This window comes from Arthrobacter sp. I3 (assembly GCF_000520575.1).
GTDB lineage: Bacteria > Actinomycetota > Actinomycetes > Actinomycetales > Micrococcaceae > Arthrobacter > Arthrobacter humicola_A.
In genome coordinates, this window is sequence record NZ_KI914912.1 from 14,712 (window position 1) to 56,824 (window position 42,113).

Below are 42,113 nucleotides of genomic sequence, written 5' to 3' on the forward strand. Positions count from 1 at the left end.
CGGCCGAGTCATCCGCGGCGCCGGCCGAGTCATCCGCGGCGCCGGCCGAGTCAGCTGCGGCGTCATCGCCAGAGACGTCCGTGCCCCGCGCGCCCGAAACGCCCCGCGGCGGGCCGGGCCCGTGGCGGCGTCTGGCCTTCCGGACCCGCTTGTGGGCCAAACGCGCGAGGATCGTTGGCGTCCGGGTCGCGCGGCTGGTCCGCACGGGGATGCAGCGCCTGTGGCCCGGCATCCTGTACCTGCTCCGGGCTGTACAGCGGAAGTGGCGGCGTTCGCTGCAGTTCCGGACGGTCCTGACCACGCTGATGCTGGCCATGGGCTCGTTCGCGGTGGTGGGCGCCTACCTGTCCAACCAGATCGCCAACAACCTGTTCCAGGAGCGGCTCGCCCAGGCCGAATCGGAGACGCGGTACAACGTCAAGCAGGTCCAGGACACGTTCGACGGTGCCCAGGTCACCGACCAGTCCAGCGTCATCACCCTGGTCTATGACACCCTGAACGCGGTCGAAGGCCGCGGATCCGTGATCCAGCGGCGCTACGTCTTCGAGGCCATGCCGGAGCAGACCAAGCCGCGCAACCGTTGGGTTGAATCCCGGGCCTCGGACCAACTCACCATCGGCGTCATCCCCCCGGACCTGCGCAAGGCTGTGCAGGAGTCGGGCAAGGACCAGTACTGGGCGTCCACCCAGTTCCCGGTAGGGACCGAAGACCGGCCCGGCATCGCCGTCGGCAACAAGGTGACCTTCAACGGCACCGTCTATGAGCTCTACCTCATCTACGACCTCAACACGGCGCAGAAGACCCTCGACGAGATCCAGAATGTCCTGCTGGCCGGCGGCGCGCTGCTGGTGCTCATGATCGGCGGCGTCGCCTGGTATGTGACCCGCAACGTGGTCAGCCCGGTCAGCCATGCCGCCGTCGTCTCCGAGAAGCTCGCCGCCGGCCAGCTGCAGGAGCGCATGGTGGTCAAAGGCGAGGACGAGGTTGCCCGCCTGGGCGCCTCGTTCAACCACATGGCCGCAAGCCTCCAGGAACAAATCACCCAGCTGGCCACGCTGTCCCAGATGCAGCAGCGGTTCGTCTCCGATGTCTCCCACGAGCTCCGCACCCCGCTCACCACGGTGCGCATGGCCGCCGAAGTCCTTTATGACGCCCGCGAGGACTTCGACCCCATCAACAAGCGCTCCGCGGAGCTGCTCTACAACCAGGTGGAACGCTTCCAGTCGCTCCTGGCGGACCTGCTGGAAATCTCCCGCTTTGACGCCGGTGCCGCCACCCTGGACGCCGAGCCCACCGACATCGTCCAGCTTGTCGCGCATGTCATCGAGGGGGTGGCGCCCGTCGCGGCCGAATACGGGTCCGCCGTCACCCTCAACGCCCCGGCCGGCAGCGTCATTGTCGACATGGACGACCGCAGGATCGACCGGATCCTGCGCAACCTGATCCTGAACGCCCTCGAACACGGCGAGGGCCGGCCGGTCAACGTTTCCGTGGCCGCCGGCGGCACCGCCGTGGCCGTGGCCGTCCGGGATCACGGAATCGGTATGACCCCGGCTGAGGCGGCGCGCGTCTTCGACCGCTTCTGGCGCGCCGATCCGGCCCGGGCCCGCACCACGGGCGGCAGCGGGCTGGGACTGTCCATTGCCGCCGAGGACACCAAGCTCCACGACGGCTGGCTGCAGGCCTGGGGGAGCAAGGGACAAGGGTCGAACTTCCGCCTGACCCTTCCCCTGCGCCGCGACGAGCCGATCACCAGGTCCCCGCTCCAGCTCGAACCGGTCAACGTCGGGCTCCCCGAGGCAGGCCGCCAGCGCACCGTGGTGTTGCTGGACCCGCTCCGGACCGCGGGCCGCGGGACCGGTGTTGAGGGTTCCGCAGACGGATTCGATGACGACTTTTCTGACGACGGCGGCAGCGGTGCCGCCGGCGGGGCTATCCCGGACGGCGGCTCGGCCGGCCCCCGGGGGACCGGGACGGAGGGCAGGGCATGAGTGGGGTTTCGGGCCGGTTTACCCGCGTGGGGGCTGCGCTGCTGGCGCTCATCCTGCTTCTGTTGACCTCGTGCGCCCAGATTCCGCGCTCGGGGCCGGTGGGCAAGAGCACGGACGAGAGTGCGGGAAACCCTAACGCCCCGGTCTTCTTTCCGGCCGCGCCGCGTCCCGGCGCCGGACCCGAAGCGGTGATCGAAGACTTCTACCTCGCCGGCAGCGGCTACGAGGACGACTACGCCGTGGCCCGGCAGTACCTTACCCAGGGTTCGTCGGTGACGTGGAAGCCGGACCAGCGGGCGCTCGTGTTCCGCAAGGCCACTGTGGTGGCCACCGGCGTCGAAAATGTCTTCAACTACCAGCTCGACCTCGCCTATTCGGTGGACGCCGACGGCGTGGCCACGCAGCTTCCCGAGGGCACCACCGAAAACATACCCGTCACCGTGACCCAGGTGGACGGCGAGTGGCGAATCTCCGATCTTCCGGACGGCACGGCCATTCCGGAAGAAACGTTCAAGGTCATTTACGGCGCGTTCCCGATCTACTTCTACGACCCCACGTTCACCTACGCGGTGCCCGACGTCCGGTGGTTCATCCGCAAGAAGACCGTCAAAGCCATGACGAGCGCGCTCCTGGGCGGACCCGCCCCCTACCTCAAGGGCGCCGTCGTCAGCGCGTTCCCTTCAGGCATCAAGCTGGCCCGCGAATCAGTGCCCGTGGTATCCGGCGCCGCGCAGGTGGATCTCACCGCCAAGGACCTGGTCGAGGCCTCCAACGAGGACCGGCTGCGGATGCAGACACAGCTTGCCCTGACGTTCCGCAGCCAGCCGGATGTGATCAACGTGGAGCTCCGGGCCAACCAGGACCTGGTGCGCGTCGAGGACAACGGCACGGTCCTGCCTCCGGTCCAGGACGAAAGCGTCCCCGCTTACCAGATCGCCGTCAGCAACAATGACCTGGTCCGGTACGAAAACAACAGGATTTCACCGCTCCCGGACGTCCGGTCCGTCGCAGCCCTCTCACCCCGGTCGCCTGCGGAGTCCACCGAGTCGCAGGCGGCAGCGTTCCTCAACGCCGCCCGCACCACGCTGTACTCGATCGTTCCGGGCCAGCCCGCCAGGGCGCTGACCACGCGGGCCGCGCTGTCCCGGCCTTCGTTCGGCCGCTATGACTGGGTCTGGACCGCCGGGCCGGGTGCCGGCGGCGCCACCGAGGTGGTGGCCTACCGGCCGGTCGGTGTGGCGGAGACCGCCAGCGTACCCACCGTGACCCTGTCGCCGGGATGGCTCTCGGGCCGGACGGTGAAGGAGTTCCGGAGTTCCCGGGACGGCACGCGGGCCCTCGTCATTTCGCAGCAGAACGGCAAGAGCAAGGTCCAGATCACCGGGATCATCCGGAACGCGGACGGCACCCCGAGGGACCTCACCGTGCCCCTGACCCTCCTGACTCCCAGCGATCCGGACCAAGGGGTCTGGGTGGATGACACCACCGTCGCGGTCATGAAGGCCTCCGCCAGCGATGCCGTCACCCCCGAGCTGTTGTCGCTGACCTCGGCGCAGCCGCAGCAGCTGGCGCCGTGGCCCGGGCTGACGGCCCTCAGCGCAGGCAACGGACCGGCCGAGATCTACGGCCAATCGGCCGAAGGGATCTTCCAGCGGCTGGGCAACGGCTGGTCACCGCAGCTCAAGGGCCCCATCGACCCCTCGTTCCCCGGCTGACCGGCGCTCCCTCGGACGACGACAGCGGTGCCGCCGTCACCCGGATCCGGTGAAGGTTCCGCGAAAGGTTCCGGCCAGGGAGTTGTCCACATAGCGGCCCGCCGGGCTACTACCTGGGGCGCACCCGGTCCAGGATCGGAGGATGGGCAGCCACACCACCCGGGTCCCGGCAGCAGACCCTGACCTTGCCCCGGCCACGGCCAGGGCGGCGCGACACCGCGGGAGCTACGCGCGGCCGCTGGCGAGGCTGGGCGACCGGACAGCCGAAGCGGCGGCTGAGGTGCTCGCCCTGGCCATTCCAGTGGACTGCGTCTGCTGCGGGGCGGAGGACTCGGCACTCTGCGGCGCGTGCTCCCGTAAGCTGCGCCTGTTGACGCTCAGGCCGTTCCGGGCAGAGGCCCAGGCTCCGGCCCTGATTGACATGGTCGGCTCCGTGCTGCTGCCCGTGGTGGCGGCCGGGGCATACCGGGCCGAGCTGGCGCAGTGCCTGCTGTCCTTCAAAAGCCATGGGCAGGCCCGGCTGGGCGCCGAACTGGCCCGGGGCCTGGCGCGCGCCCTCCACGCCTCGTCCGGGCCCGGGCAGGGACTCGTCCTCGTCCCCGTACCCACGAGCGCCGCCGCTTACCGCAGGCGGGGCTTCAGCCCCGTCCATATCCTGCTCCGTCGGCTCGTCCGCGGCGATGAAATCCCAGGGTTCACCGTCGCGGACGCGCTGAGGAAATCCGTGCCGCCCGCGCGGAACACGAAACCCCCGGCTTTGCCCGTGTGGGGCCGGTTGCGGGACGGCCCCACAGGGGCCGGCTCCCTGTCCGGCGGACAGAAGGGGCTGGGCCGGGGTGAGCGCGCCCGGCGCGTGCGCGGATCCATGCGGGCCAGGTCCGGTCCGTGGCCTGCGCGGGTCGAAGGACGTGCCTGCATCATCGTCGATGACGTGCTGACCACCGGCGCCACCCTGGCGGAGGCGGCCCGTGCGCTCCGGGCCGCGGGGGCCATTGTCAGCGGCGCCGTTGTGCTGGCCGCGACACGCCCGCCGGCCGCCACCGATGTCCGCGCCGCCATCCCCGCGGCGGCGCGGATGATCGGTGGGAGCTAAAAAAATAAACCGTAAAAGGATGAATAACAGGTGTCTATGAACTAACGTCGAAGATGGGTACCAAGAACAGATGTACCTGTCGATAGCGGCTCGGAAAGGGGCTCGACTGTCAGTCAGATCGGCCCCCGGGAAGTACCGCCGTCGTGTCACCGAAGTCATTTGGAGGGCACCATGGAGTTCATGATCAGCGGACGCAACTTGACGGTCTCAGACCGGTTCCGCGAATATGCCGACGACAAGATCTCAAAGATCGCGTCGTTGGGAGACAAGGTCCAGAGGGTAGACGCGAAGGTCACCAAAGAGACCAAAGCCCGCCAGACCGCCGAATCGCTCACGGTTGAGTTGACAGTCCTGGGACGCGGCCCAGTAATCCGCGCTGAAGCGAGTGCCGCCGACAAGTTCGCCGCGTTCGATCTCGCTTACAACAAGCTTCTTGAACGCCTGCGCAGGGCCAGGGACCGCAGAAAGGTCCACCACGGCCGGCATACCCCGAAGTCCGTCACCGAGGCGACGGCAGCCCTGGAGCCGGCCAGCCCCAGCGAACCCCTCTATGTGGAGGCGGCGCAGCAGCAGGAGACCCAGGCGACGGCGGCAGAGAAGTCGCCGTATGAGGTCGAGAACGATATTCCGGCCGGCGACTCGCCTGTACTGATCCGCCGGAAGGTGTTCGCCGCGTCCCAGCTCACCCTCGATGACGCCGTCGACAACATGGAACTTGTGGGTCACGACTTCTATCTTTTCGTGGACAAGGAGACCAAGGCGCCGTCGGTCGTCTACCGCCGTGACGGCTGGACCTACGGGGTCATCTCCCTGGACCAGACGTGCGAGCCCGGACATTCGAGTCTGGAAGACAAAATCCTGGCCTACCGTTCAGAGGATGAGCCCGCCAGCGCATAAGCTGGTGCAGACTTTTCCGACGAAGGGACTAACGTGCAAGCATCGCTGAGCCTGGCACAGGCACGGCGGATCGCGTTGGCAGCCCAGGGACTGGAGAAGGAACGGCCCACCGGACCCGTGAGTGCACGGGCGGTGGGCCGCACCTTTGCCCGGCTGCACCTGGTTCAGATCGACTCCGTCAATGTGGTGTCCCGCAGCCACTTCCTGCCCTTCTTCTCCCGGCTCGGCAACTACGACCGCACCATCCTGGCGCGCATGGCGGGGACCCACCCGCGCCGGATGATGGAGTACTGGGCCCACGAAGCCTGCTTCATCCGCCCGGACCACTTCCACGATCTCGTGCAGTGGCAGAGCCGCAAATGGGTGGGCGCGCACGCGATGGACCCCGAACTGCGCAACGGGGTGGCGGCCAAGGTCCTGGACACCCTGGCCGTCGGGAAGCCGCTGACCGCCGCCGAACTGACAGCCCGGCTCGGCCATGTGGAAGACCAGCAGCGGGACAACTGGGGCTGGAACTGGAACGCCGTCAAAAGGGTGCTGGAACATCTCTTCGAAGAGGGCCTTGTCTCCGCATCCTCGCGGACCGACTCCTTCGAACGGCGCTACACCCTCACCGCCCGGGTGCTCCCCGGACCGGGCAAGGATGCGGCGGCCCCCGAACCGGATGCGGCCGCGGCCATGGACCGGCTGATCGACGCCGCGGCCCAGGCCCACGGTATCGGGACGGTGCGATGCTTCGCCGACTATTTCCGGACACCGCAGAAGGACGCCGCCGTCGCCGTCCGGAACCTCGTGGACAGCGGCCGGCTGCAGCCGGTCACGGTATCCGGCTGGGACCGGCCCCTGTACCGCCACGTGGAGGCGAAACTGCCGCGCTCGGCCACCGGACGGGCGCTCCTGAGCCCCTTCGACTCCCTCGTGTTCGAACGCCGGAGGCTCGAGGAGCTCTTCGGGTTCCACTACCGGATCGAGATCTACACACCCGAGCCGAAGCGGAAGTACGGCTACTACGTCCTGCCGTTCCTGCTCCGCGACGAGATCGTCGCACGGGTCGACCTCAAAGCGGACCGGGCCGGTGGGCGGCTCCTGGCCAGGGCCGCCCATGCCGAACCCGGCGCGCCGGAGGACACCGCCGTCGAACTCGCCGCGGAACTGCAGCTCATGGCAGAGTGGCTGGGACTGGACGACGTAGTTGTCTCGCCAATGGGGAACCTTGCGCCGGCGCTCGCCGAAGCCGTGGCTGCCCGGTAAACCGCACTATCCGCTGTGAGGGAACAGGCGCCACCGGCCTTGCGTCTCTCCCGTAGACTAAACACGCCAGAATTCGGCAGCTTGAGACTGGGAGCAACTTCACGTGGCATCACTTATCGAAAAACTTCTCCGCACGGGTGACAAAAAAACCCTGCGGCAACTGCGGAACTATGCCGATTCCATCAATGCCCTGGAAAGCTCCTTCCAGACCTTCACGGACGCCGAGCTCCGTGAAGAAACTGACCGGCTGCGCGAACGCCACCAGGCCGGCGAGAAGCTCGACGATCTGCTGCCCGAAGCGTTCGCGGCCGTGCGCGAGGCCTCGTCCCGTACCCTCGGCATGCGCCACTTCGATGTCCAGCTCATGGGCGGCGCCGCCCTGCACCTGGGCAACATCGCGGAAATGAAGACCGGTGAAGGTAAGACCCTGGTGGCCACCGCTCCGGCCTACCTCAACGCCCTCACCGGCAAGGGCGTCCACGTCGTCACCGTGAACGACTACCTCGCCGAATACCAGTCAGACCTCATGGGCCGCGTCTACCGCTTCCTCGGCCTCACCAGCGGCTGCATCCTCTCCAACCAGGACCCTGCGCTGCGCCGCGAACAGTACGCCGCGGACATCACGTACGGAACGAACAACGAATTCGGCTTCGACTACCTGCGCGACAACATGGCGTGGGACAGCTCGGAACTCGTCCAGCGCGGCCACCATTTCGCCATCGTCGACGAAGTGGACTCGATCCTCATCGACGAGGCCCGCACCCCGCTCATCATCTCCGGTCCGGCCCAGGGGGACACCAACCGCTGGTACAGCGAATTCGCCAAGGTGGTCACACGCCTGCAGGCCGAGACCGACTACGAGGTCGATGAGAAGAAGCGCACCGTCGGTGTCCTCGAGGCCGGCATTGAAAAGGTCGAGGACTACCTCGGCATCCACAACCTCTACGAGTCCGCCAACACGCCACTGATCGGCTTCCTGAACAACGCCATCAAGGCCAAGGAGCTGTTCAAGCGCGACAAGGACTACGTCATCCTCGACGGCGAGGTGCTGATCGTCGATGAGCACACCGGCCGTATTCTCGCCGGCCGCCGCTACAACGAAGGCATGCACCAGGCCATCGAAGCCAAGGAAGGCGTCGAGATCAAGGCCGAGAACCAGACGCTCGCCACCGTGACGCTGCAGAACTACTTCCGCATGTACGACAAGCTCGCGGGCATGACCGGCACGGCCGAGACCGAGGCCGCCGAGTTCATGAGCACCTACAAGCTCGGCGTCGTCGCCATCCCGACCAACCGCGACATGACACGGATCGACCAGGCCGACCTCGTCTACAAGAACGAGACCGTCAAATTCGACGCAGTAGTCAAGGACATCGCCGAACGCCACGAAAACGGCCAGCCTGTCCTCGTCGGCACCACCAGCGTCGAGAAGAGCGAATACCTCTCCCGGCTGCTCGCTAAGGAAGGCGTCCGGCACGAGGTCTTGAACGCCAAGAACCATGCCCGTGAAGCGTCCATCGTGGCCCAGGCCGGCCGCAAGGCCGCCGTCACGGTCGCGACCAACATGGCGGGCCGCGGTACCGACATCATGCTCGGCGGCAACGCGGAATTCACCGCCGTCGCCGAAATGGCCAAGCGCGGCCTGGACCCGGAGGAGAACTCCGAGGAATACGAGGCCGCGTGGCCCGAGGTGTTCGAATCCGCCAAGCAGTCCGTCAAGGACGAACACGAGGAAGTCCTGAACCTGGGCGGACTCTACGTCCTCGGCACCGAACGGCACGAGTCCCGCCGCATCGACAACCAGCTCCGCGGCCGTTCCGGACGCCAGGGCGACCCCGGCGAGTCCCGGTTCTACCTCTCGCTGACCGATGACCTGATGCGCCTGTTCAACTCCGGCGCGGCCGAGCGGCTCATGAACAGCTCGGTGCCCGACGACGTCGCACTCGAATCCAAGCTCGTCTCGCGCGCCATCGCCTCGGCCCAGGGCCAAGTGGAAGGCCGCAACGCCGAACAGCGCAAGAACGTGCTGAAGTACGACGACGTCCTGAACCGCCAGCGCGAGGCGATCTACGGTGACCGGCGCCGCATCCTCGAAGGCGATGACCTTCACGAGAAGGTCCAGTACTTCCTGGAAGACACCATCAACGCCTTCATCGACGAAGCCACAGCCGAGGGCACCGGCGATGACTGGGACTTCAACCTCCTCTGGTCCAACCTCAAGACCCTGTACCCCGTGAGCTTCACCCCGCGCGACGTCATTGACGAGGCCGGCGGCAAGTCCCGGATCACGACCGAGTTCCTCCGGGAAGAGATCCTTTCCGATGCCCGTCTGGTCTACCAGGCCAGGGAGCAGGCGATTGGCTCCGAGAGCATGCGCGAACTCGAGCGCCGGGTGGTCCTTTCCGTCATCGGGCGCAAGTGGCAGGAACACCTCTACGAGATGGACTACCTCAAGGAGGGCATCGGGCTGCGCGCCATGGCCCAGCGTGACCCCCTGGTGGAGTACCAGCGTGAGGGCTTCATCATGTTCCAGGCCATGATGGAGGCCATCCGCGAGGAGAGCGTCGGCTTCCTGTTCAACCTCGACGTCGAAGTGACGCCGGCCGAGGACGTTGTGGTGGCGGACGCCGAGGGCCAGCACACCGAACACCACGAACCGCAGATCCATGCTGCCGGGCTCGAAGCCCCGGAGAAACCCGCGCAGCTGCAGTACACCGCCCCTGGCGAGGACGGTGCCGCCCAGACCCGGATCGAGGCGAAGGTCTCCGGACGTTCGGGAAACCCGGCCAAGGCCGCGGCGCAGGACATCGGCCGCCGCGCTGCGAAGAAGAAGCGGCGCTAGGCACGAAGCCAACACGGGAGGACCGGAGCATTTGCTCCGGTCCTCCCGTGTTTGCGCCTCCTTTCCCTTACATGCCGGGCATTCCCTTGCAGACCGGGCCTGGTTCCGCAGGTTCCTGCCTTCGGCCGGCTACTGGCTTCTGCCGGTTCTCTGCCTCTCTTTTCTCTATTGCCGGCTTTCTGCTCGTTTTCTGCGGACTCCCTGCTTGTTTTGTGCGGACTCTCTGCCTGTTTTGTGCGGACTCTCTGCCTCCGGCCGTGCCGTTCAGCCGATCTCCAGCACGGTGACGCGCCAGGCCGCCGTGCTGCGCTCCAGCCGCAGCGCGACCGCGCGAACCCGTGATTCCTCGACCACCACCGCGCTGGCCTCGTAGACGTCATCCGACACGCGGCAGGCCCGGACGGACCTGACGGACGGGTTGCGGTGCAGCCTGCCTGCCGTTGGCGAGCTGCCGGAGGCAACCCGGCGGGTCAATGCGGCTCGGTGCTGCAGGGCCGCCAGGCAGCGCGGGTCCAGGCGCCGGGAGAGCTGCTGTGCGGGCCGCGTCCCGGCCAGCACTTCGATCGCCGCCTGCACGGTGCTCCGGGAAATCGCACAAATCTCGCGGGCCTCGTCAACTACGCGCAACGGCGGCGGGGCCGCAGTGGCGTGGTTGGCCGGTGGTGTTGCCGTGCCGGACACAACCCGGAGGGCGGGGGCGTGCGGGACGGGCGTCGCCGCGGCTGAGCGGATCCCGGTGACTGCGTTCATGACGGTTCCTTTGCTGATGGCTGGTGCGGGTGGCTGGCGGCTGATGCGGGTGGCTGGTGGCTGATGCGGGTGGCTGGAACCGGGCGAATCTTCCGACCGGCTTGTCCTGTGGCCTTCGGTGGGCCGGGGTGGGGCCGGAGTTGCGGCCCGGCGTGTGGTGCGGCGGCCCCTAGCGCGGCGGCGGGAGGACCAGGACCTGTCCGGGCCGCAGGAAGTGCGGGTCGGCTCCGATAGCGTCGCGGTTGCCCGCATAGAGCCGGGGCCACTCTCTGGCGATGTCGGCGTCGGAAGCCAACGGCCCCAGCGCCGCCGCGGCGATGCTCCACAGCGAATCGCCGGACCGGACCGTGACCTCCCTGCGGGCGCCGGGGAAGTCCTGTGTGCGCACATGGCGTGCGGCCAGGGGCCCGGCATCCACGATCGGGCTCAGCGGCTTCCACCGCGGATCCAGCGCGGAACCGGCTCCCGGCCCTTGTGGCTCAGGTGCCAAGGCCTCCCCGGGTGACGGAGTCCAGGATGCCGATACCGCTGCCGGACCGGGTCTTTCCGGTCCGGACCCGCCAGGCGCAGTGGCCGCGCTGGCCAGCGGCGCCGTCAGCAGCTGCAGTCCGACGGCGGCGAGCACCAGCCGCCGCATGAACGCCGGGCTGAACCGGGCCGTGGCGGCCGCCGCGCGGGTCCTGCCGAGGCGGTCCAGCAGTGCCGCCGCGACGGCGAAAGCGAGCGACATCACCCACCAGGTGATGACAATCAGCCCGGCCGTATTTGCCACGATCCCGAGCTGGTCCTCGAAGGACAGCGACTGCCGGTGTGCCGATCCGGACTGCCAGCGCTGAATCAGGAAACTTCCCGTAGCTGCGAGGAAGATCCCGAGCAGCAGGATGGCGGCGGCCATGGCGGCGTCGGCCCGAACTGTTTGTCTGGGCAGGGGGACGGGCAGGGGCCGGTCCCCGGGTTGAGGCGTCGCTGTCCGGTCCATGGGCTGTTCCTCCAGTCGAAATTAATATCGTTTGATGGTGTTTGATATCATTTGATAATTTTTAAGGCCTTTTAATGAAGTCTGATCCTGTTGAGCCCCGCTTGTCTAGACGCAGTCCGAGCCTGTGGATAGGGGAGGCCTCGGATTGACCAGTCCGGGAGGGCCGCCTACGCTGGCGCCATGCGGTGGGACGCCTTGTTTGAGGACATGGAGGCACAGCTGGCCGCGCGCCAGCGGCTGGAATTAGAGGCTGAAATAGCCGAGCGTGCACTCGTGGACTCTGCGGGAGTGCAGCTCGCGGACCGGCTCCGCGGGTCCCTCGGGCTCAGTATCCGCGTGCATTTGTCCTCGGGGCGGGCGTTCGAGGGAGTGCTGAGCCACGCGGGCAGCGAGGCCCTGGTCCTTGATGAGCCCCAACACCAGGTACTCATTCCCTACGCCGCGGCCGCGTACTATGGGGGTCTTTCGCGGGTGGCGGTCTCCGAACCGTCAATCGTCCGCCGGCGGCTAGGTTTGGGCAGCGCCCTTCGGGGACTCGCCAGGAACCGTGCACGGGTGACGATATTTGCCGGTCACGGGAGGGCAGATGCGGGGCTCCACGGCATCATTGACACGGTCGGCAGGGACTTCCTGGACCTGGCCGTGACACGGGACGGCGGGGAACGGCCTCCGGCGAACGCCCGGCAGGTGATTGCCATCCCCTTCGGCGCCCTCACGGGCATCAGGTCCGTAGGTGCCGCGGGCGGCTAGTCAGCCCGTCAGGTTCAGCTTCCGGCGGACTTCGCCTTGGCCTCTTCGATCATGCGGCTGGCCTCGGCATAGCGCTCCTGGATGTACTGCTCGAGCATCTTCTCCTCGACGCGCCACTGGCCGCGTCCGCCCACCTGGATTGCCTTCAGCTCGCCGCTGCGAACGAGCGCGTAGGCGGCCGGAGAGTTGATCTGGAGCTGCTCGGCAACGTCAGCGAGAGTCAGGAATCGGGGCATGAATCCATTTTGCCACCGTTGAGGCCTACTGGTGCCGTTATCCACAGTTTGTGCCTGTTTGGCCCCGGATCTTCCACCCGGGCGGCCCGGGCGCAACAATAGGGGTGCCCGGCATCCGGGAATGGACGGCGACGACAGGGGGAGCGGACGCATGAGTGGAAGCGCGGCAGCCGAAGGGGCCCGTTTGAAAAGGCCGTCCTGGAAAGACCCCCGGCTTCTCGTCGGAATCCTGCTGGTCCTGGCATCCGTGGTCGGCGTGGTCTCGCTGGTCGGTGCCGCGGACCAGACCACGGAAGCGTACGCAGCGCGGGAGCCGATCGCCGTCGGTGAGACGCTGACAACCGACAAGCTGCACCGGGTCAAGGTGCGGCTCGGCGAGGTGGAACAGCGCTACCTGACCCCGGAGTCCGGCCTGGATGCCGGACTTGTGGCCGTGCAGCGGATCGGCAAGGACCAGCTGCTGCCGCGTGAGAGTGTCGGGCAGCTCGACGGGCTGGACCGCAAGCCCGTGGCCGTCACCGTCGAGGAGACCCTTCCCGACCAGGCCGTGGCGGGCTCGCGCGTGGATGTCTGGGTGGCGTTGCCGGATACCCGCAACGGCTTCAGCGAGCCCTCCCTGCTCCTCTCCGGCGCCGAAATTGCCCAGATCACCCCGGGCAGCACAGCCTTGGGCTCCTCCCGTTCCACGGTGGTCATGGTGCTCGTCCCCGACGCCCAGATGCCCAAGTTGCTGGGGGCCCAGGCCAACAAAGCAAAGATCGCGGTCGTGTGGAACCCGGGCGGTACCTCGCGATGAGCATTCCCGTGGTGACTGTGGGGGACTCCCGCGATGACCTGGTCGGCGGACTGGAGCGGCTGCACGGGCCCGTGTCCGTTGTCCGGCGGTGCAGCGAGCTGGCGGAACTGCTGGCCGCCTGCCAGAGCGGGTTGGCCCGCGCCGCCGTCGTAGCGGCCGGCAGCGAAGAGCTGACGGCCTCGCTGGTGGACCGGCTGTCCGCCGTCGGCGTCGTCGTCATCGCCTTGACCGACAATCCGGAGGAAACTGTCCGCCTGCGGACCATTGGCGTGGCAGCGGAAGCCCGGGCCGTTGACGCCGCGGCCCTGGCGGCGCGGATTTCCGCAGCGGTGGCGCAGCTCAGTGGCACCGGAGCGGGGCCGGGGCCGGCCGCGGGGGACGGCGCCGCGTCCGTCGCCGCCGCAGGGCAGGTGCCGCGGTCTTCCGGGGCGCAAACCGTCACCGCAAGCCCAGGCGCGAAGGGCCGGATCATTGCGGTCTGGGGTCCGGCCGGGGCGCCGGGCCGGACCCTGGTGGCCGCCAACATCGCCGGGGAGCTGGCCGCGGAAGGCCATTCCGTGCTGCTGGTCGACGCCGACAGCTATGGTGCCAGCGTGGCCGCCCTCCTGGGTCTGCTTGACGAGGCCGCCGGGCTGGCCCAGGCCTGCCGGTTGGCAGACCAGGGCTTGCTTGACGCCGATGCCCTGCTCAGGATCGCCACGACCGTGCCGACCAAGGCCGGCGCGCTGCGGGTGCTCACCGGGATTACGCGGGCGGACCGCTGGACGGAACTGCGCGCCGCGGCCCTCACGCTGGTGCTGGAGCGGGCCCGGGAGATTGCGGATGTCACTGTGGTGGACACCGGCTTCTGCCTCGAAGCCGATGACGAGGTTGGCTTTGACAGTGGCGCGCCGCGCCGTAACGCCGCGACCCTGCGAAGCCTGGAGCTGGCCGACACGGTCTTTGCCGTCGGGGCGGCGGACTCCATCGGGGTGCCGAGGCTCGTCCGCGGCCTCGCCGAGCTTCAGGCGGCCGTCCCGCAGGCGGCGCCGCAAGTGGTCCTGAACAAGGTCAGGACCTCCGCCGTTGGGCGCTCGCCCGAGCGCCAGCTGCGGGCCGCCTGGGAGCGGTACGGCCCCTCGGCGCCGTTGTCGGCGTTCCTGCCCTCCGACCCCGCGGCGAGCGACGCCGCCCTTCTGTCCGGGGCACTTTTGCTCGAATCCGCCCCTGAATCCGAGTTGAGGCACGCGATCGCCATTTTGGTTTGTGCACCTGCCCAGCGAAATAAGAAATCCTTTGTCTTTTCTTCCACAGCACGACGCCGGGCAAAGGGTTAGGGTCAACGTAAGGGCCGCAAAGAGGCGGCTGTGAACTTCTTTTATGGAGGCGTTTCGATGTCGTCTGGGTCCAGCGTGGAGGATCAGCCCGTCTCGATCGGTAGCAGCGAAAGCTACCTCGGGGATTACTACGAGCACCTCGCGGAGGAGGATTTCCGGGCCTATCCCCAGGAAGTCCTGACGGCAAGGACCGAAACCCACCGCCAGATCGCGGCGACGCGGAAGCCGGGCATCGCAAACATCGCCCTTCGTGACGAGGCAGACTGCAGCGTCCTGTACATCGTCACCGACGATATGCCCTTCCTCGTGGACTCCGTCAACGCCGAACTGGTCCGGCAGAACGCGCCCATCCACCTCGTGCTGCACCCGCTTTTCGTGGTGACCCGCAACCGGGAGACCGGCAACCTCGTCAAGGTGGCCCGCGTCCCCTCCCACCTGGGCATCTCCAGCGGTGACACGGCGGCCATGCCGAACCTCTCCCACCTGATCGCCGAGGGCGACAACGCCTCGCACATGGAATCCTGGATCGCCGTCGAGATCGACCTCGTCGACGAGGAGAAGCGCGCGGAGCTGGTCAAGGGAATCTCCCGCGTGCTTGGCGACGTCCGCGCCGCCGTCGAAGACTGGCCGAAGATGCGCACGAAAGCCCTTGAAATTTCCGCGGATCTGGACCGGGTGGCCAACCGGGCGCAGATTGCCGAGCTGCGCCAGGCCCAGGACCTGCTCCGCTGGCTCGATGACGGGAACTTCACCTTCCTCGGCTACCGCGAATACGACCTCGTGAACGAATCCGGCGAGGATGTCCTGGAACTGCGCGAGGAAAGCGGCCTCGGCCTGCTCCGCGCCGGCGCGGACACCCGCCAGGTCCAGCACCTCACCGAGGCCGGCCGGAAGAAGGCCCGCGAGAAGCGCGCACTCGTGATCACCAAGGCGAACTCCCGCTCCACCGTGCACCGCCCGGCGTACCTGGACTACATCGGCGTTAAGAGCTTCGACGCCGCCGGCAACGTCAACGGCGAACGCCGCTTCATCGGCCTGTTCGCCACGACCGCCTACGCCGGTTCCGTCCGCGATATCCCTGTGGTCCGGGAGAAAGTCGCCGCTGTTCTCAGCGATGCCGGCTTCCCGCCGGACTCGCACTCGGGCAAGGATCTGCTGGGCATCCTTGAAACCTATCCGCGCGATGAGCTCTTCCAGATCGAAATCCCGGACCTCGCCGCCATCGCCACCGGCATCCAGCGGCTGCAGGAACGCCGCCGGACGCGGCTCTTCCTCCGCCCCGACATCTACGGCCGCTTCATGTCCGCCGTCGTCTACCTGCCCCGCGACCGCTACACCACCAACGTCCGCCTGCGCATTGAGCAGGAACTGCGGGAGACCTTCAACGCCGTCTCCATCGACTACGAGGCGCGCATGACAGAGTCCGCTCTGGCCCGCCTCTTCTTCCGGATCCGGCTGCCCAAGGACGCCGACGTCAGCAACGTCAACAGCGACGAACTGGAGAAGCGCCTGGTCCGGGCCGCCCGTTCCTGGGGCGAAGGCATTTCCGAAGTTCTGCGCGCCCGGGGCGACGGCGCCAAGGAACTGGCAGCGGTCTGGGCCGAGGCGTTCCCGGCCGGGTACCGGGTGGACTACGAGATCGAAGACGCGCTGCAGGACATCGACCGCTTCGAAAAGTACGGTGCCGCGGCCGAACGGGCCGGCGAAGCCGTCAAGGAGCACCCCGGCGTCCACGTGTACCTTCCCGACGGGGCCGGAGCCACACTGGAAGAGGACGCCCGGGTCAAGCTCTACATGCTGGAGCCGAAGAGCCTGAGCCAGATCCTGCCGTACTTCCACAACCTCGGCCTCGAGGTCCTGGACGAACGCCCGTTCGAGATCGAGACCGCGGATCACCGGGACTTCTTCCTCTACGACCTCGGCCTCAAGTACCCCGCCGGCGTGGATCCCCAGGCCACCGGCCAGCTGCTGGGCGAGTTCTTCGGCGCCGCCATGATCGGCGCCGTGGAATCCGACAGCTTCGACCGGCTGGTACTGCGGGAGGGCATGCACTGGCGCCAGGTTGTCGTACTGCGCGCTTACGCCAAGTACATGCGGCAAATGGGCAACACCAACTCCTTCGGATTCCTGGCTGACACCCTGCTGGCGAACCCGGACGTCACCCGGGGACTCAGCGCCCTGTTCACCGCGCGGTTCGACCCGGCGCTCAGCGACTCCGACCGCGTGCTCAGGGAGGGAGAGGTCCTCGCCGGACTGGATGCAGCGATCGAGCAGGTCGCGACCCTCGACGCCGACCGCCTGCTGCGCACGTTCAAGAACCTGATCCAGGCCACGCTCCGCACGAACTACTTCCAGAACAAGCCCCACATGAGCTTCAAACTGGATCCGTCCCTGATCGAGGGCCTGCCCTTCCCGCGGCCGATGTTCGAGATCTGGGTCTACTCGCCCCGGGTCGAGGGCGTGCACCTGCGCTTCGGCAAGGTGGCCCGTGGCGGCCTGCGCTGGTCGGACCGGCGCGAGGACTTCCGCACTGAAATCCTGGGCCTGGTGAAGGCGCAGACCGTCAAGAACGCCGTCATTGTTCCGACGGGCGCCAAGGGCGGCTTCTACGCCAAGCAGCTCCCGGACCCCGCGGCAGACCGCAGCGCCTGGATGGCCGAAGGTGTTGAGAGCTACAAAACGTTCATCCGCGGACTCCTGGACATCACGGACAACCTGATCGTGACGCCCGAGGGCGAAACCGTCCGGCCCCCGGCCGACGTCGTGCGCCATGACGACGACGATTCCTACCTTGTGGTCGCGGCCGACAAGGGGACGGCGTCTTTCTCCGACATCGCCAACGGTCTGGCCGGCGAATACGGCTTCTGGCTCGGCGACGCCTTCGCCTCCGGCGGCTCCGTCGGCTACGACCACAAGGCCATGGGCATCACCGCCCGCGGCGCGTGGGAGTCGGTCAAGCGCCACTTCAGCGAACTGGACCTCGACACCCAGGCCGAGCCCTTCACCGTGGTGGGCGTCGGTGACATGTCCGGCGACGTGTTCGGCAACGGCATGCTGCTCTCCAAGCACATCCGCCTGCTGGCTGCCTTCGACCACCGGCACATCTTTCTCGACCCCACCCCTAACGAGGCAACGTCCTACGCGGAACGCCAGAGGCTCTTCGAACTGCCCCGGTCCTCCTGGGATGACTACGACAAATCGCTCATCAGCGAAGGCGGCGGCGTCTTTGCCCGGCAGGCCAAGTCGATCCCCGTGTCCGCGCAGATCCGGACCGCCCTCGGCCTCCCGGAGGGCACCACAGAACTCAGCCCGCCGGAGCTCCTGCGCGCCATCCTCCTCGCCCCGGCCGACCTGCTCTACAACGGCGGCATCGGCACCTACGTCAAGGCCAGCACCGAAACGAATGCCGAGGTCGGCGACAAGGCCAATGACTCCATCCGCGTTGACGGCCGCGAACTGCGGGTCAAGGTGGTTGGGGAAGGCGGAAACCTGGGGATGACCCAGCGCGGACGCATCGAGGCCGCGCTGCAGGGCGTCATCCTCAACACGGACGCGATCGACAACTCGGCCGGCGTCGACTGCTCGGACCACGAGGTCAACATCAAGATCTTCGTGGACCGGATGGTGGCGGCAGGCAAGCTTGAGTCCGCCGAGCGTGCGGACTTCCTGGCGTCGATGACCGACGAGGTCGGCCGGCTGGTGCTTGAGGACAACATCGACCAGAACATCCTGCTCCTCAACGACCGTATGCGTGTCTCCGAATGGAGCCCGAGCTACGAACGGCTCATGGACTGGCTGGAAAAGTCGGCGGACCTCAAGCGGGACCTCGAGGCCCTGCCCACCACGGACACCCTGCGCGAGCGCCTGGAACAGGGCCAGGGGCTGACGTCCCCGGAGCTGTCGGTCCTGGCCGCCTATGCCAAGATCGAACTTGCCACGGCTTTGCGCGACAGCGACCTCGCCGATGACCCGTGGTTCCGCATGACGCTGCGGGTCTACTTCCCGGAGCAGCTGCGGGAGAGGTTCGACGCCGAACTGGACACCCACCCGCTGCGCCGGGAGATCATCGCGACCGTGGTTGCCAACGACATGATCAACCTCGGCGGCATCACCTTCGCGTTCCGTGCCATCGAGGAAACCTCGGCCACGGAGGCCGCCGTCGCCAAGGCGTTCGTGGCCCTCCGCGAGGTCTACGAGCTCGACATCATGGTCAAGGAACTCAACGAACTGCCGGCGTCGTTCCCGACCGAACACTGGAGCACCGTCCACCTGGACATCCGGCGGCTGCTGGACCGCGCCGTCCGGTGGCTCCTCGGCCAGGGGTCGGCGTCCCGTCCGATCGCCGAGATCGTGGCCGAATTCAAACCGCTGATGGATCCCATGCGGGCCCGGCTGCTCGACTACCTCCGGGGTGACGACCGCGCCCGCGTGGCCGAATGGCTGGAGAAGGCGCGCAGCTGGGACCTTCCGGAAGACCTGGCACACCGCTGGGCGGAACTGTTCGAGAGCTTCGTGCTCCTGGACATCGCCAAGATCGTCCACGGCAGCAAGGAATCCGTGGCCGATATTGCCCACGTGTACTACACGGTCTTCAACCGCTTCCATGCAGATTCCCTGCTCGAACGCATCACCAAGCTGCCGAGGGAGGACCGCTGGCAGGCCCTGGCCCGCGCAGCCCTGCGCGATGACCTCTACTCCACCGTCTCGGACATGACGACGGCGGTGCTCGAGTGCACGCCGGCCGGGACTCCCGCCGAGGAGCGTCTTGCGGTCTGGGAGGGCCAGAACGCGGAGCAGCTGGGCCGGGCGAAGTCAATGTTTGATGAGGTCAATGCGCTCGAGGCCGATGACATGGCCTCACTGTCGGTAGCATTGAGGCTCTTGAGGTCAATCGTCCGACGCTAAGGGGCTGCCGTCCCTGGCGTCGCAAATGGAGGTGCTGTGGCAATCTTTACGGACCCAATCAGGGAACATGCTGATTTTGGCCCGGGGGATGCCGAATGGCTGCATCTCCTGGTCGGCGACTGGCAGATGGTCGCCGACCTCGCGTTCGCCGACCTGGCCCTGTGGTTTCCGCACCCGGAGTTCGGTTATGTGGCACTGGCCCACGTCCGCCCCTCCACCACGCACACGGTGTTCCACGCCGACTTCGTGGGGGAGGGGATCCGGTCGGACCTGCAGCCGCTGGTCGACAAGGCGTGGGAGAGCCGCGCGATCGAACGCTCCAACGAGACCAACTGGAGCAGCGACATGGCCCTGCGGGTCGAGGCGGTCCCGATGGTCCGCAACGGCCGCACCCTGGCGATCGTGACCTCCCATATGGACCTGTCGAGTTCGCGGATGCCCTCGCGGCTCGAGCTAACGTACCGGCAATGCGCCTACGATTTGCTGCGCATGGGAACCCTGGGCCTGTGGCCGGACTTCGCGTCGCCCACAGGCTCGCGCCGCGGCGCGCCCCGTGTGGGGGACGGTCTGATCAGGCTCGACGCCGAGGGGATCGTGCAGTATGCCAGCCCCAACGGGGTCTCGGCGTTCCGCCGCCTCGGCGACGGCGAGTCCCTCGAGGGCCGGTCCCTCGCCGAGGTCACTGCCGGGCTTCTGCGGGACCGGCGCATGGTCGATGAAACCCTGCCGCTCGTCGTCACGGGCCGGATGCCGTGGCGCAGCGAAATCGAGTCGCGCGGCGTGAGTCTTTCGCTGCGCGCGATCCCGCTGCGCGACGAGCAGCAGCGGTTCGGCGCCTTGGTCCTGTGCCGGGACGTCTCGGAGCTGCGCCGCCGGGAGATGGAGCTGGTCACCAAGGACGCCACGATCCGCGAGATCCATCACCGGGTGAAAAACAACCTGCAGACTGTCGCCGCCCTCTTGCGGATGCAGTCGCGGCGCATGGTCAGCGACGAGGCCAAACAGGGGCTCGAGCAGGCCATGCGGCGGGTGGCGACCATTGCCCTCGTGCATGAGACGCTCTCGCAGGGCCTGACCCAGAGCGTTGATTTTGACGAGCTCATCGGCCGCCAGTTCCGGCTCTCTGCCGAGGTCGCCTCGCCCTCGCAGCAGGTCAAGACACAGCGTTCCGGCCTCTTCGGCGACCTGCCGAGCGACTTCGCCACCCCGTTGGCCCTGGTCATCAACGAGCTGGTCACGAACGCGGTCGAGCACGGGCTGGAGGGGCGCACCGGTACCGTCTGGCTCGTCGCCGACCGGTCGGAGAGCGAGGACGGGGATGAACTTCTCACTGTGACGGTGGAGGACGACGGCGTCGGACTGCCGGATACGCCGTATGTCGAGGGCCTGGGCCTGCAGATTGTCCGCACGCTGGTCATGAGTGAACTTGGTGGCACCATCCACTGGCAGGGAAGGGACGGCGGGGGAACCGCGGTCCAGATTGTCCTGAGCCTGACGCCGCGCTGACAGCCTGGCGCCGCACTGATGCCGGGCGCACCGGCTTAAACGGGCAATGGCCGCGGACCTGTGGGTCCGCGGCCATTGCTGCAGGGTCGTGCGATCGTTGCCGGCACCGTAGCTATCGGTGCTTGGGCAGCAGAATCAGGAGGCGCGCCGTGCCCGTGCTGCGCGGCGCTTGAGGGCGCGGCGCTCGTCCTCGCTCATGCCGCCCCACACTCCGGCATCCTGGCCGGACTCCAGTGCCCATTGCAGGCAGGTGTCCACGACCGGGCAGCGCCGGCAAACACTTTTCGCTTCCTCGATCTGCAGGAGGGCAGGGCCGGTGTTTCCTACGGGGAAGAACAGCTCCGGGTCCTTGTCAAGGCAGGCTGCGCGGTTACGCCAATCCATGCTGATCAGTCACTCCATTCCTGGGAACTCGTTAAATGCCTTTGTGAAATTATTCACTAGAGGCTCCATAAGAAAAGGGCCCATTGGGGCCCCCTCGGTCATCTGGATTAAGCGTGTCATGTTAACGCTGTGTAAACAAGGGGTAATAGAGGCCAAGATGCCTCGAGACCGTGAGCGATGCATCACATTCAGTGGCGGCGTCCTCACATCTAGTCGACTATGTCCGGTAGTGTGCCAGTGTGTCAAGGCCCCCTGTGAACCCTGAAGATCCCCGTGAAAATGCCGGCGAAAACCCCGGTGAGAATCCCCGCGAAACCCCCGGTGAGAGTCTCCCCGAAAATGCCGGCGGGCCTCCTGAAGCAAATTCGCTCCCGAATCCGGGCGACGCCCCTGGCGGTGGCCCTGTGCGGCCTCGGGGAATTGTTGTCATCGCCGTGGTCGTGGCACTGGAAGCCACGGCGCTGCTCGTGGCGGCCGTCTGGTACGGGACCCAGCTTCTGACCGGGGCGCCGGTACTCTCTTTTTGGGGCGCCGTCTTTACGCTCTGCCTGCTGCTGGCCTTCTCCGTGTGGCTCTTTGCCGTCGCCCGCTTCCTGCTGCGGGGCTTCCGCTGGCCGCGGGCCGGTGCCCTGGTGGCCCAAATCTTCGTGCTGACCATTGGCTTCCCCACCCTGACCGGCGGCTATCCGTTGGCCGGACTGGCCATGCTGGTCCCCGCTGTGACGGCGATCGTGCTGCTGTTCGACAAGCGGGTCATAGCGTTCGCCTCACGGGCAGCCGGTGCCCCTCCCGCCCTGTAGAGGTCCGTCCCGTGCGGCGTGCCGCCCGGGGGAGATGTGGTCCGGGCCGCCGTCGGCGCGGAGGAGTTCCGGCCGGACGGCCGGGCGGAGCGCAGCCAGCTGGACCGGCGTCGCGCGGCCGTCGGAAATGACGACGGCGCGTCCCGGCGGAGGACTGTGCTCCGGTTCGAACCGGACCCCGAACGGCTCACTGTCCATGAGCCCCCGCGGACGTATCAGGACCGCCCGCCCCTGGCCTCGCGCGATGGCAGCGAGATCCACCCGTTGCCCAAAGCCCGGGCCAAATCCCGCGGTGAGGATCACCCTCCAGCCCAGGCTGTTCAGGGACGCCAAGGCCCTGTTGGCCTCGGGTGAGAGCAGATCGGCGTCGTCTGCGAGCGCAATCGCTGTCCGGTCCAAGGTGCCCGCGAGTGCGCTGGCGTGGAGCCCGGTCCAGTACTGGCCGGATGCGGTTCCCGGCCGTGGCGCGAGCCAGGCGCAAGCAGGATTCATCCCCGGCAGCGCAGCCAGCAGCGTGCTTTTTCCCGAGCCGGGGCCGCCGAGGACCGCGAGAACGCCGCCGGAGGGCAACTGAATCCCCTGCGGCCGCAGTTCGTCGCCGCCGACCCCGAGGGCCAAAGCAACCGCCGGGACCGGGACATCCGCCGGGCCGGGCATGGCGCCGGGCCCGGCAGCGGGCCCACGAGTCCTCTGCCCTGGACCGGAGCCGCACCGGGCCAGCACTTCGTCCACGGTCACCGACCCGGGCAGCGCGTCCACCCGGAAGGGCCTCGTCGACACGGCCCCACTCGTGGGACGCGGCCCGCCCGCGGCCGCTGGTTCGAACAGCTGGGCGGCGTGCCCGGTCGCCAGAGGCGTGGGAACGAAGGTGCCGAACACGGCCACGCGGCCGGGGACCGGTTCCAGCGCCGGAAGCCGCGGCCATGCGAGGCGGCCTTCGTCGGTAGAGCCTAAAGGGAAGAAAATCCGGTTGGGCAGGCCAGCGAAGAACCTCGCCGTCACCAGCTCACGCCCGCCCGAGACGAGGACAGTGATCCCTGCCAGGGAACCGTCCCGCACGATGTCATGAACGAGGTCTTCCGCCCAGGCCAGCGGCCCGGACCGGAATGCCGAAACCCAGGCGCCCCAGCCGCTGACCACCAGAACCAGCCCGGGCCGCGGCCGGCCCGCAGGCGCACCCAGCCGTGACGTGGTTTCTTCGGCGACCCGCCGCAGCACCCTGGCAGCCCGGCGCACTTCGTGCAGGCCGGCTACGGCGCCGACCCGGGATTCCGCTGCGGCGCCGCTGAAAGTGCCGGCGGCGTCAAGTATGTACAGGTGCGACTCCACCGTGCCGGCCAGAAGCTGCTCAATTGCGAGGGCCAATACTCGGTCCCCGGCGCCGGTTTCAGCGCCGACAAGGCCCAGATGCCCATGCCCGGCGGGACTCCAGCCCAGCTCCGTGACGCGTTGGAGTTCCGGCAGGTCCACCCGCCCCAGCCGGACCATGTCCCGCCCGGCGTGCCCGGAACCTGGGTGCGGCAGCAGTGCCGGCAGCGGATCTGCCACCGGCCGGCGGGGCCTTTGAGTGCCGAGACCCTGCCACACCGCTGCAGCGGCGTCGATCAGCGCCGCCGCCCCCTGCGCCGGGGTCAAGGCCGGACTCAGGGCCGGGGTCAGGGCCGGAGCCGGAACCGGTGCCGGGGCCGCGCCGTCGTCTGCTTCGCGTGCGGCGAAGCCGTCGGCCTGGAAACCGGCGGCTGCCGGTGGCCGGGTCAGCTCGTCCGTGGCCGTGCGAACCGTGACCGTCCCGTCTGACCGCGGGTCGGCCCGGGGCGTCAGGGTGGCCGTCTGGAATTCCTCCGGAGCTTGCGCACCGCGGATCAGGAACGCCCGCCCGGGGCGTGCGATGGGAATCGCGGCCGCGAGCCCGGAGCCCATAACGTCGGAGGATTCGGGGCCGGACTGGACCCGGAGCGCGATGCAGGTGGTGACATTGGCCCTGATGTCGGCGTTCAGGGCTCCCTGCGGGCGCTGGGTGGCCATGATGAGGTGGATCCCCAGTGACCGGCCGATGGCGGCAATCCTCATAAGCTCGGCGAGGGCGCCGGGCGCTTCGTCCACCAGGACCCTGAACTCGTCAACGATGATGACCAGAGTGGGGACTGGCGGTCCGGCAGCCGGTGACGCCTCGTAGGCCGCGAGATCCGGGGCACTGGCCCGGGCGAGCAGTTCCTCCCTCCGGCGGATCTCGGCCCGCAGGGAAACCAGTGTGCGCTCCACCTGCGCAGCGCCCAGATCGGTCAGCATGCCGACGCAGTGCGGGAGGCCGGTGAGCGGGCCCAAGCCGGAGCCGCCCTTGAAATCTATGAAGAGCAAGTTGACCCGGTCCGGGGGATGGCTGGCCGCGAGGCCGGCGGCAAGAGTCCGCAAGAACTCCGACTTTCCGGAACCAGTGGTCCCCGCGACCAGGAAGTGCGGACCGTCAGCCTTCAGGTCGATCCGCACGGCACCCCGGACTGCCGCGCCGACGGGCGTACCCAGCCCGGCCTCCGCGCCGCTCCGGGACCAGCGCCGGGAGATGTCCTGTGCCGCGAGGGGAAGGACGTCGGCCAGGCTGCATTGCTGCGGGATGGCCGGCGGGGGAGTCGCCGGCGTACGCCGTGCGGCATTGAACCCACGGCAAAAGCGGTCAAAGACCTCGGCCGGGACCAGGTCCGGCACGAAGTCCACGGGCGGGGACCCAGTCCTGATCAGGGCGCCGCGCCGGCCGAGGACAATGCCGGGGTGTACGCCGGGACCAGGCTCCGGCGAGCACTCGATCACCCTCCATCCGTGCGCCGCCGCCATTGCCCTGAATGCCGGGTCGGCGCCAGCAGCGCCCGGACCGGGCGCGGCGCCTGACTGCGCCGGAGTGTTCCAAAGAATGAGGACGCCGCGGTCGAATCCCTCGCCCGGACCCGGAGGACCGCCTGGATCGCCGGGGCCGCCGGGAGCGGCGGAAGCGGCGGGACTGCCGGGAGCGGCGGAACCGGTGGCCAGCACGGCCGCAGTGGTGGCGTCATTCGCGGACAGTGTGACGCCGGGCAGGAAGCGCGCCGGCAACGGCACCGTGTCCGCCGGGCCATGCAGCAGCAGTCGGGTGCGGTCCGCGAGGGGATAGGCGGCCAGTTGCAGGATGAACGAGCGCATCAGTCCGGCCGTCGCGGGCGCGGGGCCGTGGACGGTCACCACCGCCGGGACCGGGTCCAAGGTCAGGGGCACCTGGCCGAGCGGCGGTGGCCGGAAGCCGGCGTCGGGTGGTTCGGGCCGGATATTCGCGCTCTGTTCCGCCAGCCCGAGCCGCAGGCAGATGTCCGGCGGCTCCCCGCCAGGCGCACGGGCTGTTGGGGGCCCCGCAGCCGCGCAACCAATGGTCAGGTCAGCCGCGGAAGGTGCGGCGTGCCGGCGTCGTTCCCTGTCCTGCAGGGCGGCCTCCGCCACAGCGGCCTGGAACTCGCGGCGCTGGCGGCGGCCCGAAAGGAACGGAACCAGGACGGACGCGCCAGAGACTGCGGTGAAGGCCAGGAACATCCACATGCCGGTGAGAAATGCCAGGCCGACGCCGACCAGGAGCGGCAGCACCGCGGCCAGCGCCATGGCGGCCCGGTGGCCTGGGGCGGCGGTGCCGCGGACAACCAGCGGCGCGGCAACGCTGGAGCCTGCCAGCAACGTCACGGCGTCCGGGGCAGCACGGTGCATACCCGATGGCCAGAGCCGGAGCGAGATAGTGGAGTCGCCGCAGCGGATCGAGGACGCCGTGGTCACCGGGGCCTTTCGCACGCTCCGGCCATCGACGCTGGTGCCGTTCGCACTGCCGAGGTCCATGATCGTGACGTCCGAGTCCGCCACGTCCAGGCGCGCGTGCTCCCGGGAGAGCGCAGGATCAGGGATCACGACCTCGGTGCCGGCGCGTCCGATCCGGAACCTTCCCCGCCGCAGGGCGACAAGCGTGCCCGTGCCGGGACCGCTGTCCACGGCGAGCAGCAACGTGGCAGTGTGCCGTTGGCCCGGCCCGGAGCGGAATGCCGCGCCCGATCCCGTCACGAGTCCAGCACCTTCAACCAGCACAGCACCCTGGACCAGGGGAGGCACGCCAACGGTCATGACGGCGATCGGAGCTCCCCGGACCGACAGCTCACCGGTCCCGTAGCGCCGGGCGACGGCAGCCTCCAGGTCCGCGCCCGGGCACGGGTCGGGGACCTCGACGGAGAGCTCAATGAGCTGCCCGTCCGGCGTCGTGCCTGCTGCGGGGGCGCGCTGCATCAGGCTGCTTGGCGCGAGAGTGCAGTGGTAAATCATCCGCGGCATCCTTTCCGAGCGGCCGTCCGGTTCCACGGGTCCTGTTCCACGGGTCCGGTTCCACAGTAGGGAGACTCCGGCCCGGCAGCGGCGGGGAAAATGAGCCATGTGGAAAACGCTTCGGAGCGGCGCCGCTGCCTCCGCCATGCGGGGCTCCCGGACCCGTGACGGGGGTGGCATCTGATCGCTGGGCCAGCCGCGATTCGCCGGTACCCACAGGGTCTCAGGTAGGCTAGACCAGCAGACAATGCACAACATTGCGCTGCCCGCATTCGAACCAGGAGAGTTTGTGACCGCTGACCTCGTCATCGTAGGGTCGGGCTTTTTCGGCCTGACAATCGCAGAACAGGCCGCCACTGAGCTGGGCTTGAAGGTAGTCGTCATCGACCGCCGGCACCACATTGGCGGCAACGCCTACAGCGAAAAGGAAGAGCAGACCGGCATTGAGGTGCACCGCTACGGTGCCCACCTCTTCCACACGTCCAACGACCGCGTGTGGGAGTACGTGAACCGCTTCACGACGTTCACGAACTACGTCCACAAGGTCTACGGCGTGCACAAGGGCGAGGTCTACTCCCTGCCCATCAACCTGGCCACGATCAACCAGTTCTTCCGGGCCAACCTCACCCCCGGGCAGGCCCAGGAACTGATCAAGGAGCAGGCCGGCGAACTGGCCGGCACCGATCCGCAGAACCTGAACGACAAGGGCATCCAGCTGATCGGCCGCCCGCTCTACGAGGCGTTCATCAAGCACTACACCGGCAAGCAGTGGCAGACGGATCCGAAGGACCTGCCCGCGGGCATCATCTCCCGCCTTCCGGTGCGCTACAACTACGACAACCGGTACTTCAACGACAAGTACGAGGGCCTTCCGACCAACGGCTACACGGCGTGGATCGAGAAGATGGCCGAACACCCCAACATCGAGGTGCGGCTCAACACGGACTTCTTCGATGAGTCCCACGAGTACAGCAAGGGCAAGGTGGTCGGCAACGTCCCGGTCGTCTACACCGGACCTGTTGACCGCTACTTCGACTACGCCGAAGGCGATCTGTCCTGGCGCACCATCGACTTCGAAGAAGAAGTGCTCGACGTCGGGGACTTCCAGGGCACGTCGGTAGTGAACTACAACGACGAAGACGTTGCGTACACCCGCATTATCGAGCCGCGCCATTTCCACCCGGAGCGCGACTACCAGACGGAGAAGACCGTCATTATGCGCGAGTTCTCCCGTGCCGCGGAGAAGGGCGACGAGCCCTACTACCCGATCAACACACCCACGGACCGCGATCGGCTCCTGAAGTACCGCGACCTGGCCGCGGCCGAGCAGGATGTCCTCTTCGGCGGCCGCCTCGGTACCTATAAGTACCTGGACATGCACATGGCGATCGGCTCGGCCCTGACCATGTTCGACAACAAGATCCGCCCGCACTTCGAAGGCGGCGCAAAGATTGAAAGCGGAGGAGTGGACGCATGAGCGCCGCAACCGACACCCAGGTAGATTCCGCCCAGCAGTGGGACACCCTGCAGCGGGTCATCCTGCCCAACGCCAGCCAGATGGACACCGTTCCCCTGTACATGGACATGGGTACCGCGACCGGCATCCAGCTTCCTACGGTCGGCAGCGGCGACGGCAAGAAGGCCCGGGCACAGTCCTTCAGCAGCTCCACCAAGGAAGCCCACGTTGAAGACTTCCTGTCCCGCAGCTCCACCAAGGTCCGTTCGGGGGAGCGGGTATCGTTCGGCAGCTACTTCAACGCCTTCCCGGCGAGCTACTGGCGGCGCTGGACGTCGGTGGACAAGGTCCGGCTTCAGGTCCGCACCCAGGGCGCCGGATCCGTAATCGTCTACAAGTCCAACGCCCGCGGGTCCCTGCAGCGCGTCGACACGCGGCGCGTCGGGGGCTCGGCGGAGAACACCTTTGAGCTGTCCCTTGCGCCCTTCGGCGACGGCGGCTGGTACTGGTTCGACCTCGTGGCGGGCTCCGAACCGCTTGTCATGGTCGACGCCGAATGGCAGGGACCAGCTGTTGAGAGCACGCCCGGGTCTGTCACCTTGCAGATCACGACGCTGAACAAGACCGACTTCTGCCTCAACAATCTTCGGCTGCTGGCCGAGAACCCCGATGCCCTCAAGCATGTCCAGGAGATCCTTCTGGTTGACCAGGGCACGCAAAAGGTCGAGGACGCGGACGGTTTCGCCGAAGTCCGTGAATCTCTTGGCGGCAAGCTGCGGATCATCAACCAGTCGAACCTCGGCGGCTCCGGCGGCTTTGCCCGGGGCATGTTCGAGGCCGTCGAAAACGGCAGTGACTACGTCCTGCTCATGGACGACGACATCGTGGTTGAGCCGGAAAGCATCATCCGCCTGCTCACGTTCGCGGACCGCTGCAAGACGCCGACGATCGTCGGCGGCCACATGTTCGACCTCTACAACCGGACGGTTCTCCACACGTTCGGCGAGGTGGTCAACCCCTACCGCTTCCAGCCGTCATTGCCGAGCGAGGACATGGTCCTTGGGCATGATTTCCTGTCCTCGAACCTGCGCCAGACCTCCTGGCTGCATCGCCGCTGCGATGTGGACTACAACGGCTGGTGGATGTGTCTGATCCCGACCTCGGTTATCCGGGAAATCGGCCTCTCACTTCCGCTCTTCATCAAGTGGGACGACTCGGAATACGGGCTGCGCGCCAAGGCGCACGGCTTCCCGACAGTTTCCCTGCCGGGTTCGGCCGTATGGCATGTGTCCTGGATCGACAAAGACGACCTCGTGGGCTGGCAGGCCTACTTCCACGCCCGCAACCGGATCGTGGCGGCGCTGCTCCACAGCCCCTACGAGCACGGCGGCCGCGTGGTGCGCGAATCGCAGTATGCGGACATCAAACACCTCGTGTCGATGCAGTACGCGACCGCGCACGGCCGCGGCTGGGCGCTCGAGGATGTTCTCAAGGGCCCGACCGACCTGCCGGACCTGCTGCCCTCGAAGCTGCCCGAGATCCGGAAGATGATGGCCGGCTACTCGGACTCGATTTTCCAGGCCGACGCGGACGATTTCCCGACGCCCAAGATGGACAAGCCGCCGCGCCGCGGGCACGGCGTGTCGCAGCCGTCCAGGGTCACCCTCCTTCCCTGGGCAGCCAAAACGGTCGCACGCCAGTTGTTCCGCCCGGTCACCAAGACGAGTGCGGAACGTCCGCAGACCAACATTGCGCACCAGGACAACCGCTGGTGGCGGATCGCGCAGTTCGACAGCGCCATCGTCTCCAACGCTGAAGGAACGGGCGCTTCCTGGTACAAGCGGGACCCCAAGCGCGTGAGGGAAATGCTGACCGAGAGCAGCCGCCTGCACGCTGCCCTGCTCAAGGACTGGCAGTCGCTGAGCAAGCAGTACAAGGCGGCGATGCCGGAGCTCACGTCCCTGGATTCCTGGAAGAAGATCTTCGAAGAACACACCCAGAGCGAAGTGAAATAGCGTGACAACCACGATTTCCGGGGAGTTGACCCGCCCGGGGCTCGGTGGTGGATTTCGGGATCTTCGCCAGTCCAGTTTTCTGCTGAAACTGCTGGTCCGCAAGGAACTGAAAGTCCGCTACCGCGGCTCCGTTCTGGGACTCCTCTGGTCCTATGTGAAGCCCGCTGTGCAGTTCCTCGTGTTCTATGTGGCCCTGGGCGTCTTCCTGGGGTTGGAACGCAGTGCACGGAACCCGGACGGCCTCTCGAACTATGCCGTGTATCTCTTCTCCGGAATCGTGCTGATCAACTTCTTCTCTGAAGCCCTCGGGAACTCTGCGCGATCGATCGTGAACAACGGCAACCTGATTAAGAAGATCTATCTTCCCCGGGAGCTGTTTCCGGTGGCGTCGGTCTGGGTCTCGGCCGTGCATTTCTTCCCCCAGCTCGTTGTCCTGGTGATCGGATGCGTCGTCGCCGGGTGGCATCCGGACGCGTTCCAGCTCCTGGCGGCGGTAGGCGGATTCGCCATTGTCGGATTCCTGGCCACCGGGCTCGGGCTGTTGTTCGGGGCCGCCAACGTGTATTTCCGTGATTCGGAAAACCTCGTTGACATGCTCTTGATGGTGGCGACCTGGGCATCGCCCGTCATGTACTCCTGGACCATGGTGGAAGCAAAGCTGGGACCCGGGCTCTTCGCCCTCTACCAGGCAAACCCCATCACGGTGGGCGTCGAGTTGTTCCACTATGCCTTCTGGTACCCCACAACTGACGGTTCTGCCGCGATGCCGCCGAACCTGTTCAGCCTGTGGCTGCCGGTCGGCATGGTCATTTCGCTGGTGGTCCTGGCACTGGGACAGCTAACTTTTCGGCGGCTTGAAGGCCGCTTTGCCCAGGAGCTCTAGATGGCTAACGCGATTGAAGTGTCCAATGTCAGCAAGGAGTTCGTGCTCCGCCACACCCGTTCCATCAAAGAGGCGGTTGTCTGGCTCGTGAAGGGCCGCAAGGGGGATCTTTCCAAGAAGTTCCACGCCCTGAAGGACGTCTCCCTGATGGTGGAAACGGGGGAGACCGTGGCGCTGCTCGGCCTCAATGGCTCCGGCAAGTCCACCCTGCTCAAGCACATCTCCGGCGTGATGCTCCCGGATTCCGGCAGCGTCTATACGCGCGGCCGCGTGGCCGGGCTGATCGAGGTCGGGGCGGGGTTTCATCCTGACCTGTCCGGCCGCGACAACGTGTACCTCAATGGAGCGATCCTGGGGATGACGGAGAAGCAGATCAACGAACGCTTCGACGCGATCATCGAATTCTCCGAGATCGGCGAATTCATCGACACGGAAGTCAAGTTCTATTCGTCCGGCATGTACCTGCGCCTGGCGTTTTCCGTCGCAGTCCACACCGATCCCGAGGTTTTCCTGATCGACGAAATCCTCGCCGTCGGTGATGAGCCGTTCCAGCGCAAGTGCATAGCCAAGATTCAGGAACTGGCCCAGCAGGGCAAGACGCTGGTGGTTGTCAGCCACGACCTTGACCTGGTGTCGCGCATCTGTTCCCGGGGTGTTTATCTCGAGCATGGCAACGTATTATTCGACGGACCTATTGATGAGGCCGTTGCCCGCCTCCGGGCGTAGGCGGTACCGCAGCCGGTAACGGCAGCGCATCTGTTGGGACCATGTCCATTGGACATGGTCCCAACAGGTTCCGGGCAAGCGCACCCAGTGCAAATTAACGATGACGTTGTTTGAAAACCGAAAGAGAACCGTGACCTCTGTGCCGTCGGCGGCTGTCCTGCCCCAGCCCCAGGGCTCCCCCGAGCGGGCCAGACCCGCCAGCAACAAGGGTGTTTCCAGCGCGGGAAGGAACGGCCGGCGACTGGACATCCAGGGGCTGCGCACCCTGGCGGTGGGCATGGTGATCATCTATCACGTCTGGCCCGGTATTCTCCCCGGCGGTTTTGTCGGGGTCGACGTCTTTTTCGTCATCTCCGGCTTCCTGATCGTGGGATCGCTCGTCCAGGAACTGGCGCGTACCGGACACATCCGGCTCTCTAACTTCTACGCGAAACGGATCAGGCGCCTGTTGCCGGCTGCCACCACGGTTCTGCTGGCGACCATGCTGGGCGCCGTGGTCCTGCTGCCGCAGAACCGTTGGCAGTCCATTTCCCTGGACGTCATCATGTCCGCCCTGCAAGTGCAGAACTGGAACCAGGCCTTCAGCGTGGACAGTTACGCCGCGGCGACCGCCCTGGTGTCTCCGGTGCAGCACTTCTGGTCACTGGCCGTGGAAGAGCAGTTCTACCTGATCATTCCCGTCATCCTGCTGGCGGGAGTGGCCGTCACTGTGAAACGGCGCTTCCGGATCGAAACCGTCTCCTTGTGGATCCTGACGGTGGTGTCGCTGGCGTCCTTCGTCCACAGCGTCGCCTTCTCGTCCTCCCAGCACGACATGGCGTACTTTGCGACCACCACGCGGATCTGGGAGCTGGGCGCCGGGGGCATCGGCGCCTTGCTGATTCCCAAATTGTGCCTGGGCCCGGTGCGGGCGTGGCTTTCGGGTTGGATCGGCCTTGGCGTGATCGTCTTTTCCGCGATGGCACTCTCCGTTGCGATGGACTTCCCGGGCAGCATCGCCCTCCTGCCCGTCGCGGGGACATTGCTGCTGCTCGCCGCCGGTTCGCCGGCGGCCGAACCGGCCACTCCGGGCAGCCCTGCCGGTTACTCGGCAAGCCGTGTCCTCAGCCTGCGGCCAGTGACCTACATCGGCGATCTCTCATATTCCCTGTACCTGTGGCATTGGCCCGTCGTCGTGATCTACGTCTTCCACCTCGGGCGGGTTCCGGGCGTCATCCAGGGAACCGCCATGGTGGCCATCAGCCTGGCCCTGGCGGTCGCCTCCTACCACCTCGTCGAGCAGAAGTTCCGGCACGGAACCCCATCCGCCCAAGGATCGCCGCCTGGACGGTGGGGATTGCTGCGCCGGAATGCCTTCGTCCTGGCAGCAGGACTGATCGTGGCGTCGACGGTGGCAGCGGCGGTGCCGTGGGGCGTCGTGGAAGCCAAGTCGCAGCAGCTGAACGCGGCCATGAACCTGCGCGACTATCCCGGCGCGACGGCGTTTGATCCCGTCCGGCCCGCCGCCGTCCCCGACGGCCTGCCCGTCCGGCCCGATCCCGCCGTCGCCGTGAAGGATGTGCCACTGACCTGGACGGAGACGTGCGGAAAGTTCAACCCGGCCGTCACCGGGGTTGACCAATGCGTTTTCGGCGCGCCGGACGCCACCCGGACGGTGGTCGTCGTCGGGGATTCACACGCCGCGCAGTACGTGGATCCGCTCGTGATTGCCGGCGCAGGCGGGGGCTGGAAAGTACAGGCCATGGTCCGGAACGGATGCCCCTTCACGGCAGCGCCGGCCGCCAATGGCACCACTGTGTACCGCAGTTGCTCCGAACAGAACAAGGCCACGTTGCAGCGCATCCTGACGCTGCGTCCACAGTTGGTGGTGGTATCGGGAATGGCGCCGGCCGGCTACCGCGAGGCCCTCAAATGGACGTGGGCCAGCCCGGAAGAACTCGTCAACGGCTATGTCCAGCTCCTGAAGCCGCTCCGGGAAGCCGGGATCCGCGTGGCCGTCGTGCCCGACACGCCGTATCCGGAATTTTCGGCACCGGACTGCGTCCAGGCCAATGGACCGGGCTCGCCCGCGTGCCAGTTCACCGTATCCGACGCCGGCACCGCTGCGGACCCCCTGCAGCTGGCCGGAGCGAGGGTGCCCGGCGTCGAGGTTCTGGATATGTCCGCCTATTTTTGCCGGCAGGGGATCTGCCCGGCCGTCATCGGCAACGTGCTCGTGTACCGGGACAACCATATGACCAACACCTTTGCCAAGACGCTGGCACCGGCACTGGCCCGGCAGCTCAGCTTCTAGGCAGCGGCCGCGGAGCCTGCCCCGCGGGCCGCGGACCAGGGACCGGTGCAGGTTGCGGGCAAGGTGCCGCTGCAGGCTGCGGAACCTGCCCCGCAGCCTGCAGCACGCCGGGGTTCAGTTCCCGCAGGCGGTGACCTTGTAGAGCTTCGCCTCGCCCTGGCTGTCAATGAGCTGCACGCCGGGGTTCGCTGCGAGATTGCGCAGCCCGGCGGGAGTGTGGTCTCCGCCGTGGACTTCGACCGGGCCGAAGTCCAGGATGTAGTAGGCATTCGCCGCGCGGACTGCCTGGCAGACGCTGGCGTCCGTCGTCACGTTGCCCATCGAATCGTAGATCCGCTTCACATCCGGGGAAACGTAGCTCATGACATGCAGCTGGGCCGACTTCCGCTCGCCCAAGGCGTAGGACAGCGCCGCACCGGTGTAGGGATTATCGATCAGCAGGGCATTTTCGGGGACAGTCTGGGGCAGGCGCTTCATGAGCTGGAGCTCGTCGGTGGAGACCAGCGGCGAATCGGCGGCGAGTCTGTAGTTCCTCGAGCCCTGTTCAACCTCCAACTCCAGGCCGCCCTGCTGTCCCAGGGCGATAGCGGCCAGCACGACGGCGGCGATGCCTACGGTCCGGTAGGCCGCGGTTCCGGCGCGCCCCCAGCGCGGAGAGCCGTCAAGGGCCACCGCGAGGGCCTTGGACCGGCCGCGCATCGCCAGGATGCGGTGCCCTGCCCAGTCAATGCCGACGGCGACCAGCAGGACCGCAACCAGCGGCAGCAGGGCGGCAATCCGGTAGCTGTCGTTGTACCAGACGCCGGTGAGGACGTCCCGGGTTTCCGACTTGGTAAAGCCGGAGACCACAACGAACAGATAGGTGAACAAGGCGAAGACGGCGGCGATCCACACGCGCTGCCAGCGGTCCTGGAAGCAGGCCCAGAGGCCGAGGAATACCAGCGGGGCCACGAGCCAGGCCAGTGCCAGGCCATCGGGGGAGATGGTGACGGCTTCGCCAATGGCCTTCGGAATGCTCTGGTACGGGCCCCAGAAGGAAGCCTCGGGGGGTGGGCGCAGATTGGTCCACAGCAGGTCGAACGCGACGGCGTACCCGGCGACCGGCAACGCCAGCCTCAAGACGTACGAGCGGGCGCGGGCCTGCTTCCGCCGAAGGGCAGCCGCAGAGCGCCACACCAGCGTCACCACCATGGGCAGCGTCCACGTCAGCCAGGCCATGAACGTCGTGGGATGGGCGACGATGAGGCCGGTGAGCGCCAGCAGCAGGGCAAGTATCGAGGCGAGATCGCGGCGGACAAGTCCGGGCGTCAACCCGGCACACGCCGCTGCCAGGGCGACGCTGGAGGGCAACACGCTAATGGCCAGCAGGTTGGGATACAGGACCCCAAAGTCCATCATGAGCAGCGGGAAGGCACCCAGCGACGCCGCCGCAATGCCTGCGGCGACCAGCGCGGCCGGGCGTCCTCCCACCACTGACCGCGCCAACAGGAGGCATCCCAACGGCCAGAACACGGCCGCAAGGACGATGCTGGTGATATTGACGGCGAGCGGGACGCTCGCGCCCGTTGCCATGGCGACGAGGGTGGCTACAGCGTTCCAGCCGGCCGGGTAGGCGCCGCCGCCGGTCATCGCACCCAGGGTCAATGACGACGCCTGGCCGGTATCCAGGGCAAACCTGACCGAATTCAGGTGGAAGACGGCGTCATAAGTCTGGGAGATTGCCTGCGGGCTGCCGATCAAATGGACGGTGTGGACGGCGAGGAGCCCGCCGGCGATGGCGGCTCCGGCCAGCGCCGCGAGGTCGCCGCGGACGTCCGGCACCCGCAACGGATTCAGACCGGTTGCGGCCGGGCCGGAGGGACGGAACCGCGCCGCCCACAAACCGAGCAGGGACAGAGCCACCGCCACCACGGTCACGGGGAGCAGCCCGAACCTGACGTTCAGGAACGGGGCCAACGTGGAGGTGATGACCACAACACCCACGCTCAACGCGGGGGCAAGCGCCAGGGCGCTGAAGCCCCTGAATCGCAGTGCAACAGAGATGATCAGCCCGGGCAGGACCAGGACAGCACAGGCGATCAGGACCTGCGGTAAGACGGACATCCACATGAAGGGTTACGGCTCCAGGAGTTCGAGGAGGTACGCGCCGTACCCGCTCTTGACCAGCGGCTCGGCGCGCTGGCGGAGTTCATCGTCGCTCAGGAAGCCCTGGCGCCAGGCGATCTCCTCTGGGGCGCCGATCTTCAGGCCCTGCCGGTTCTCGACCGTCCGGATGAAGTTCGACGCGTCGTTGAGGTCATCGAAGGTTCCGGTGTCCAGCCAGGCCGTGCCGCGGGGCAGGATTTCGACGCGGAGCTTGCCCCTCTCGAGGTAGGTCCGGTTGACGTCGGTGATTTCCAGCTCGCCGCGGGGCGAGGGCTTCAGGTCCTTGGCGATCCCAACGACGTCGTTGTCGTAGAAGTACAGGCCGGGCACGGCGTAGTGGGACTTGGGCCGCTCCGGCTTTTCCTCCAGCGAGACGGCCTGGCCGGCGTCGTCGAATTCCACCACACCGTAGGCTTTGGGGTTCTTGACCCAGTAGCCGAAGACGGCACCGCCGTCGATGTTTTCATGCTTGCGCAGCTGGGTTCCCATCCCCTGGCCGTAGAAGATGTTGTCACCCAGCACCAGGGCAACAGTCTCGTTGCCGATGTGCTCCTCGCCGAGGATGAAGGCCTGCGCCAGTCCGTCGGGGGAGGCCTGCTGGACGTAGCTGAGGTTGATGCCGAACTGCGAACCGTCGCCGAGGAGGCGCTTGAACTGCTCGGCGTCGTGCGGGGTGGTGATGATCAGGATGTCCCGGATGCCGGCCAGGATCAGCGTCGACAGCGGGTAGTAGATCATCGGCTTGTCGTATACCGGGACGAGCTGCTTGCTGATGCCGTGGGTGATGGGATGGAGACGAGAACCGGTCCCGCCGGCAAGAATTATTCCGCGCATGGTATACATACTCTCTTACCGGTCTGCACTCGGCCAAACCCGTGGAGGGCCTGCTGGCCCGCGTGCCCGGTGGTGTCAGGCCGAATGCCGGCGCCCGGTCCGTCCGCGGAGGCCGTCGGCGGTGCCGCGGAGCGCCGAGCCGAGCCGGGCGGTGCGGCCGGGCGCCAGCAGGGTCACGATCAGCAGATGCCGCAGATCGCCCCACATCCCGCCGGCCACCCAGGCGGGATACCGCACGGCGTACCGGCGGCCCGTGACGAGGCGGTTCCTGAAGATGTAGTAGTAGCGCCAGGTCGCGGCGGTGCGCACCTGCAGCGGGCGGCCGCCCGCCGGGACGGGCCGGCCAAACACCTTGGCCTCCACCATCGTTCCCAGGGAGTGGTCGAACTCCGCCGCGGCGAGGACGGTGGGCAGGCCCGCGGCGAGTGCGCGGTAATAGTACTCGGTGTCGACCAGGTCGATGAAGAGCTCTTCCCAGAACCCGCCAAGGACGTCCAGCGTGCCGGCCGGGATCAGGAGGCCCGACTGGATCGGCTCCCGGCCCAGGGCGACGCCGTTCCGGGTCCCGGCGCGCAGCACCGGGTTTCCGTGGATCCTGGACGGGGAGATGAGGCCGGGCTCGACGCCGGCGGCCCGCGCGTCCGCGGCGGCACGGCGCAGCGCCTGCACGTAGCCCGCGGGCAGCAGGGAGTCCTGGTCCACGGTCAGGATGAAGTCCGGGTTGCCGTGCCGGCGTGCCGTGCGGATGCCGGCGTTCAGGGCGGCGCCGATGCCGGCGTTCTCCGGGAGGCGCACCACTTCTGCGCCGGCCGCAGCCAGCGCGGCGAAGATCGACTCGAAGCCGGGGCCGCCGCCATCGTCAACCACCACGACGGCGTCTACCTGCTCGCGCAGCGATTCGATGTTGCCGATCAGCGCAGCCGTCGGCCGGAACGCGGTGACGACCCCTGTGACGCCGGTGGCGCCCGTGGCAGGGACGGGGGATTCGCCGGTCACGTGGGGTTCGCTCACTTTCCGAAGGAATGCCGCAAGAGGATGCCGAGCGTTCCGGAGGCACTTTGCCGGAGCGTGCCGGCGAGGATCAGGAGTGCGTGCGCCCGGGACGTGAGCCGCAGCCGGGCGGCGCGGGCCGCCTTGCGCCAGCCCTTCGCCGTACACAGCGCTGCGGCCAGGTCGAAGAACTCGCGCTCACCGACGAACCGGGACCCGTCGACGAGTTTCGCGGACGACGCGCTGTGAGTGTGCCGGCGGTATTCGAAGCAGATATCCGGGACGATCAGCAGCTCGGCCCCGCCAAGCACCATGTCCATGATGAGGGCGAGATCCTGGATGACGGGGAAACCGTCACGGAAGTCGTAGTCCCGGATGCGGTCGCGGCGGAAGGCCAGGGAGGGCCAGTAGAGCCAGTCGCCGTGCAGGAGGCTGACCGCCAGCCGCTCGCCGCCCACGAGCCGGGACCCGGTACCGCGCGGTTTGACCAGCCGCTGCTTGACGATGTCCACCAGGGGAACGGAGGGTTTGCCGTCCTCGTCGATGATCTGGACGCCGGGCTGGATGATCCAGGCGTCGGGGAATTCGGCGTGGGCGCGGAGCACGACGTCCACGAAGTTCGGCAGCAGAAGGTCGTCGCATCCCATGACCACCAGGACGTCCTGGCTGGCCAGCGAGACGCAGGTCCTGAAGTTCTCGGTGATGCCCTCGTTCTTATCCTTGCGGATATACGTGATCCGGGGATCGTCCGCGGCCTCGACGTAGCGTCTGACGTCGTCGCCCGGGTAGGCGTCGTCAACCACCGTCAGGCGCCAGTCCGGGCTGGTCTGGGCCAGGACGCTGTCGACGGCCAGTTTCATGTAGTTAACGTCGCCCCAATAGGGGATAAAGATGTCCAGTGCCACCGGGGTCTCCTACTTCGTCGTCGGCGTCGCCGGAGCGTCGCCGTCCCGGGAGGACATGTCCTCGACCATGGTCCGGAGTATGGCCACTTCCTCCGCGAGGGTGCGGGTCTCGTCCTCGACCACGGACAGTTCCCAGGACAAGTGCAGGCAGACACCGAGCAGCAGCAGGATGCTGATGATGAACAGCAGATTGGACGGCAGCTGGACGCCGACGCGTTCGGCCACGATCGTCAGCAGGCTCGGAAACGCGGCCAGAACCAGCGTGCCGATGCCCACGAAGAGCCAGAGTGCTGCGTATTTCTCGCGAAGCTTCTTTCGGCGGAGCATCTCGAAGACGACGCCGACGATCGCCAGGGCAAGGAAAAAGGCGGGCCAGTTGCCCATTAGACGGCTCCTTTGGCGGCCAGCGCGGGGTCGGAAATGGTGGACCGCTTACGGGTCAGCGCGAACATGAGGGCGAAGACGGACCGGCCGAGGTAGACGGCGGACTTGACGGGGTTGTGGCTGGGAGTCCCGCCTTGGCGCGGGCGCATTTCCACCGGGACCTGGGTCACCCGGCAGCCGGAGCGGATCGCCACGACCAGGGAGTCGATGGTGTCACCCAGATACTCCGCCGGGTAGTGGTCCAGGTACTGGTTGATGGCGCGCCCGTTCGCGGCCCGGAAGCCGCTGGTCACGTCCGTGAGCCGGGTCTTGGCCAGTGCTGAGATGACCTTGGCGAGGAGCTGCATGGCCCACTTGCGCGGGCCGCTGACCGAATAGTCGCCGCGGTCGGCAAAGCGGGCACCGATGGAGATATCCGCGTGCTCCAGGCCGGCCAGGACCTCGTGGATATTGCGGGGATCGTGCTGTCCGTCGGCGTCCACCTGGATCACGCGCTGGTAACCGAGGCGCTGGGCGTACTTGAAGCCGGCCCTCATGGCACCGCCGACCCCCAGGTTGAACGGCAGCGTCAGGACGGTGGCGCCAGCGTCTTTCGCGACCGCGGCGGTGGCATCCGCAGAGCCATCATTGACCACCAGGACATCGTAGGGCCGGCCGACGCTCAGCACTTCCCGGACGGTATTCCCCACGGACTCGGCTTCGTTCCACGCCGGCATGATGACCAGCACACGGGTCGAGTCAAGAATTTTCATAGTTCTCCAATATATCAACGGCCCGGAGGCGGCTGACGGAGTGGGCGGCCTCCGGCTCGGGATTCGTGATCCCCCGGGGGAATGCGGTGCTGACGGCGGCGACCGGCCGCGGGCATCTGGCGATCACGCTGCTGATCCTACCTTCCGGCCCCGGCCGCGGGCGCCTGCGGGCAGGATCCGGAGGGAAGGGCGCAGCAGGCCCAGGAACAGGAGGGCCTCGCTCACGGCCATGCCCAGGGCGATGCCGGGAACGTTGGCCGCCAGCCCGGCCGCCACCATGAGCAGCACGCCGACGACGGCGGAAACCGCGGTCCACATCAGCACCGACTTCTGGCGCTGGGCGGGGATCAGCACATTCCGGATCAGGGGCGTTGATGAGGAGATGAAGAAGAAGGACACCCCGTAGAACAGGCAGGTCAGGGTGTCCGCGCGGACAGCTACGCCGAACATCACGCCGGAGACCCACGGGCCGAACAGTGTGAGGAAGATCCCGCCCGCGAGCCCCAGGGCCGCGTGGGCAGCCATGGCCGCGAAGTGGCGGCGGCGCGGGTTGGCGGCATCGTGCTCCAGGGTCCAGCCCTGGAACGTGTTGCCGAGCGCCACGATCGTGAAGAGCCCCAGGCGGTAGATGGCGTCCGCCGAGGCGAAACCGGCCGTGGCAGCGGCCGATGGCACCGTCGCAGTGGCGATCGGAACCGGGGACGAGCCGTATGCGCTTCCCGTGAAGTTGATGCCGGCCGTGCCCGCGGTGGGCACGATCTCCCGCACGACGTTCCACGGGCTCCGGGGCAGCCAGGTCCGGGGTTCGCCGAACCGGCGGTGGAATGCGATCAATGCCACGAGCGTCGTAAGGACCGAGACCAGCCCGTACGTCCAGACTTGTCCGGTGAGCAGGATGACCGGGGCGCTGATGATGGCCGCAAAGAAGCGGGGGAGGGTGTCGTAGACGGCGAGGATCCGGGGCTGGCCGGTGCCGATGCCGTACCACGCGGGCGAGAAACCGGTCAGCGCCGTGGCCCAGGCCATGGTGATGGCATCGAGGCGGAAACCCTCCCGGGCCACGAGCGCGACGATCACGCTCATGACGGGCAGGACGAGGACCGCGAGCAGGATCCGCGAACGGACGCTCCTGGAATAAAGTGCCGCCCGCAGCGGGAAGGCGCCGGCACGGGCAATCTCGACCGGGCCGGAGATGTTCCAGCTCCAGAGAATGATGGTCGACGCAAAGATGCCAATGGCTTGGCCGGAGGTGATGCTGGACCAGCCGGCGGCCCCCACGACGCGCGAAACGACCGGGAGGAGCAGGAAGGGAAGGACCAGCGCCAGCAGCGGCAACAGGGTGAAGCCTGCAAGCCTTAACAGAACGGGTCTCATGCGGTACGGTCCTCGTGCTGGGGGGCTTGACCTAACGATGATACGCGATTGCCCCGCACCGGCCCCTGGTCCGGGAGTCGCCTAGAGTGGTTCGCATGAACGACGAGAATGGCCCCGGCGTGCCGAAGATCAGGGCCAGCGTGTGCATGGCCACTTACAAGGGTGCGGCCTTTGTAAGGGAGCAGATAGCGTCCATCCTCGCCGAGTTGGGTCCCGACGACGAGCTCGTCGTGGTCGATGATGCGTCCCCCGACGAGACTGCCGCGATCGTGGAAGGGATCGATGATCCGCGGATCCGGCTCGTCCGCTCGCCTGTCAACCGGGGGTACGTGCGCAGCTTCGAGGAAGCGATCCGGCTGAGCCGGGGGGAGTACGTGTTCCTGTCAGACCAGGACGATGTCTGGATTCCGGGCCGGCTGGAGCTGATGCTCGCTGCCTTGTCCGGTTCTATGGTGGTCGCCAGCAATTTCGACATGCTGGGCGGCGGAAACCGGCCCTGGATTCCGCGGCTGAAGTCCGCGGACTCGCGGCGGCACGTGGCAAACTTGTTTGCCATCCTGATCGGGTACCGGGCGTACTACGGCTGCGGCATGGCCTTCCGCCGGGAGGCTGTCCGCTGCTTCACCCCGATTCCTGCTTACGTCCGGGAATCACACGATCTCTGGCTGGCCATCTGCGGCAATGTCGCCGGATCGATAACCCACCTTGACGAGTCGACCATTTACCGCCGGATCCACGAATCGAACCAGACGCCGGCCGGCCTGCGGTCGCTGCCCAAGATCGTCGCGGCCCGCGTGATGCTGGTCCGGCTCATGGTCGAAGCCC

30 protein-coding genes are annotated in these 42,113 nt (G+C 67.3%); 18 read left to right on the forward strand and 12 right to left on the reverse strand.

Translation table 11 applies throughout. The features are described from left to right. The first annotated feature begins 209 nt into the window (after positions 1 to 209). From mtrB to secA, 6 genes are all read left to right on the forward strand, one after another. Positions 210 to 1,991, forward strand: a complete 1,782-nt coding sequence (gene mtrB / locus Y706_RS23990) for an MtrAB system histidine kinase MtrB (RefSeq protein ID WP_043435210.1) — start codon at positions 210 to 212, stop codon at positions 1,989 to 1,991. Then, the gene (locus Y706_RS0106750; protein WP_028276001.1) at positions 1,988 to 3,706 is read left to right on the forward strand and encodes an LpqB family beta-propeller domain-containing protein; all 1,719 of its coding nucleotides are present in this window, start codon (positions 1,988 to 1,990) and stop codon (positions 3,704 to 3,706) included. The genes mtrB and Y706_RS0106750 overlap by 4 nt, the downstream gene beginning before the upstream one ends. A gap of 142 nt (positions 3,707 to 3,848) precedes the next feature. Then, positions 3,849 to 4,799 carry a ComF family protein gene (locus tag Y706_RS0106755; RefSeq protein ID WP_028276002.1) on the forward strand — a complete coding sequence of 317 codons (951 nt, stop codon included), beginning with the start codon at positions 3,849 to 3,851 and terminating at the stop codon, positions 4,797 to 4,799. A gap of 171 nt (positions 4,800 to 4,970) precedes the next feature. Continuing rightward, positions 4,971 to 5,696: a ribosome hibernation-promoting factor, HPF/YfiA family gene (gene raiA / locus Y706_RS0106760; RefSeq protein WP_028276003.1), complete on the forward strand. Its 726-nt coding sequence runs from the start codon at positions 4,971 to 4,973 to the stop codon at positions 5,694 to 5,696. A 33-nt stretch (positions 5,697 to 5,729) separates the two neighbouring features. Next, the gene (locus Y706_RS0106765; RefSeq protein ID WP_028276004.1) at positions 5,730 to 6,947 is read left to right on the forward strand and encodes a winged helix-turn-helix domain-containing protein; all 1,218 of its coding nucleotides are present in this window, start codon (positions 5,730 to 5,732) and stop codon (positions 6,945 to 6,947) included. A 103-nt stretch (positions 6,948 to 7,050) separates the two neighbouring features. Continuing rightward, positions 7,051 to 9,789 (forward strand): preprotein translocase subunit SecA, encoded by a 2,739-nt coding sequence (gene secA, locus Y706_RS0106770; protein WP_028276005.1) that lies wholly within the window; start codon positions 7,051 to 7,053, stop codon positions 9,787 to 9,789. Positions 9,790 to 10,053: 264 nt separating this feature from the next. Here secA and Y706_RS0106775 read toward each other — a convergent pair whose 3' ends face one another. Together Y706_RS0106775 and Y706_RS0106780 are read right to left on the reverse strand one after the other, a co-directional pair. After that, complete coding sequence (locus tag Y706_RS0106775) at positions 10,054 to 10,539, reverse strand: Rv3235 family protein (protein ID WP_028276006.1); 486 nt, start codon at positions 10,537 to 10,539, stop codon at positions 10,054 to 10,056. 169 nt (positions 10,540 to 10,708) lie between these two features. Further along, positions 10,709 to 11,518, reverse strand: a complete 810-nt coding sequence (locus tag Y706_RS0106780) for a LysM peptidoglycan-binding domain-containing protein (protein ID WP_043435187.1) — start codon at positions 11,516 to 11,518, stop codon at positions 10,709 to 10,711. A gap of 180 nt (positions 11,519 to 11,698) precedes the next feature. Here Y706_RS0106780 and Y706_RS0106785 point away from each other — a divergent pair, with 180 nt between their 5' ends. Then, positions 11,699 to 12,268, forward strand: a complete 570-nt coding sequence (locus tag Y706_RS0106785; RefSeq protein WP_028276008.1) for a hypothetical protein — start codon at positions 11,699 to 11,701, stop codon at positions 12,266 to 12,268. Positions 12,269 to 12,282: 14 nt separating this feature from the next. On the opposite strand, the gene Y706_RS0106790 is transcribed toward Y706_RS0106785, so the two are convergent. Next, positions 12,283 to 12,504: a helix-turn-helix domain-containing protein gene (locus tag Y706_RS0106790; RefSeq protein WP_018775212.1), complete on the reverse strand. Its 222-nt coding sequence runs from the start codon at positions 12,502 to 12,504 to the stop codon at positions 12,283 to 12,285. Between the two features lie 151 nt (positions 12,505 to 12,655). Between Y706_RS0106790 and Y706_RS0106795 the strand changes: the two genes are divergently transcribed. From Y706_RS0106795 to Y706_RS0106810, 4 genes are read left to right on the forward strand one after another with little or no spacing between them, the layout of a single operon-like run. Continuing rightward, complete coding sequence (locus tag Y706_RS0106795; RefSeq protein WP_028276009.1) at positions 12,656 to 13,300, forward strand: CpaB family protein; 645 nt, start codon at positions 12,656 to 12,658, stop codon at positions 13,298 to 13,300. Beyond that, entirely contained in the window at positions 13,297 to 14,616 is a 1,320-nt protein-coding gene (locus tag Y706_RS0106800; RefSeq protein WP_028276010.1) for a CpaE/TadZ family protein, read from the forward strand. The genes Y706_RS0106795 and Y706_RS0106800 overlap by 4 nt, the downstream gene beginning before the upstream one ends. A 57-nt stretch (positions 14,617 to 14,673) precedes the next feature. Next, the gene (locus tag Y706_RS0106805; protein ID WP_028276011.1) at positions 14,674 to 19,521 is read left to right on the forward strand and encodes an NAD-glutamate dehydrogenase; all 4,848 of its coding nucleotides are present in this window, start codon (positions 14,674 to 14,676) and stop codon (positions 19,519 to 19,521) included. Positions 19,522 to 19,557: 36 nt separating this feature from the next. Continuing rightward, entirely contained in the window at positions 19,558 to 21,027 is a 1,470-nt protein-coding gene (locus tag Y706_RS0106810) for a sensor histidine kinase (protein ID WP_028276012.1), read from the forward strand. Positions 21,028 to 21,162: 135 nt separating this feature from the next. Here the strand turns inward: Y706_RS0106810 and Y706_RS0106815 are convergent, their stop codons facing one another. Further along, positions 21,163 to 21,411 (reverse strand): WhiB family transcriptional regulator, encoded by a 249-nt coding sequence (locus Y706_RS0106815; RefSeq protein ID WP_003804966.1) that lies wholly within the window; start codon positions 21,409 to 21,411, stop codon positions 21,163 to 21,165. Positions 21,412 to 21,815: 404 nt separating this feature from the next. Between Y706_RS0106815 and Y706_RS0106820 the strand changes: the two genes are divergently transcribed. Next, positions 21,816 to 22,211, forward strand: coding sequence for a hypothetical protein (locus tag Y706_RS0106820; protein WP_028276013.1), 396 nt, complete (start codon positions 21,816 to 21,818; stop codon positions 22,209 to 22,211). On the opposite strand, the gene Y706_RS23995 is transcribed toward Y706_RS0106820, so the two are convergent. Next, positions 22,179 to 26,531 (reverse strand): FtsK/SpoIIIE domain-containing protein, encoded by a 4,353-nt coding sequence (locus Y706_RS23995; RefSeq protein WP_162159064.1) that lies wholly within the window; start codon positions 26,529 to 26,531, stop codon positions 22,179 to 22,181. The genes Y706_RS0106820 and Y706_RS23995 overlap by 33 nt on opposite strands. 289 nt (positions 26,532 to 26,820) lie before the next feature. Between Y706_RS23995 and glf the strand changes: the two genes are divergently transcribed. The 5 genes from glf (at position 26,821) to Y706_RS0106850 (ending at position 33,904) form a co-directional block, all read left to right on the forward strand. After that, entirely contained in the window at positions 26,821 to 28,008 is a 1,188-nt protein-coding gene (gene glf / locus Y706_RS0106830; protein WP_028276014.1) for a UDP-galactopyranose mutase, read from the forward strand. Next, a complete protein-coding gene (locus Y706_RS0106835; RefSeq protein WP_028276015.1) occupies positions 28,005 to 30,002 on the forward strand; it encodes a glycosyltransferase in 1,998 nt (665 codons plus the stop codon). Before glf ends, Y706_RS0106835 begins: the two co-directional genes overlap by 4 nt. A gap of 1 nt (position 30,003) precedes the next feature. Next, entirely contained in the window at positions 30,004 to 30,885 is an 882-nt protein-coding gene (locus Y706_RS0106840; protein WP_028276016.1) for an ABC transporter permease, read from the forward strand. Then, positions 30,886 to 31,611, forward strand: a complete 726-nt coding sequence (locus tag Y706_RS0106845; protein ID WP_028276017.1) for an ABC transporter ATP-binding protein — start codon at positions 30,886 to 30,888, stop codon at positions 31,609 to 31,611. It begins immediately after the preceding gene. 130 nt (positions 31,612 to 31,741) lie between these two features. Next, positions 31,742 to 33,904, forward strand: a complete 2,163-nt coding sequence (locus Y706_RS0106850; protein ID WP_028276018.1) for an acyltransferase family protein — start codon at positions 31,742 to 31,744, stop codon at positions 33,902 to 33,904. Positions 33,905 to 34,018: 114 nt separating this feature from the next. Here Y706_RS0106850 and Y706_RS0106855 read toward each other — a convergent pair whose 3' ends face one another. The 7 genes from Y706_RS0106855 to Y706_RS0106885 form a co-directional block, all read right to left on the reverse strand. Next, positions 34,019 to 36,007 carry a DUF6541 family protein gene (locus Y706_RS0106855; protein WP_156945080.1) on the reverse strand — a complete coding sequence of 663 codons (1,989 nt, stop codon included), beginning with the start codon at positions 36,005 to 36,007 and terminating at the stop codon, positions 34,019 to 34,021. 12 nt (positions 36,008 to 36,019) lie between these two features. Then, complete coding sequence (gene rfbA, locus Y706_RS0106860) at positions 36,020 to 36,883, reverse strand: glucose-1-phosphate thymidylyltransferase RfbA (RefSeq protein WP_028276020.1); 864 nt, start codon at positions 36,881 to 36,883, stop codon at positions 36,020 to 36,022. A gap of 75 nt (positions 36,884 to 36,958) precedes the next feature. Beyond that, positions 36,959 to 37,894 (reverse strand): glycosyltransferase, encoded by a 936-nt coding sequence (locus Y706_RS24000; protein ID WP_253906709.1) that lies wholly within the window; start codon positions 37,892 to 37,894, stop codon positions 36,959 to 36,961. Beyond that, a complete protein-coding gene (locus tag Y706_RS0106870) occupies positions 37,891 to 38,778 on the reverse strand; it encodes a glycosyltransferase (RefSeq protein WP_028276021.1) in 888 nt (295 codons plus the stop codon). Before Y706_RS0106870 ends, Y706_RS24000 begins: the two co-directional genes overlap by 4 nt. A 9-nt stretch (positions 38,779 to 38,787) precedes the next feature. Further along, a complete protein-coding gene (locus Y706_RS24005) occupies positions 38,788 to 39,162 on the reverse strand; it encodes a DUF2304 domain-containing protein (protein ID WP_043435190.1) in 375 nt (124 codons plus the stop codon). Continuing rightward, a complete protein-coding gene (locus tag Y706_RS0106880) occupies positions 39,162 to 39,914 on the reverse strand; it encodes a glycosyltransferase family 2 protein (RefSeq protein WP_043435191.1) in 753 nt (250 codons plus the stop codon). Before Y706_RS0106880 ends, Y706_RS24005 begins: the two co-directional genes overlap by 1 nt. 123 nt (positions 39,915 to 40,037) lie before the next feature. Then, positions 40,038 to 41,288 (reverse strand): hypothetical protein, encoded by a 1,251-nt coding sequence (locus tag Y706_RS0106885; protein WP_028276023.1) that lies wholly within the window; start codon positions 41,286 to 41,288, stop codon positions 40,038 to 40,040. Positions 41,289 to 41,383: 95 nt separating this feature from the next. Here Y706_RS0106885 and Y706_RS24010 point away from each other — a divergent pair. Further along, a partial coding sequence (locus Y706_RS24010) for a glycosyltransferase family 2 protein (RefSeq protein WP_043435194.1) occupies positions 41,384 to 42,113 on the forward strand: 730 nt, incomplete at its 3' end.

Coding starts and splice junctions, on each gene's coding strand:
- Y706_RS23995 (WP_162159064.1), bottom strand. CDS start 26,531: ATGATTTACCACTGCACTCTCGCGCCAAGCAGCCTGATGCAGCGCGCC.
- Y706_RS0106845 (WP_028276017.1), top strand. CDS start 30,886: ATGGCTAACGCGATTGAAGTGTCCAATGTCAGCAAGGAGTTCGTGCTC.
- Y706_RS0106815 (WP_003804966.1), bottom strand. CDS start 21,411: ATGGATTGGCGTAACCGCGCAGCCTGCCTTGACAAGGACCCGGAGCTG.
- Y706_RS0106785 (WP_028276008.1), top strand. CDS start 11,699: ATGCGGTGGGACGCCTTGTTTGAGGACATGGAGGCACAGCTGGCCGCG.
- Y706_RS0106880 (WP_043435191.1), bottom strand. CDS start 39,914: ATGAAAATTCTTGACTCGACCCGTGTGCTGGTCATCATGCCGGCGTGG.
- Y706_RS0106795 (WP_028276009.1), top strand. CDS start 12,656: ATGAGTGGAAGCGCGGCAGCCGAAGGGGCCCGTTTGAAAAGGCCGTCC.
- Y706_RS0106855 (WP_156945080.1), bottom strand. CDS start 36,007: ATGTCCGTCTTACCGCAGGTCCTGATCGCCTGTGCTGTCCTGGTCCTG.
- Y706_RS0106780 (WP_043435187.1), bottom strand. CDS start 11,518: ATGGACCGGACAGCGACGCCTCAACCCGGGGACCGGCCCCTGCCCGTC.
- Y706_RS0106755 (WP_028276002.1), top strand. CDS start 3,849: ATGGGCAGCCACACCACCCGGGTCCCGGCAGCAGACCCTGACCTTGCC.
- Y706_RS0106790 (WP_018775212.1), bottom strand. CDS start 12,504: ATGCCCCGATTCCTGACTCTCGCTGACGTTGCCGAGCAGCTCCAGATC.
- raiA (WP_028276003.1), top strand. CDS start 4,971: ATGGAGTTCATGATCAGCGGACGCAACTTGACGGTCTCAGACCGGTTC.
- rfbA (WP_028276020.1), bottom strand. CDS start 36,883: ATGCGCGGAATAATTCTTGCCGGCGGGACCGGTTCTCGTCTCCATCCC.
- Y706_RS0106885 (WP_028276023.1), bottom strand. CDS start 41,288: ATGAGACCCGTTCTGTTAAGGCTTGCAGGCTTCACCCTGTTGCCGCTG.
- Y706_RS0106750 (WP_028276001.1), top strand. CDS start 1,988: ATGAGTGGGGTTTCGGGCCGGTTTACCCGCGTGGGGGCTGCGCTGCTG.
- mtrB (WP_043435210.1), top strand. CDS start 210: ATGCAGCGCCTGTGGCCCGGCATCCTGTACCTGCTCCGGGCTGTACAG.
- Y706_RS24005 (WP_043435190.1), bottom strand. CDS start 39,162: ATGGGCAACTGGCCCGCCTTTTTCCTTGCCCTGGCGATCGTCGGCGTC.
- Y706_RS0106805 (WP_028276011.1), top strand. CDS start 14,674: ATGTCGTCTGGGTCCAGCGTGGAGGATCAGCCCGTCTCGATCGGTAGC.
- Y706_RS0106800 (WP_028276010.1), top strand. CDS start 13,297: ATGAGCATTCCCGTGGTGACTGTGGGGGACTCCCGCGATGACCTGGTC.
- Y706_RS0106775 (WP_028276006.1), bottom strand. CDS start 10,539: ATGAACGCAGTCACCGGGATCCGCTCAGCCGCGGCGACGCCCGTCCCG.
- Y706_RS0106835 (WP_028276015.1), top strand. CDS start 28,005: ATGAGCGCCGCAACCGACACCCAGGTAGATTCCGCCCAGCAGTGGGAC.